We start from the raw sequence: 55,929 nt of genomic DNA, 5'->3' as shown, positions 1-55,929 counted from the left end.
ATTTTCCCAGTGTTTCTGAAAAAGCTCCCATCCATGCATTTTGTCCGTCATTAAATAGATACCTGAAGGCATTAGGATAAGAGGTACAAAGTTGTTTAAAACTCTCTTTAAAATCGATTTGATTAAAATCCTTAAAGATATTTCTTCTTGAATATACAAGTTTTGGAAGCTTATGATCTTTAATCACCGCAATAACCTGATGGAGACTGTCGATATATTCTTCCTTGGTCTCTGCATTGAAAAAGCTTTCGTCTTTCAATAGATTCTCACTGGTAATGGTATCCTTTTCAAACTTTTCGGAAGCATTGATAATACCCCCTTCAAAACCGATCTGCCTTAAGAGGTCAAAAGAATGAAACTGAACGGATTCTCCGTTTGAATTCTGATAAGTGGAATATAACGTTTCATCGAAGGGAAGTTTGAAGTAAATCATGAGCTGTGGATAGGTTTTGAAAATCACCGGCCGAAAAATATAACAGGAAATTTCCGGGTGATTTTCCTTTCAGCAAAGGTATTATTAGTCTTAAAAATGTCAAAATTTAAAAGCTGTTTTTTAACGAAACATTTCTTATATCATATTTTCGGAAATAAAAAAAGGCCCAATTTTTCTTGAGCCTTTATTATAGTAAATATTTTTAGGATTATCTAAGAAGAATATTATTTGTCATCGTTGTATGATTGATAAGTACTCCTTTTTCATCCCTGATCTCGATTTCGGAAACATGCATTGTTTTTCCTTTTCTGATAAAGCGTGCCGTAGCTGTTACAATTCCGTCTTTTTTGCTTTTAAGGTGATTGGAATTGATATTCGTTCCCACTCCGTAATACTTACTGCCGTCGATGAAAATATTGGACAGGCTTGAACCTAAAGTTTCCGCCAGCACACAGCTTGCTCCTCCATGGAGGATCCCAAATGGCTGGTGTACTTTAGGCTGTACAGGCATTGTAGCTGTCAGGGTTTCGTTTTCAACGTCAATATCGATGAATTGTATTTCAAGTGTTTTAGCTAATGTTACCCCGTTTCCCCAGTTGTTCAAGAACGTAAGGAGCTCTTCTTTGGTCTGACCTTTCATGTTATAAATGATGAATGATAAATGATAATTGATTCAATAAGTAAAAGTAATTTTGCTAACTTCTAACTTCTAACTTCTAACTTCTAACTTCTTCCTCGCTTCCGCTGCCCATAATATTCGGATTCCAGTTTGCAGGAATTTTAGGAACGATGTCGTATTTTACATAGTAATCCTGGATTTCTGCCATAATCTCGGAAAACGGAACTGAAGCAATTCTTTCATAAGGGATGGTATAGCCCAGATAAACAATTTTTCTTTTGAAATCACCTGCAGCCAGGACGATGGGAACTTTTGCAGCCAGGGCCATATGATAAAACCCTTTTCTCCACTTCGGTACCCAGCTTCGTGTTCCTTCAGGAGTAATAACAAGACTGAAATCTTCCTTTTCAAATTGTCTGGCAACAAAATTCACCAGGTCATTTTTCTGGCTTCTGTCGATACCAATACCCCCAAGCCCTTTTACCACACTTCCATACCATGCTTTGGTGTGGGCATCTTTAATGATGATTTTCAAAGGCTTTTCTAAAGACCAGTAGGCAAGATTTCCTAACAGATATTCCATGTTGTGGGTATGGGGGCTACCACAAGGATACATCGGTTCAGGCTTTTTGCATCGCCCTGCAGGACGACTTTCCAGCCCAGCATCTTTAACATTAGTTTACCTATCAGTTTTTTCATATAGCTTCAGATTAAAAACAAAAAAGTATAACCTATTTGGTTATACTTTACAAATATATTGAAATATTATCGCTCTTAAAACAAACCGCTGATGAAATCTACGATTTTCATAACAATTTCTAATGCAACTTGTACCATGGTTAAGGTGTTTTTAATGATTTGGTTAATTATTTTTTAACTATACGAATGTATAACATTTTTTTAACATAGCGAACTAAATAGTAAGTTTTTTTGCAATCTCTGAGAGAAGAAGAGTGTGAATTTCAAACGGTTGCCATCCATTCACACCTTCCTGCACTCTCTGAAGTTAATTATTTAGTTTGTATGGAAATTTCGTCTTTTCCGTCTTTGATTTTGATGTCTACGTTTTTGTTCATCTTTTTGATGCTAGACTTCATGGAATCAATGACCTGGTCTGCCTGTGCTTTCGGAACTTTTTTTCCGTTGATGATCAGGCTGTCTTTATCATCAGAGTTATATTCTATTGTAGAACCATTTACAGAAATTTTATTTTTTTCTATTCTGATTTTACCGTTTTCATCTTCGTCCTGGTCATTATCATTGATTCCGTCTCCGTTGAGATCGCCATCAAAATCCATTCTGTCTTTTTTTAATGGGATTACTACTGATTTTGCAGGGATCACCAACTCATAATCAACACTGTAATCTCTGAATCTGTGTTCATAAGGATATTTTACATAGTTGGGAAGAATGATCTTATTGTTGATGATATCTACCGGAACATTTACGTTCAATGGAAGGTTGTATCCTTTTGCCTCTTTTTTAATGATCAGATATGGAGTTTTAATATCAACTTTTCTTGTCACTTCTACATGGATCCAGTCTTTTTGTAAACCGAAACCTTGTCAGAGTAAAGATCATCGTCATACCCTGTGAAGTTTTGAGGAATTGCCACTTGCTTTACATCTACATATAGCGTGTCTGAAGTGGTATTGATAGAAACTTCTTCTGTATCTTCCTTGTGGCCTTTCAGGAACATTTCTTTTTTAGCCATGCTTACTCCGAAGAATGTCCCCAGACATATTACTGCTAAGAATAATGCTCCTAAAACCCAACCGATATTTCTTAACTTGGTTTTTGGTGAAAAGATCTTAATACTTAGTAAGCTGAAAAGAACGGCAGGAATTAAAGATCCAACGATAATTAATGCTAAAAATACATTGTAAAGCCCATCGTTATCAAGAAGGAATTTCATTTCATCAGCTCCGGGAAAGTTTGAATCAATTCCGAAAAGGCCAAAGACTACAAACACACCTATAATGCTGCTTAAAGCCATAAATGCGAAGAAGATTCCTATAATATATTTTAAAACATTCCAGACTCCGCTTCCAGCATTGCTGATGTAAGGTTTATTTTCAGTGTAAATTTCACCAGCTCTGGTTGTTGTCTCGTTGGCGAATTGCACAATTTTACTGGATTCTTCCTTTAAATTATCAAAATTCAATGGTTTTCCTTTCATTTTCAAAAAGTCTGATGCAGTTTCTGCTTTAGGTAATACTGCCCAGAGAATAAAATATAAAAGGATAACTAAAAGCGAGGATCCAGGGGCAACCCAAAGGAAAAGAAATGCACCTACCCAAATTAATCTCATCCAAGTAATGTCCATACCAGAGTATGCAGCTAAACCTGCACAAACTCCTGCGATTTTTTGTTTTTCAGGGTCACGGAACAATTGCTTTCTATCAGAATAGGTAGTTCCTGTAGTATTTTGTCTGTTGCTGTTTTTTTCAGAATAGTAAGCTTCTTCCTGCTCTCCGATCTTTTCAGGAGTACCGATCTGAGCAATTACTCTTTCTACGTCTCCATCGTTGATGACTTCTCTTTTACCTAAAGAATCTTTGAAGATTTCAACCATTCTGATTTCTATGTCGTGCATTACCTCTTCTGCTTCTGAAGCGTCTAACGAGCTTCTAAGAGCATTCAGGTAATCGCTGAGCTTTATATATGCGTGTTCTTCTATAGTGAAAGAAAAACCTGCGAGTCCTATTGAGAGTGTCTTGTTCATAGCTTTGTTTTTTAATTTTTTTGTGTGATTTGGTTTACTGAATCTGTCAGTTCTGCCCAGGTATTTTGAAGTTCGTCCAAGAAGAGTTTTCCTTTTTCTGTGATCTGGTAATATTTTCTTGGTGGTCCTCCGGTAGATTCTTCCCATCTGTAGGAAAGGAACTCGCCATTTTTCAGTCTTGTAAGGAGAGGATAGAGGGTTCCTTCCACTACATCCAGTTTTCCTTTTTTAAGTTCATCGATAAGGTCGGAAACATACATTTCGCGATGATTGATGAGACTTAAAATACAGAATTCCAGAATTCCTTTACGCATTTGCGCTTTGGTATTTTCAGTATTCATCTTTAATAAGTTTTGTTAATTAGTTATATTTTCAGAATAATGTTCCTAGCTAGATGAACCTATTCCGATTTTACATTACAAAGATATGTAAATAAAATGGTATTATGCAATACAAAGTAGTGAAATTATTTTTAGTTTTATATTAACTTACTGATATTCAGTAGTATAAATTTTAGTTGAAATTTGTCATGAATTTGAAATCAGTTAAAATCGGCTTTGAGATTTTAATTTTTTGTACTTTTGAGTAAGATTTTACAGAAAGAATTCAGTGAAATTGTTTAAAACAAAGCACAACTCAGATGAATCACAAAATAATATTGCCTATTATCCTTTTCGGAAACTTTTATTGGGCTCAGAATCAGTTCGAGTTAAAAGATGCTTCGAAGAATTATGATGTAAAAATCAACGTGGAAACCTGCGAAAACAATGAATGCAGTGGAAAATCAACTGTTGAGCTGCTGGACAAGAAGACTTCCGGAAAATTTCAGACCTTAACTTCAGAGAATTTAAACTTCTATCTGAACGAGGATCAGAAACCTACTGCGAATATCATTCAATTATATAATGAACAGAGTCCATTGATTTTTGATGATTTCAATTTTGACGGAACAGAAGATATAGCCATCAGAAACGGAAATGAAAGTGGGTATGGAGGCCCTTCTTATGATGTCTACGTATTTAATAGTACTAAAAAGCAAATGGTTCTGAGTGAGGAATTAACCGCCCTGGCTTACGAAAATCTGGGAATGTTCAATACGGATTCTGAGAGAAAAAGATTAATTACCTATTCCAAATCAGGTTGCTGCTGGCATCTCACAACGGAATATACGATAATTCCGCAACGCGGATTGTTTAAAGTATATGAGCTGGAAGAAGATGCAACCGGCGGAGAAACTGTAAAAGTGACCAAAAAAGAATTCATCAACGATCAATGGATAAAGAATATTAAAACTTATCCCATCAACGAATATTATAAGAATTAACAATGAAGATACAGAAGGAAATCGATTTTATCCTGGCAGTAGATGCCCTGAAAAACGTACAAAGAAGAAATTATAATGCCGACGATTCCAGAAGGGAAAATACGGCAGAACACTCATGGCAGATCATTATTCTGGCCCAGATCCTTTATCCATACGCTAAAAATAGAGTGGATATTGATCTTTTAAGAGTAATAAGAATGCTTTCCATTCATGATCTGGTAGAAATAGAAGCAGGTGATACTTTTATTTTTGACGAAAAAGCAATGGTAGGAAAATTCGAGAGAGAGAAAATTTCAGCCCGGAAAATTTTCGGAATCCTGGATGAACCTTTACGTACCGAATTTTTTGAGCTATGGCTTGAATTTGAAGAAGAAAAGACCCCAGATGCTATTTTTGCCTGTTCAATCGACCGTATTATGCCTTTTATCTTGAATTCCCATACTTCAGGAAAAAGCTGGACAGAAGCCGGTGTTACCGAAAAACAGATCAGAAATATGCTTGAACATGCGATCACGAGGGCATCAGATGAAATGGGAGAGGCCTTTGAGATGTTGTTGAGTAAAAGCCTGGAGACAGAAAAAGTGATCAGATAACCGGTTTCTGATAGGTTTGAAAAATAGTTTCGGGCGGCCGCAGGCCGCCCGAAACATTTTTTTATAATCATCATTACATGATCCTGATCGGCTTTTTAAATTCATCAATGGCTACAAACGTAAAATCGCCTACAATAGCTCTTTCTCTTTCATAAGAGTACATCTGTTCCGTATAGATCTCAACATTCACTTTCATACTGGTTTTTCCCACATAGGCAACCTTCCCGATCAGCTCAACAATTGTTCCGGCAGGAATAGGTTTTTTGAAATCGATCTTATCGCTGCTTACGGTTACCACTCTTTTTCTTGCAAAACGTGTTGCGGTGATAAAAGCAACTTCATCCATCAGCTGCATGGCTGTACCTCCGAAAAGAGTATCGTAGTGGTTGGTGGTATTCGGGAAAACCGCTTTAAAAATTCTGGTTTCGGATGCTGCAATTCTTTCTTCTGTAGTCATATTTCATTATTAATTAATGCGAAATGAAATATTATTAAAATAACAGAGCAGAGACAGGAATCAAAGGAATCCCTGAAAACAGTCCATCAGATCAATAAACTTCAGATCGCGAAAGTTTCTTGTTTAAAGAAAAGGCAGGTCTCCTGACTTGTAACATCTTTTACCTCCTTCCCGTGCCTGCACAGTGGATCCGTGGTAAAGACTTCAGTTACTTACAGTTGCGCGACAGTCCGTGATTTTCACACGGTTCCCTTTTAATCTGCGTTAAGCAGAACCGGTTTCTGTGATGAATTAGCGTTAAAACTTTTTCAGGACAAAAATAAGAATATTACAGAAAAAAACGGCAATTATTCCGGACTATTGTAAATAATCTGGCTCATTACCCTTCCTTCCTTGATGGTCCAGAGAGTGGTGTACCTGTTTTCACCGGAACCATTGATCATATAAAGATAGATATGGTCATTGTCAAGGGCAGTTACCCCGATATTGTTAAAATCCATGGTAGGCTGGAACATATTTTTTATGGCTTCCCTTACAAAAACAGAACCTCTTCCGGGCTGCTGAACCCTAATGGATTTGATCTCCGTCATTCCTTCAGGAAGTGCATCTTTGATTCCCCACGGCTTTATTTTATCGATGGTAAGAATTTTTCCGTCTGCATCTTTTTCCTGCTTTCTGTAACCGGCATTGGAAGGATAAATATCGATAACAACCTTCGTTCTTTGGGCAGTCGGTATTTTCGGATTGCTATTGTCTGTGAAGATAAGTGATTTCCCGTTCTTGGATTTTGAAGGCGTGAACTGAGGAAGCTGATCGATGAAGGCAACACGCCCCTTATTGACCATTCCTTCTTTCTCAAGATTCTCATATCTCACAAAAGGCTTTTCATCGTCCTGCTTTTCAGGATATTTGATCCAGATCCATTCCGTTTCTCCCGGTGCAGGCTTTACATAAACAAATACATCCCCTTTACGCATCCGGATCTTGTCTACAATTTTTCTGTAGTCATCCTTGTGAACACGCACATTGGCGTAGCCTTCTTCAGCTTTTACAACGCCGAAAGGAACCTTACTCTGTCCCTTCACAAATGATAAGGAAAATAGACTGAAAGCGGATAAGTACAATGCTTTGTTTACGGAAATCATTCTATGAAATTTTTGATCCTTCAAATATATAAATTAAATGCTTTTTTACTCCGTAAAATATAATGGTATTTGATTAAAATTATCAATATTTCCTGAAAAGCGATATGAAACTTATTATTGGGAACCTAATCTCAATTGATCTAGCTTTTTGGAAGATACTTAAATTGCTGCAGTTCTTTAACATCTTTCACCTTTCTCAGGTAAGTTTCAGACAGAAGGTAAATATCATCAGCCATATCCAGAATAACATTGTAGTTATGATCAGAGATAATGATTCCCTTATTTTTTGATTGGGATTTAATGATTAATTTCAATTCTTCCACAGCTTTTGGAGAAACACCGCTGAAAGGCTCATCCAGAAGAACAAATGCGGAGTCGCAATAGATAATGATCAATGTTTCAACAATTCTTTTCTCGCCACCTGAAAGATTCCTGGAAGTTTTATCAAGAAATGGCTGTATCATTTTTAAACCATATAGAAGTTCTGTATTTTCTTGGGTACAGAATAAAGGGATAAGCTTTCTGATCCTGCATTCCTTGGGAAGAAAAGAAGAACTTTGCGGCAGATAGGCAATTTTGTTTTTCCTGTCAGACTGGTTTTTAAGAATGGAATTATTAAACTTAATAAACTGCGTATCTCCTTTTACAGTTCCGAAGATAATCTCCAGCAGGGTAGATTTCCCATTGCCGGATGAGCCGAATAGAGCCGATATTTTTCCTGTTTCACAGCTTAGATAGACATCCTGCAAGATTTTTCTCTGGCCAAAGGATTTGGTAACACTATCAACGTGAAGCCTGTTCATAAGAATTTGCTCATGATTTTAATAATTAAACCTAACGACAAAGTGAGCACCCACAAAAAAAGTTTCGAGAAACCGAAATGAGCATAAAAATAATATTCACTTTTAAGTCTGATATCATAAATAAAGAAATGAAGAAGCGGAAAGATCAGGAAAAAACACAGTCCGAAATTTTCAATACTGAACTGACTTAAGAAAGAGATCAAAAGTGAAAATAAAACAGCTGGAATGATTAGCTTTCTGTAAAAAATCCAGAGAACTGATAAATTTTTATCCATAAATCAAAAGTAAAACAAAATTCGGTTGGATAAGATTAATGTTTCAGGAAAATAAAAATAGCGCTGAAACCACAGCGCTATTTTATAAATAAGTAGTAATAAGTCTTCAATTAATAATTGCCTCATCAATCATCAAATCGCCACATCATCCCATCAACAAATCAAATCCTCTCCAATTCATCCGCATTAATCGTCGTCTTGAAAGTTCCGTAATTCACGATTACTTTATTTTTTGAAATCTTTTCAATGGTCCCTACGCTGGTGCTTCCTGCAATACGTACACGCTGACCTTCCTTCATCCAGACGGCACGGTCGGTTTTGCGTTTTTCTTCCAGCTTTTCATTGGTTTCGGCAATCTTTTCGATCACTTCTTCCTTATTAAGCTGTTGCGTAATTTTTCTTTTCACCACCTGAAGACGTTTCGATTCATCTTTATCAGCGCCTATTTTCCTGAATTTCTCCTGTTCAAGCAGCTTCACAAAATCTTTCACGACATCTTTCCTCGATTTACCCTTTACATAACTGTCGATGAACGTTTCAATCTTGTTCCCGAACTGAAGCTTACGGTGTTCCTCTTCATATAATTTCTGAAAATTGAAAAGCTTCTGCTGCAGCTGCTCGTTCAGCTTCTGAAGATTATCGCGCTTATCTTCTACAGATTCTTTTCTTTCGGCAAGATCCGTTTTCAGTTTTTCAACCTCAAATTTTTCCTGCTGAAGCTTTACAATGGTTTTATCCAGATTCACGATATCGTGTTCAACCTTCTTTTTCGCAGCATGGATGATAAACCTTGGAATCCTGTTTTTCTCGGCAACTTCAAAAGTAAATGAGCTTCCTGCCTGTCCCACTTCCAGTTTGTACATGGGCTCCAGTGTTTCTTCATCAAAAAGCATCGCTGCATTTTCAGCATGCGGAAGCTGTTCTATCACAAGCTTGATGTTTGTATAGTGTGTGGTGATGATGGCAAAACTCTTCTTATCATAGAAATATTCCATGAAACTTTCCGCCAGCGCACCGCCAAGCTCCGGATCAGAGCCTGTCCCGAATTCATCAATTAGCAACAGGGTATTGCTATCAGCTTCACGGATAATTCCAGCCATTTTCTTCAGTCTCGAAGAATAGGTCGAAAGATGGTTTTCAATCGACTGGTTGTCACCGATATCCGTCATGATCTTTTCAAAAAAGAACATTTCAGATCTTGGATGTACCGGTACCAGAACTCCGCTCTGGATCATCAGCTGAAGCAGTCCAACGGTTTTCAGGGTAATGGATTTCCCTCCTGCATTCGGCCCGGAAATACAGATGATTCTGTTTTGATCCGTCAAACTCAGAGTTTGTGGGAAAATAGTTTTGTTTTCTGCCTTATTTCTCAGCCATAACAGCGGATGGAAGGCATCTTTAAGCTTTAATGTTCTGTGACGGTTGATCTTTGGAAGGATTCCGTTAACCAGTTCAGCAAATTTTGCCTTTGCTCTCGTAAGGTCAAGCTCAAAAATATAGACCTGGTATCTCCACAGCTGGGGCTGGAACTCAGCCAGTTCAGCAGTAAGCTTTCTTAAGATCTTGTCGATCTCTTTTTCTCTTCCTCTTCATTTTCACGAAGCTTGAAGTAATGTTTTACCACACTGTCCGGCTGGATGTAAGTAATAGAACCGGTTTTTGAAATTCCCAGAACTCTTCCGGCCACCCTTTTCTTGAATCCGGATTTTACTGCTAAAACCCTTTGATCTTCAATAATCGTTTCGCGGATATCATCCAGAAATTCACTTTGTCCGTAATTAAATAAAGCTCGGTTGAAATTTTCCTGAATGGCTTTTTTAGCCACCTGGATTTCAGAACGAAGCTCTTTCAGAACCGGAGAAGCATCACTTTTTACTTCCCCAAAACGGTTAAAGACCTTATCTATCTTGTCAATAATCTCTTTTTTGAATTCCAGCTCAGAAACATCTTTTATCAGGTTAGGAAAAGTGTCGGGCATGGTTGGGAAAAACTTCTGAAGTTTTCCTATTTGTTCAGTTAAGGTTTTTATTTTGATGAAAGCACTGTTTTCCAGACGGTAATTCTCGATCAGCATTAATTTCAGCTCACTTTCGATATCTTCATATTCATCGAACGGAATTGCATTTGAACTTTCAAAACTCGAAAGATATTCCGACGTTTTTTTCAGGGAAAGTTCCGCCTCATCAATTTCCATGGGACGAAGTTGAAGAATTTTTTCTCTCGTTTTCGGAGAATACGCAAATGGAGAGATCTCCGCGAGCAATTGCGGAAACTCTAATTCGTTTAAATCTTCTTTATTTATATACACACTGCAAATTTAGTGAGAAAATGTGATTATTACGTATATTTGAGATATTTACAAAATTAATGATTGAAACTAAGCGATTAAATTTAAAAAAGATCAACGAAAGCCACGTTGAAGATATTTTGCGGATCCGTAGCAATGAAGTCATCAACCAGTTTTTGGCGAGAAATCCACCCAAGAACAATTATGATGCGCTTCAGTTTATCTTAACCATTAAGGAAAGAATTCAAAATAACCAAACGATTTATTTGGGAATTTCTCTAAAAGATCAGCCTAATCTTATCGGAACGATCTGCCTCTGGAACTTTTCTGAAGGCAGAAAGACGGCCGAAGTAGGGTATGAACTCTTACCTGATTATCACAGAAAAGGTATCATGTCGGAAGCTTTGGAAGCGGTTTTAGAATTCGGATTTAATGAACTGCACCTTCAGGAAGTAGTGGCAATGACCCACAAGTCTAATATAAGCTCGAAAAATCTTCTGCTGAAGCATCATTTTGTTTTGGAAGAGGAGAGAAAAGATGAAGACTTTCCTGATAATATTGTTTTTAGCTTAAAGAAAAAAGAGCTTTTTACGCTATGAAAAACGAAATAAAATCGTTAACAGGACTTAGAGGTATTGTAGCATTATGGGTAACTTTTTTTCATTTCAGTTATTTTAAAAATTTTTGGATCCAGTCTGTAATTGGGAAAGGATATGTGGCAGTAGATATTTTTTTCGTACTTAGTGCTTTTCTGTTAGCTGTTTCATACTCCGGAAAATTTCAGCATCTGACTTTTGATGGAGTAGAAAAGTTTTACAAAAAAAGAATCAATAGAATCTATCCCGTATATTTTTTCTCTATTGTTTTTATCATTTTATTTATCGCAAAAGATCCTTCTTGGCCGGAATTTCTGATTAATGCTGGATTGGTACAGTGTTTTTTTAATCCCAATTATTTATTAAATGAAGTGTACTGGTCATTAAGTACGGAGTGGATCTGTTATCTTATATTTCCTTTTATGCTTTGGGCCATACTCAGGTATAAAATAAACAGTTGGTTTCTTATTATATCAGGGCTGGTTTTAAGATGTATCGTTCCTTATCTGCCGGATATTTACTTTGATCATGCACCGCTTACGGGAAATAAATCTTCGCAATATCTTGATATTGTTTCCGGGGTAAGCTCTTTGGTACGAACAATATCATCTTATTTTTTAGGAATTGGTATTGCATTTTTACCGGAAATTAGAGCTAAGAAAAATAATTTCGTTGTGTATGGTATTGCTATTTTATTTTTTTTGCTGCTCTATACAGCGAGAGGCTTGTTCTTTATTCCTTTATTGTCTGCAGTAATTATCAAACATTTGTATTCGGAAAGAGAAAGTCTTATCAAAACTTTTTTAGAAACAAAAGCAGTATATTTTTTAGGAAATATTTCTTATTCATTGTATATTATTCATTATATAGTAAGGAAGCAAAAAATAGTGATTATAGATTCTTATCACCTCAATAACTTTCTTTTGATTGGTCTTTCAATATTATTGTCCTATTTTTCTTATATCCTTATTGAAAGAAAGGTGAAAATATTTAAAATATAACTTGTATTTTTTAGGATCATTTTGTTTTGGAAGAATAGAAAAAAGATGAAGACTTTCCAGATAAACTTTCCAGTCAGAGACAAGCGAAATTTGATATTGCAGATATTTAATTTATATTTGATTTTTTATCAGACTAACCATGAAAAAAGTTTTAATAGGTATTGTTGCGCTGGCGGCTGTTTTCTTTGTTATTCTTCAGGTCTTCACCTGGTATAACGGAAATAATATCATGAGTAATCAGGCTGTTTTTAAAATCTATATGGGCGTAAAAGATGAAGATATGGATGAATATTTTGGAGTAGAAAAAGGCACATATGATAAAGAAAATCATATGATTGTTTGTAATCTTCCTGTTCAGCCTGCACCTTTTAAGCAATACCAGCAAGTTGTTGACTTTGATATTAACAGTATCGACTGTAATGAGAAATATGTGAAAGGAGATTATGTAAAATATGACAAAACTGAGCTCAGCGATGATCAGAATGCTACACTTTTTATAATCGATAAAAACTATTCGCGGCCTGTAGGAATGATTGATAATCAGCTGGAAGATAAAAACAGCGGGATTGTGGCTTCAAGACAGGTACATCTCGATTACCAGATGGCAGCCATCAACCATATCGTTTTAGCCAAAGACAGAGTGTACGAATATTGTAATAAATAGATAGAAATGACCTGGACAGAAATTTTAGCACCCATAAAAAATACGGAATATTTTAAAAACCTTTGGGAAAAGGTAAAGCAGGAATATGCAACCACTAAAGTATTTCCACCTAAAAGTCAGATATTCAGAGCGTTGGAAATAACTCCCTTTGAAGACGTTGAAGTGGTAATCCTGGGACAGGATCCTTATCATAATGATTATCAGGCTAATGGTTTGTGTTTTTCCGTTTCAGAACAGGTAACGGCGCCGCCATCGCTTAAAAATATCTTTACAGAATTAAAAGACGACCTTGGCATTGAAAGGACTTCCAAAGAACTGGATGATTGGGGCAGGCAAGGCGTTTTATTACTGAATGCCACTTTAACGGTACGTGCCCATTCTCCCAATTCCCACAAAGATTTAGGATGGGAAAAATTCACAGATTTTATCATCAAAGAAATTTCAGATAAAAAAGAAAACGTGGTTTTTGTGCTTTGGGGAGCTTTTGCACAGAAAAAAGCCGAACTCATTGATCCGGCTAAACATTTTATCTTAAAATCGGCACACCCGTCACCTTTTTCGGTACACAGAGGTTTTTACGGAAGCAAGCCCTTCTCGAAAATTAATGAGTACTTAATTTCAAAGGGAAAGAAACCTATCTCCTGGTAGTTTCCGATCTTGTTGCTCCGGTTTTGGTGAATTTGATTCCGATTCTGTATTTTCCTTCCAAAGCTTTTGCCCCTCCGTCGGATTTCGGGAACGGACTTACCTCTTCCAGAGAAATGGTATATCCATTGAAGCCTTCAGACTGATGATAGTTTCTTCCAGCATTATCCATAGTGGCAAGATTTAAGGTCACAGGTCTGGAAGTAGTGCTCATTACTTCTACCTGTGCTATGGCAACGCCTGCCCAGATGCAGTTGACTCCTTCAGGACAGCGGCTGTCTTCAGAAATCCCTTTGAACGTAACATTCATTTGATATTTTGGAAGAAATTTATTTTCTCCCTGATTAAAATAAATGATACCTTCTTTTTCTGAAGCTTTCGTGCTTTTTGTACCGGCAGTTGTACCTGCTTTTACTTCCGGTGTTTTTGCCTTCTTCTGGGCATTGCAGCCTGCTAAGGTCAGCATTCCCAAACTTAATATAATGGCTTTATGAAACATATTTTTTCTTTTTTTGATGTGAATTTATTTATCATTAATCTGTTATAGCTGCAATGCCGGAAATCTGGCATCCTGCATTAAATTCCATCCTCATGCTTCCAGCTTCTATCTAAATTTTATTCCCTTTTGCTTAAATAACACCAAGCATATTCAATACTACTACCAAAAACATTGCCACACCTACCACAAGGCTGAAACCTGTTCCGTAAATGAAGCCGATAAATACTCCTTTGGTCGACTGTAAGGCCTTATTCATATCCTTGCTGTCGTGAAGAAGTTCCCCGATAAATACACCGGCAAACATTCCTATAAGAAATCCTAATGGAATAGGAATAAAAATTCCCACGATGGTCCCGATGATCGATCCGATGCTTCCCCAGCGTGTTCCTCCATACTTTCTGTTGGTTTTTGCCGGAATTACATAGCTGAGTACTACAGAAATAAGTGTAAGGATCACAAAAGCCCAGATATAAATCATAGGAAGGTCGGCATCCGTCCCGAATTTATAGATCAGAAGACCGCAGATACTCAGTACAAGCCCTGGAAGTACAGGAAGAAAAGTTCCCAGAATACCGAGAACCAATAAAATGAGACAGAGAATATTAATTAAGGCTGTATCCATTCTTTAAAATTATCTATGCAAGATAGGAAAAAAGAAATTTTCAGGAGCCTTTTTCATATTTGGGATGAAAATTGATGGTCAATAGTAACATCATCATTCTTTATTTATAAATTTGCTGTAATGAAAGACGAGATACAGGACACGAAAAGCTTTTTGCAGGAAATAAGCGATCAGCTTTATATTTATATCAGCCAGGTAACGCCCGGCGGTATGGATTGGGTCGTTCATATTATTGTTAAACTAGGGCTGTTGTGTGCCGTGTTTTTGGTAGTGGATTTCATTTTTAAATTTGCTATTAATTTTGTTTTCAGATTTTTTAAAAGTGATGAAAAATATCCGGTTATCCGGTCTGTATACCAGTCTAAGATCTCCAATTCTGTGGCTCATTTTGCTGCACTTCTGGTTGTAGGAGCCGTCCATCCTTCTATATTTCCTGCCACAGCACTTCCTAAAACCAATATTTTCATCAACAGATCCATCAATTTAGGTCTGGTTATGATTCTGGCGGGTATGCTTTACAGATCATTGACAGGTTTCAGGTATTTCTTCACCATAAAGCAGGATTTTTATAAGATTATGGCACTGAATGCCATTTCGGAAACTGTAAAGATCCTGGGAATCTTCATTTTTTCCGTGGTAGGGCTCTGTGTAATATTCGGGATCAAGGGAACGACTATTGTGGGAAGTCTGGGAGCCATTACTGCCGTACTGGTTCTTGTTTTCAGGGATACCATTTTAGGTTTTGTAACCGGGATCCATGTTGCTACCTCCAAAAATCTTAAAGTAGGGGACTGGGTAAGTATTCCGAAGTACAGCATCGAAGGAAATATTACGGATATAAGCCTTCTGACCACAAAGATCACCAATTTCGATAAAACAGTTTCAACCATTCCTACTTATGATCTCCTGACCACGGAGATTAAAAACCTTCAGGTGATGTCTGAATCCAATACCAGAAGGATCAAGAAATCCATTTATTTCAATATCAATTCCTTTAAATTTTTGAACGAAGAGGATATTGAACGTCTGAAAGAAATCAACCTGATTTCAGGCTATCTGGAAGAGAAAACACAGGAAATTGAACAGGAAAAACAAAATCTGCAGCATAATAATAAAACCATCAATGGAAGGCAGCTTACGAATATCGGGGTTTTCAGATATTATGCACAGAAATATATAGAAAATGATCCTGATATAGACCAGAAAGGAGCAAAAATGGTCCGCCAGCTGGATATTACCCCGCAGGGGCTTCCGCTGGAAGTGTACTGCTTCTCAAACGATTCCAAGTGGGAGCATTTTGAACAGATTCAGGCAGATATTTTTGACCATCTGCTGGTTGCTTCCAAGGAATTCGATCTTCAGGTAATGCAGATAAGTGTAAAGGTTTGATGAATCAATGTTTATACAGATCTCTAAAATTAATTTAATTATGATAATAAAGGAAAAAGTCCGGTATGCAATGAATGACTTCGAGCTTCCATCTTTAAACTTCCATCCTTATTATCCACATCTCAATAAAAAATGACAAAACTAAGCGTAAACATCAATAAAATTGCGACGTTAAGAAATGCAAGAGGAGGCGAAACACCAAGCGTAACAGAAGCGGCAGTGAAAATTCAGGAATTTGGCGGACAGGGAATTACCATCCACCCAAGACCTGACGAAAGACATATCACCAGAAAAGATGTGTATGACCTGAAACCTCTGGTTACCACGGAATTTAATATTGAAGGAAACCCTCACCGCTCTTTTATTGATATGGTTCTTGAGGTAAAGCCGGAACAGGTAACGCTGGTTCCTGATGCAGACGATGCTATAACATCCAATGCAGGCTGGGATACCAGAAAGCATCTGGATTTTCTGACTGAAATTATTGCAGAATTCAAGAATGCGGGAATCCGTACCTCTGTTTTTCTTGATCCGCTACCGGAACTTGTAGAATATGCAGCAAAATCAGGAGCTGACAGAATTGAGCTGTATACTGAAGCTTACGCAAAAAATTACCTTGCCAACAAAGAACAGGCTATAAAACCTTATTATGAAACAGCATTGGTCGCAACCGAGTTTGGTTTAGGAATCAATGCCGGACACGATCTGAGCCTCGAAAATTTAAAATACTTTGCTGATCATATTCCCAATCTTCTGGAAGTTTCCATAGGTCATGCTTTAATTTCTGAAGCACTTTATATGGGACTTGAAAATACGGTTCAGGCCTATTTGAAACGTTTGGCAAAATGGTAGAAAAGGAATTAGAAATTAGAGGTTAGTGTTGAAGATGTACTTTAAATATTAACCCCAACCCCTAATTTCTAGCTTCTAACCTCTAACTTCTAATCTTTAAAAAATGGACATCTTAAACTCAAAAATATTTGGCGAAAACCTTACGGTAACGCCACTACTCGTATTTCACGGGCTATTTGGAATGCTTGATAACTGGGGAAGTTTCGGGAAAGACCTGGGTGAATACCTGCCCGTACATCTGATCGATCTGAGAAATCACGGCAGAAGCTTTCATTCCGAAAGCATGTCGCATGACGATCTGGCTGATGACATTGCCCGCTATATGGATCATTACGGAATTCAGAAAGCACATGTCCTGGGGCATTCTCTGGGAGGAAAAGCGGTCATGCAATTTGCCCTGAAATACCCTGAAAGAGTAGAAAAACTTATTGTCGTGGATATTTCTCCAAAAGCCTATCCACCACATCATCAGGGAATTATTAAAGCTCTTGAGACCGTAGATTTCGATACGGTAAATTCAAGAAGCGAAGTGGAAGCAGTATTGAGCCAATATATTCCTGAAAAATCTACGATTCAGTTTTTAGCAAAAAACCTGTATTGGGATGACAACAAAAAACTGAACTGGAGGTTTAATCTTAAAACCTTATCGGAAAAATATAACGAATTTGTTTCCAATGCTGTTAAATTCGGAGTTTTCGAAGGCGATTCCTTGTTTATTGCAGGGGAAAAATCAAATTATATACTTCCTCAGGACGAGTACGGAATAAAACAGCAGTTTCCGAAAGCTAAAATAGTTACGGTTAAAAATGCAGGACATTGGGTTCAGGCTGAGAATCCGGTAGATTTTGCGAAAGTTGTTAAAGAATTTTTGAATTTGAATTAATTTATTTCCGTTTTTCAATAGATTTAGTTAAATTTTTCTTAAAATAAAAATATTATTTCCCCGTGTGTTGAAATTTTTTGTACTTTAGTTTTGTATAAAAACTAAATATAATAACTTATGGAAAAGAAAAATTCAAAGAAACCATTCTTCGCTTCATTTTTAGAAAAACAAATCAGCGATCCTGAAAAAATTCAGGGTGGGGCAGTTACTACACCGACTACAGATATTGTTACTATACCTGAAAGGGATAATGTTACAACATCACCTTTTCTCGACAATGCAACAACTCCGTTAAAGGATCAGGTGGTAACCATGAAGTATCCGTCTGACAGTGATGAGTCCGGAGAGTTAGATATTCTTTAAACCGGAATAAAAACAATAACCTAACTCAAAGACTATGAAAGACGAAAATTCAAAAAAGAAGCCGTTTTTTGCCTCATTCCTGGAAAAGCAGATTAAAGATCCGGAAACCATTCAGGGTGGCGGCATTATTTCAAACACAGATAACGACGTCGTTACTGCACCTTCTGTTGATAACGTTACCGCACAGATTTTTGATCATGTGACTCATCCAAGCAAGGATCTTTTGGTAACCATGAAGTATCCTTCAGACGGTGATGATGATGTAGTCTAAATTTCTAAAAAATACAAGTTATAAGTATATTTTCAACCAAAACTAAATTATTATGAAAAACAAAGATTCAAAAAAGAAGCCGTTCTTTGCTTCATTCCTGGAAAAGCAGCTTAAAGATCCTGAAACCATTAAAGGAGGCGATACAGGGATTATCACCGACACTTTAAAAGATTCCATCACAAAACCATCTGTTGATGTGGTAACTTCGCCTAAAGATGATATGATGCATACGCTGAAATATCCGTCTGACGGAGATGATGATGCTCCAATTATTCCACTGGACTAAGAACCTGAAATACTAATCGTATTAATACAATCATACCAAGGAAACTTACCACTAAGTTTCCTTTTTTAATAAAAAGCGGCCAATGATTCTCTGCATTACCCATTCACAGGATTTTTATAATATTGATCTTTTTTTTGCATATCTTGACTCTAAAAATATTCCGTATTTCAGGCTGAATTCCGACCGTATGAATCATCTCCAGAAGATCAGTGTGAATGAAGATTCGTTTGAACTGACCGATGAATCCGGAAATACCATTCATTCCGGAGATATCAAAGGAGTATGGCACAGAAAAGCCTGGGGAGTATCTGTTCCCGAAGAGCTGGACGAAGATTACAGGAAAATATTCCTGAGTGGTTACACCAGCCTTCGCTACAACCTTATTACTGTTTTAGAAAACATTCCATGGATCAATCCTTATGAAAATGAAAGAAAAATTGATGGAAATAAAATGCTTCAGCTGAAAATTGCCAAAGAAAATCATTTAACCGTTCCTGAAACTATTTTCTCCAATGATGAAGAAAAGATCACTGCCTTTTTTCATGAATTCTGCAACGGGAAAGCAGTCGCAAAACTGCACAGCCTGACGGCAAAAACCATGAACGGGGAAAATCTTATCTCAACAATGATCATTGAAGAAGATACCCTGGAGCATATTGCAGATATTTCATATTGTCCGATGATCTTTCAGCCGTATATTGATAAAGAGTATGAACTGAGGATCGTTTATATAGCCGGAGAGTTTTTCACCGGAAAGATCAATAACAGTGAAAATGCAGACTGGAGGGTGGTACAGGGAAACTATGCCTGGTCGGCCTATGAACTGCCGGAAAATATCAAAGCTTGCCTTGCTTCAATGATGGAGGAAATGGGGCTTTATATCGGAGCAATAGACATGATCCGGGGAAAAGATGGAGAATATTATTTCCTTGAAGTAAATCCGCAGGGAGAATGGGGAATGCTGCAGAAAGAGCTTGGTTTTCCCATTGCAGAAAGAATCGCCGATAACCTTATAAAAAGAATCAATAACCCATGAATAAAATATTAATCATTACACATACAGCAGATAATTTTTCAATTGAAAAAGTAACGGAATATATAGAAAAAAATGGCTGCGAGGTCATCCGTTTCGATGTGGATCTGTATCCTATACAAAATAAACTTTCAACCATATACCAGGATGGAGAGTGGATCAGCATTCTTGAAACAAAAGAGGCAAAATACCGTCTGGACGACATTGCTGCCGTTTGGTACAGGAGAGCCTATAATATCGGAAGCGGGGTAAAACAAGAAATGGATAAAAGTTCTATGGCGCTGCCATGGGTGAGATCCGCAATACGCTTTTCGGATTTATAGAGTCTGTAGATGCTTATGCGCTGGGAAAACCGGGTATTTACAGAAGACTGGACAGTAAAGAAGAGCAGCTTAAAATTGCAGTTAAATTAGGACTTAAGATTCCTGAAACCTGCCTGACGAACAATCCGGAGGAAGCAAGGCAGTTCATCCTTAAACATCAGAATGTGATCGCTAAAATGCAGACCGGTTTTGCGATTTACGAAGATGGAGTGGAAAGTGTAGTCTTTACCAATGTCGTTAACGAAGACAAGCTGGAGGAATTGGATTCGTTGGTATATTGCCCGATGCAGTTTCAGAAAAAATTGAAAAGAAAAAAGAACTTCGCGTTACCATTGTAGGGCAGGATGTTTATGCTTTTGAAATAGATTCCCAGCAGTCTGAAGATGCGAAAGTCGATTGGAGAAAAGACGGGGTGAATTTGCTTACCAAATGGGTAAGGACAGAGCTTCCGGCAGATGTTGAATCGAAGCTTCTGGAACTTTTAGATGTATACAATGTGGATTATGGTGCCATAGACATCATTGTTTCCCCTGAAGACGAATATTATTTCATTGAGATCAATGCGGCCGGTGAGTTCTTCTGGCTGGATAACCTGACGGAAGAAAACCAGATCTCCAAGAGCATTGCAGATGTTCTTTGTGACAAGGCTCCGAGAAGAAATAATATGGTGATGGCATAAAACAGAATGCAATCTAAATATAAAAGGCACAAAAGGTTAGTACTTAGCTTTTGTGCCTTTTTTTGTTTAATAGCTATGTGGGATTGTGCTTAACCACCCCGTCAAAAATTCTTTGAATTTTCGCCACCCCTCAGGGGAGGGGAATTGTGATCCGACAAATATCTGTCGTCTTAAAGAATTCAGTTTTCAAATAATTTAAGTCCTCTGTATTTTCTACAAAGCTTTAAACTTATATTAAAGTGCTAAAAATATCCTTCCCTGTGTTTAAAATTATAGCAATAGGAAAACCGGATACCTTAAAATGATAATATTGGTTAAATAAAGTGGAATTCTGCTTTAAAAATCGCAAATTTGCATAGGCAGTTTTTTATAAACTTTACAGGGGAAATGAAGAATTGCCGGATAGAAAATATTGTCATATTTTAGTCAGCAATCAAGTACATAATTAATGATTTTTGTAACGGGTGCAACCGGAATCCTGGGAAGGGTGATTGTTTTGGAACTTCTGAAAAAAGGGAAAAACGTTCGTGCCTCCAAAAGACCGGGCAGCAATTTAAACGATGTAAGGCATTCTTACGGCTTCTATACAGAGAATCCTGATGATTTTTTTAACAAGATCGATTGGGTAGATGTAGATTTTGATGATATTGATGCTCTTCAGGAGGCGTTAAAAGATGTAGATGAGGTGTATCACTGTGCCGCAAAAGTAGGTTTCCATCCCCATGACGAAAAAGAAATGTACCATACCAATGTGAAAGGTACTGAAAATCTGCTGTTTGCCTGTGAAGGTTCGGGAGTGAAAAAATTTCTTCATGTAAGTACCATTGCTGTTCTGGATATTTTTAATGAAAAAGGAGAATTAGACGAAAATTCAGAGTTTAATCCCAAAGAAGAACATTCTGCCTATGCCATTTCTAAACATCTTGCTGAAATGGAGGTGTGGAGAGCTTCTGCGGAAGGTCTGAATACCATCATCGTGAATCCCGGAATGATCATCGGAAGTGGAAACTGGGGCCAAAGCAGTGGTGATATATTTCCTACTTTTGAAAATAATAGCTTTACCTTTTCCGGTGGAACCAGTTATGTAGATGTTAGGGACGTTGCACAGATTTCCATTCAGCTGATGGAGAAAAATGCTTTCGGGGAACGGTTTATTCTGATTTCCGAAAATAAAAGATATGCAGATCTTGGAAAACAGATCAGGTCCCGGCTTGGACTGAAAGATGCGAAAGTCCTTACAAGATTTCAGTTGAATCTGGGGCGGTTGGCCAATATTCTTTTCGGCTGGCTGATTCCAAAGTTGAGAATCATTACAAAATCAAATATTGAAGCCATATCATCACTCAATACCATTTCCAATCAGAAAATTAAAAAAGAGCTTGATTATCAGTTTATTCCTTTAAAAGAAAGTGTTGATTTTCATCTTAAAAATTATATTAACGACAAAAAGCTGAATTCATGAATCTTGCAGCAGCAATAATCCTTAAAAATGTAGAAAAACATCCGGTAAAATCAGCAATAGGCTTTAAAAAGAAAGATGAAGTCTGGAAAGAGCTGAGCTGGAAAAAATTCGGTGAGATCGTTTTTAAAACAGCAAATGCACTGAAAAATGCAGGAATTCAGGAAAATGATAAAGTAGCCATTTACTCAGATAACTCTTCCGAATGGATGACTGTTGATCTTGCTTCAATGGCAATTGGTGCCATTACTGTACCTGTATATTCTACCAATAATGCAGAGCAGGCAGAATATATCATCAGTGATTCTTCGGCAAAAGCTGTACTTGTCGGCAGCCAGGAACAGTATGATGCCTGTCTGGAAATTTTACAGAAAGAAGAAAGCGGGCTGGAAACCATTATTGTTTCTAAAAAATCGGTTTGGATCAAAAAAGAATTCAACAGTTTTTATCTGGAAGATTTCATTGCCAAATCATCTCCCAAGCTGGAAATCTGTAAAAAAGAATATGACGATACAGCTACCCTGATCTATACTTCCGGAACAACGGGAACTCCTAAAGGCGTTATGCTTACCCATGGAAATTTTATCAAAGCTTTCGATTCCCATTTTGAGTTTTTTAAATTTAAGAACTTTGAAGAAGAACTGTCGCTGGCCTTCCTTCCATTAAGCCATGTCTTTGAAAGAAGCTGGAGTTTGCTTTGCCTGTATGGTGGTGCAAGAGTATATTTCCTGGAGGATCCTAAAAATATTGCCAAAGCGCTGGAAGAAGTAAAACCTACCACAATGTGTGCTGTACCGAGATTTTTTCAGAAAGTATATGCCGGAGTTCTGGAAAAAGCAGAAGAAGGTTCTTCACTAAAGAAAAAGATCTTCGATTGGGCGTTGGCAACAGGCTGGCAGACTGCAGAGCTTAGAAGAAATGAAAAACCGGTTCCTTTTGGTTTGAAACTGAAGGAATCCGTTGCAGATATGCTGGTTTTCAGTAAAATTAAAGAAAGAATGGGCGGCAGACTGTGGTTTTTACCTTGTGGAGGAGCATCGCTTTCGCCGGAAGTTACCAAATTCTTTGATTCAGTGGGAATTCACATCACAGTAGGATACGGACTGACTGAAACAACCGCTACACTGACCCTTTTCCCATTGACCCATTTTGAGCATGGAACAAGCGGAAAACCTTTACCTGGCGTAGAAATCCGTATTGGTGAAGGTGATGAGATTCAGGCTAAAGGAAACGGCATTATGAAAGGATATTACAACAAGCCTGAAGAAACACAGAAAGTCTTTACAGAAGACGGATGGTTCAAAACCGGAGATGCAGGAAAATTCGATGATAAAGGCAACCTGATTATCACGGACAGGATCAAAGATTTGATGAAAACCTCCAACGGGAAGTATGTGGCACCGCAGCAGATCGAGAATTTGCTTACGAATAATAACTTTATCCAGCAGATCATGCTTGTGGCAGAGGGAAGACAGTTTGTTTCCGCGCTTATCGTTCCGAATTTTGAGTTTCTGCAGGATTTTATCCAAAAAAACAATATTCCTTTTACCAATTGGGAAGAAGCAATGAAAGACGAGAAGATTATTGCTTTGTATAAGGACAAAATTAAAGAATTACAGGTTCATCTTGCAGATTATGAGAAAGTGAAAAAGTTCACATTAATGCCTGCAGAGTTTGATATCAATACCGGAGAAATAACTCCGACACTGAAAGTCAAGAGAAATGTGGTTCTTAAAAAATATGCAGATATTATAGAGAAAATGTATTAAAATAGAGCTGGATCAACCACAAAAGATACAAAAGCTTTTTATTGAAAAACTTTAGAGCCCTTAAGTTGAAAAGTTTTAATGTTTTGAAAATAAAAAGTTCACATAAAATGAAAATCAAAGATTTTCGGAAGCTGGAGTGGTCTTTAATATGTAGCTTTATTTAAACTTAAAATAACTAAAGTGTTAAGATTCTTTTGTAGCTTTTGTGGTTAAAAAAAGAGTTTTATTATTTTAAATCAGATTATGACAACACAAGAATTTCTGGGAAAACAAAATTTTACCATTAATAATCAGACAGTTTCAGACAGCTGTCCTTCCAATATCGCCCTGATTAAATATTGGGGTAAATATGCCGGTCAGATCCCTGCAAACCCAAGCATCAGTTTTACTTTAAACCATTGCAAAACCAATACATCTATAGAGTTTTTTGCCAATGAAGCTTTTTCTGTACAAACTTTCCTGGCAGGCAATGAAGAGACGAAATTTGCTGAAAAAATAGAAAAGTACTTTAAAAATATTGAGCAGTACCTTCCATGGATTCTGAAGGGAAAATATATCATCAGAACAGAAAATACCTTTCCGCACAGTTCCGGGATTGCAAGTTCTGCTTCCGGGTTTGGAGCCATTGCAAAGTGCCTGATGAAGCTGGATGAAACCTTTTCAGGGAAATCATCTGAGGAAGAATCATTAAGAAAAGCCTCATTTCTGGCCAGATTGGGGAGTGGAAGTGCCTGCAGAAGTTTGTATAACGGGCTTGTAGTGTGGGGAGTGTCGGATGAGGTAGAAGGAAGCTCAGATCTGTTTGCTGTGAAATATCCCGATAATGAAATTCATGAAATATTTAAAAACTTTAATGACTGGGTTTTATTAATTCATGAAGGGCAGAAAAGTGTATCCTCAACCGTAGGACATGGCCTGATGAATACCAATCCGTACGCGGAAAGGAGATTTCAGGAAGCAAGAGAAAACTTTTTTCCCATGAAGGAAATTCTAAAAAACGGCAACCTGGAAGAATTTATCAAATTGGTAGAACATGAGGCACTTACCCTTCATGCCATGATGATGATGAGTGATCCTGCCTTTATCCTGATGAAAACCGGAACACTGGAGGTAATCAATAAAATCTGGGATTTTAGAAAAGAAACTGGCCTGCCGTTGTTCTTCACGCTGGACGCCGGAGCCAATGTTCATCTTCTGTTCCCCAACAACGGATCCGAAGATAAGATCAAAGCATTCATCGAAACAGAATTACTTCAGCACACCCAGAAAAACGGAGTAGTGAAGGATGTAATGATATTTTAAAAAATATAACACAAACACCTGCGTGATCTGCTAAATCTGCGAACGAAAAACTCTCGCAGATTTAGCAGATCACGCAGATTCTTTTGAGCTTTAAGTTAAAAAGTCAGTTTAAGAAAAACTTCTGTAATGATCTTTTTAGTTCAAAATGTTGAATGTTTTACTGAAAAGGAGCATTCAGGAAATCATTGAACGGTTTCATCAGTTTAAAGATTTTCGTTAGGTTTTTTATAGCATTTTTGTCAAGGATTTCTTCATCTTTCAGGGAATATACCACAATAAAATTCTTTAGTTTCAGATATTCACCCATTGGATCTTCCTTTTCAAATCCCTGAGGAATTTTTTTCAGTTTATCATCCTGATCAAGTTCTGGAAAGTGTTTTTTAAAATCTTTCTGATTAATAATTTTAAGAAAATCCTCACCGTACAAAGAAATTTCTTTTCTTACTTCTTTCAGGACGGAAGATTCTGGCATGTAAATACCACCCGCTAGGAAAGATTTTCCCGGTTCCAGATGAAGGTAATAGCCTCCTTTCTGGCTGCCTTTACCCATTCCCAGAGAGGCTCCGAAGTTAGTTTTATAGGGTGATTTGTCTTTTGAAAACCGTGTATCTCTGTAAATCCTGAATAATGTTTTTTTGCCGTCAATTTTCCCCAGTTCCTCATCAAAACCTGACATTTCTTTGATCAAACCGTCCAGGAAGGCAATTACGTTTTCCTGAGCTTCCGTGTAAGCGGCTTTGTTATCATTAAACCAATCACGGTTATTATTAATTGTAAGATTTTGTAAAAATTTCAGGGTTTCCGGCTTTATCGTATTCATGTTTTTAAAATTTAATAGGTGTGTTTTTAATTTATTTAACCAAGTTAAAAAATAAACTTATGCTGACCAAAAATATAATATATTGTGAAATGTATTAAAAATGTGGAACATATTTTTTATTTTAAATAACCTGGAAGCAGAGCTTTTATCATACACAGTCTGGAGTTAGAAATAGCCGATAAATCCAGTAATAATAGGGGGCGTGTAAGTTTATAAAATCAAACGTTTTAAAATGAAAATTTTATGTTGAATCATGCTATTTTTGAAAATTCATAAATAATAGCGAAAAAATCAATCCAATTTAATAAAAAAAATAATGTTTAACATCTTTTTAACGCGAGGCCTGTTTTTTTGGATTTAATTTTTAAAAAATTAAAAATATATTAGAGGATTCTGAATTAAAGTTTACATATTTAAAACTTTATTCAAAAACAAATCAAATATTTGTTGTATCTTTGCAAAAATTTTAAAATATTTAATGAATTTATTTACGGAGTCCAATTTAAGTCCTGACATTCTTAAGGCAATTGGCGAACTGGGCTACGAAAGCCCGACAGAAATCCAAAAACAGACTATCCCTTTCATTCTTTCAGATATTCGCGACTTGATCGCACTTGCGCAGACAGGGACAGGCAAAACAGCAGCGTTTTCGCTTCCGATTTTGGATATGATTGACGATACGAGTCGCAAAATCCAATTATTGGTGCTTTGTCCGACACGGGAATTATGTCTTCAGATTTCTAAAGACATAAAAAATTACTCCAAGTACATGAGAGACATCAAAACCACAGCGGTTTACGGTGGAAGCAGTATTATGGATCAGATTCGCTCTTTAAAGGATAAGCCGCAAATTATTGTAGGTACTCCGGGAAGAGTAATCGACCTTATCAACAGAAAAGCACTTGATTTTTCGGCTATTCATTGGTTAGTTTTAGACGAAGCTGATGAAATGCTTTCTATGGGTTTCAAAGATGAATTGGAAACAATTCTGAGCGAAACGCCGGATACAAAGCAGACTTTCTTATTCTCGGCTACGATGAATAAAGAAGTGGAAAGAATTTCCAAAAACTATCTTACCAACCCACACCGTATTTCTGTAGGTTCTATTAACGAGGTTAAGAAGAACATTAAGCATGAATACTATGTGGTAGGATACCGTCAGAAAAAAGAAGCTCTTAAGAGATTAATTGATGCCAATCCAAACCAGTATTCTATTCTTTTCTGCAGAACAAGAATGGAAACTCAGGAAGTGGCAGATTTCTTAATGCAGAATGGTTATGCAGCTGATGCGCTTCACGGTGACCTTTCCCAGGCGCAGAGAGATACGGTAATGAAGAAATTCAGACTGAAAAACATTGATATTCTTGTAGCGACAGACGTTGCAGCAAGAGGATTGGATGTAAACTCTTTAACACACGTGATCCACTATTCTTTACCTGATGATCCGGAAGTATTCGTTCACAGAAGCGGAAGAACCGGTAGAGCTGGAAAAGACGGGGTTTCAATGGCGCTGATTAAGCCTGAAGAAAGCAGAAAGCTGAAACAGATCAAATCTGCAACGAAAATTGAGATCACAGAGAAAACAATACCAACCGGTAATGATATTATCAAAGCTCAGGTAGGAGGTGTTTTCGAAAAATTATTTACAGAACACGAAGAAGATATTTTCGAATTTGATGACAGCCTGATCCCGGATCTGAGCGCGTTCACCAAAGAAGAACTGGTTCATAAACTATTGCAGTTCCAGCTGAAAGATCTTGCTCTTTATTACAAAGACAAGCATGATCTTATCGAGCAGAAACTAAGCAGCAGAGATGATGATTATTCCAGAAGAGACAGAGGTCGTGACAGAGACAGGGACAGAGGAAGAGACCGCGATGGAAGAAGCAGAGACAGAGAGCGTGGCGGAAAACCTAGAAGAAAGGATGAGAACATGGTAAGGTTCTTCTTCAACTTAGGGAAAAAAGACCAGTTGAAAAAGCTTGATGTTTTAGATATCATCAATAAAGCTACCGCCGGAAAAAGCAAAAAAAGAGCGGAAATCGGTGACATTGAAATTTTAGAGAAATTCTCTTTCTTTGAAGTGGAAAAATCTTTCCAGGAAAATGTAATGAGCAATATTCCTTCAATGAAGTTCAGAGGGAAAGAAATGAGAGCTGAAGTAGCAAACTAAGGCATCTCCATAAACATAAAAAACCGGCTTTTAGTCGGTTTTTTTGCTTGATAATCAGGTGATAATCGAATGTTAACAAAACTTAATGTTATATTGTTTCAGGGCAAATCCTTTTTTAGGAAATTTGCACTCAAATTATAAATACATAAAAATGGGAATTGGTAATATTTTCCACGCTTTTCAACCAAAAGATAAAATTTTCTTTGTACTTTTTGAAAAAGTAACGGAGAACCTAGTTGCAATGTCTGAAGACTTTAACAATGGAATCAAAGATTTCGATCTTAATGACGACACCATGTTGAAAAAAATGAGCGACTATGAGCACAAAAATGATGAACTTACCCATGAGATCTTTGTTGAATTAGGAAAAAACTTCATTACACCGTTCGACCGTGAAGATATTCATACCCTGGCAACCGGCCTTGATGATATCGCAGATTATATCTACGCTTCCACAAAATACATCTTCCTATACAAATCGCCTGAAATGAAGGCTTATTCAGATTTTTCATTACTGATCCACAAAGCTTGTCTTGAGATCCAGAATGCGATGAAAAACCTGAAAGGTTTCAAAAATATGGACCAGGTAAAAGAAGCATGTATCAAAGTAAACTCTATTGAAAACATTGCAGACGACCTGCTTTCCAACTCAATGGTGGATCTTTTTGAAACCAATGATGCCATCAACATTATCAAAGTTTCATCCGTACTTAATTATCTTGAAGTAGTAACTGATAAAGCAGAAGATGTTGCCAACACGATTGAGAACATCATGATTAAATACGCTTAATACAATTATAACTCACAGAAATGGAATTTCCGATTTTACTTACGGTTATTATTGCGTTAGCTTTAATTTTCGACTATATCAATGGTTTTCATGACGCAGCCAATTCAATTGCAACCATTGTTTCTACCAAGGTTTTAACCCCTTTTCAGGCGGTACTTTGGGCAGCACTATGGAACTTTGCCGCTTTTTTTATCGCCGCATACATCATCGGCGAATTTAAAATTGGTAATACCATTGCAAAGACGGTTAATGAGAATTTTATCAACCTTGAAGTTATATTTTCCGGTCTTGTAGCTGCCATTGCGTGGAACCTTCTAACCTGGTGGTTTGGAATTCCTTCCTCATCATCCCATACCCTGATCGGAGGGTTTTTAGGGGCAGCGCTAATGCATGCCTTCATGATGGATTACCATGATATAGCAGCAGCACAACCCAATTTAGGTTTCATAGAAACCTGTAAACATGCCTTTCATCAGGTAACGACACAAAGCGTTGTGAAATTTGACAAAGTAATTCCTATTTTCCTGTTCATTTTTATGGCTCCGATAATAGGGATGATCATTTCGATCATTATTACATTGATCATCGTTCATTTATACAAAAAATCCAATCCGCATAAGGCAGATCAGTCTTTCAAAAGACTACAGCTGGCTTCATCAGCTTTATTCAGCTTGGGACACGGTCTGAATGACGCCCAGAAAGTAATGGGAATCATTGGAGCGGCTTTGATCTACTATCACGTAGAAATGCTGCAGGACCCTGTATACCTTAATATTCCTTCTGCAGGACGTTTTGATTATTTTGCAGAACATTACCTTTGGGTTCCGTTAGTTTCTTTCTTAGCCATCGGTTTAGGTACCATGAGCGGAGGGTGGAAGATCATCAAAACGATGGGAACCAAAATTACGAAGGTAACTTCTCTTGAGGGAGTAAGTGCTGAAACAGCGGGAGCTATTACATTATTCATTACGGACCACTTCGGTATTCCTGTATCTACTACCCATACGATCACAGGTTCTATTATTGGGGTTGGTTTGACGAAAAGAGTTTCTGCCGTAAGATGGGGAATTACAGTAAGCCTTCTTTGGGCATGGGTACTTACCATTCCTATTTCAGCTATTGTAGCAGGAGTTACTTATCTAATTGTAACTTTTCTGACTTAATTTAAACCGTAGAATATATCATATAAACTTTGTCCTTCCGGGCAAAGTTTTTTGTTTTATAAAGCCCTGAAAAATTGTATTTTTGTTCAAATTAAAAGATTTTATGGAATTTTTAGACAGATACCAGCAGATCGTTGCTGACGCCATCACGAAGTATACTTTTAAAGACAAGCCTGCGGAACTTTATGATCCTATGAACTACATCATTTCCCACGGTGGAAAACGTCTTCGTCCTATTATGGTACTGATGGCCTGTGACCTGTTCGGAGGAGATCTTAAACAGGCAATAAAGCCGGCGCTGGCTATTGAATTTTTCCATAATTTCACCCTGATCCATGACGATATTATGGATGAAGCCCCGCTAAGAAGAAATAAACCTACCATTCATACCCTTCATGGGATTAATGTTGGAATCCTTTCCGGAGACGGATTAATGCTTAAAGCCTATAAATTTTTTGAAGATCTTGAGCCCGAAATTTTCAAGGCATGTATCAGGATCTTTACGCATACAGGACTTCTTTTGTGTGAAGGACAGCAGTACGACATCAATTTTGAAACTCAGGAGGATGTTACCTATGATGATTACATCCGAATGATTACCTATAAAACAGGGGTTTTAAGTGCCTCTTCCTTTGAGATAGGAGCGCTTATTGCCAAAGCCAATTTTAAAGATGCCAAAGCGATCTTCAATTTCGGAAAACATATTGGTATTGCTTTCCAGATTATGGATGATTATCTGGATGTATTTGGAGATCAGGCCCAGTTTGGTAAAAAGCATGCCGGAGATATTTATGAAAACAAAAAAACCGTTCTTTATCTTTTAGCGAGAGAACATGCTACAGAAGAAGAAAGAAAAGAACTGGACCACTGGTATAGTAAAAAAACAGACAACATCGACAAAGTATACGGTGTTGAAAAAATCTTCAGAAGAACCAAAGTGGATGAGAAAGCATTGCGCCTGATCGAAAAACATAACGAAATAGGACAGAGCTACCTGGAAAAGATCAATATTCCTGAAGAAAAGAAAAAACCTTTTATAGAACTGGCTAATTATCTGTTGAGAAGAGAGAGCTAATAAGATTGTAGGTAAAAGGTAGCAGGTTGCAGGTTTCAAAGAACGTGCGCTACCTGCCACCTGTTATCTGTCATCTGCTACCTAAGAAAATGAAATTCAGAACTGAAGTTGACATTCCCAAGTCGGAGAAAAAGATCGATGTTGAAGATAAAATATTTTCAATAGGCTCTTGTTTTGCTTCGGAAATGACAGATCTGCTGAGACAGGGACAGCTTCAGACCGTGAATAACCCTTTTGGAACTATTTTTAATCCCTTTTCGATCAGTAATGCTGTTAAAAGGCTCCATGATTCAGAATTTTATACAGAAGATGAGCTGATCACTTTTAACGATGAATTTATCTCTCTGGATCATCACAGCAGCTTCGACAGAAGATACATCCACCAGACCCTGGATGCAATCAATGCCGGCATTGAGGAGGGAAACAGTTTTCTTCAGGATGCAGGCTGGGTCATTATTACTTACGGAACTTCATTTATTTATGAATTTATCCCGAAAAAAAGCTGGCAGCGAACTGTCATAAAATTCCTCAGAAGTTTTTTGAAAAAAGACTGCTTTCTCATCAGGAGCTTACAGATTCCATTTACAATACGGTTTTAAACCTGAAAGATATCTGCCGGGATGATGTGCAGATCTTGTTTACCGTTTCACCGGTCCGGCACACAAAAGACGGGATGGTTGAGAACCAATTGAGTAAATCCAAGCTGATCACAGCAGTTCATGAAACTGTTTCACAACTGGAAAATTGCCATTATCTTCCTGTTTATGAAATACTGATGGATGATCTGCGTGATTACCGTTTTTATAAGGAAGATATGATTCATCCTACTTCTCAGGCGGTCAGCTATATCTTTGATAAATTCGGTGAAGCCTATTTTTCAGAGGAGACGAAAAGTTTTATCAAAGAAAATTTTAAGATCAATAAAGCACTGCAACACAGGACGGATGATGAAAAAGATCCGAAATATATTGAGTTCAGAGAAAAATTAAGCCAGAGGATTGAAATTCAGAGGGGGAAAGTAAGGCATAAAATATTTTCAGATGATTGATTTCACTACTCTTGAATATCTTCAGTCCGGAAATGAAAGACAGAAAAGAGCATATGAAGTCCTTACAAAGCATAAGGTTTTTGAGAAACTGAAGCCCTATTCTCCGGTGCTGGCAGGAACCGTTCCTATCGGGATTGATATTGAAAGCAGTGATCTGGACATTATTTGCGAAGTAGATCTTCGTTTTGAAGAAGATTTTCTGGATGATATCATGTTCAGCCGGTTAATACCTGCAGACGCAGATGTAAAAGTTGAAAACACTATCATAGAAGGAGAAAAAAGTATTGTTCTGAATTTTATGCTGGAAGAATTTCCAATAGAGATTTTCGGGCAGAACAAACCGGTACTCGCTCAGAATGCCTACCGGCATATGATGGCGGAATACAGAATATTAAAAGAGAAAGGAGAAGATTTTAAACATAAAATAATAGAACTTAAAAAACAAGGAATCAAGACCGAGCCGGCGTTCGGTTTATTAATGGACTTGAAAAACCCGTATAAAGATCTGTTAAAATTTTAAGAAAATGATTGATACACATACCCATTTATACGCAGAAGAATTTGATGAAGACAGAAAAGAAGCGATCCAGCGGGCGTTGGATAAAGGAATTACAAAATTCTATCTTCCTGCCATCGATTCGGAATCACATGAAAAAATGCTTCGGCTGGAAACCGAATATCCCGGACAGATCTTTTCTATGATGGGGCTTCATCCATGCTATGTAAAACCGGAATCATGGGAAAAAGAGCTGGAAATTGTTAAAAATTATCTTGATCAGAGGGATTTTCCTGCAATAGGGGAGATCGGTATCGATCTTTATTGGGATAAGACAACGCTTGATATCCAGGTAAAAGCTTTTGAGCAGCAAATCGACTGGGCCATAGCAATGGATCTTCCTATTGTGATCCATACAAGAGAGAGCTTTGATGAAACATTTGAAGTATTGGAAAGAAAAAACATCCGAAACTCCGCGGAATTTTTCATTGTTTTTCAGGAGATCTGGAACAAGCTAAACATGCGATTGATCTCAATTTTATATTAGGAATAGGAGGGGTGGTGACCTTTAAGAATGGAAAAATAGATCAGTTTCTGGAAGAAATTTCTTTGGAGAAGATCGTTCTGGAGACAGATTCTCCCTATCTTGCCCCGGTTCCACATAGAGGAAAAAGAAATGAAAGCTCCTATCTTGATCTGGTAGCTGGAAAACTGGTGGATATTTATGGTAAAGACTTTTCCGAGATCGATAAAATTACTACAGAAAACGCAAAGAAAATTTTCAGCAATTAAATTTTTCAGATGAATAAAAATTTAAGTTTTGCAAAATATAGCACAATCAGTTTGATGCTATTCATCATTTATTTTGTAATTAATTTTTTATTTCTTACAAAATATGGGATCAGGCAGTCAGTGGTTCCGATTAGTATTCTGATCATTGGTTTTACTGCTGTACATCTTTCAATATTTTTTTTAGAAAAAACCAGTTTTTAGTAAAAAATCTGAACAAAAAATCTGTTTATCTGCTGTTGGGTGCTTTTACTGTTTTCTATATTGTGTTATGTCATATCATGAAAGATCCGTATAAAATGAATATAGACCGCTGGCAGACTCTGGATTTTTCAATGGATTATTGGATTCATGGCGAATATATTTATGCCAAACGTAATTTCATGGGGAATTTATCCTCTTATCTTCCGGGGCAGCTTCTGCTGTCTCTTCCATCATATATTTTAGGAAATCTTGGATATGTTCAGGTGATGGCTTTTTTGTTGTTTGCCGGGGCAATTCTGCAGGAATTTAAAAGTAATCTGATAAGGTTTACAGCAATACTGATGTTGGGAATATCTTTGTCATACATCTACGAAGCGGTTTGCAAGAGTGATTTTATTTCCTCTTTTATATTTTCGGCTGCATTTATTCTTTTCTGGCACAGTAAATTTAAAGATAATTATTTTCAAAAGCCTGTACTATTAGGAGTCTGCCTTGGCGTTTTATTCTTAACCAGAAGTGTAGCTGTTATTCCCTTGATCATATTTTTGTTGAAACCCTTTCTGGCTGCTAATCAAACCCTTCAGATAAAAACAGTACTAACTTTTCTGATTACTGTAGCAATACTTCTTGTGACCATTTTCCTTCCTGCTAAGAATCTCGATTATATTTTGCAGTATAATCCGCTGAACCTTCAGGGACAGAGTAATAAACTGGTCATGCTGTTTTTTCTGGCGGCTGCTATTTTCTTGTCCTTTTATGCTAAAAACATAAATGAAGTATTTTATTTTTCGGCTTATATTGTATTTTTTGTCATGCTTGGTTTCGTGCTGGAAAAGTATCTGTATTTTGGGATTAGCTTTCAGGACAATTTTTTCCGACAACTTATCTGGCCGCTTGCCTTCCTTTTAGTATAATTGGGTACTGCTTTTCAGTTAAAAGGGAATTGGAAAGTCCTGGATTAATTTAATGTAAATATGATCCGGAAGGAAAAAGTTCAGGAAACTCAAAAGAATACCTGCTGAAATATATTGAAAATAAAATACCCTTTTGAGTTTTGCGAATACACATTAAAAAGCTTCTCATTGAGAAGCTTTTTCTTATTTTTTTCTGGTGAAATTTTTATTCTTAGGTTTCTTAAATCCTGTAGTAGGTGTACTGCTAGCCGGCTTATTGTTATTCTGAGGTTTTGGAGATCTCGAAGGTCTTCTTTCGCTGCCAGCTGCCATAGGCTTGTTATTGGAGTCCCTTTTCTGCGCTACCAGATTATCGGTATGGAAAGGGTGGTCCTTTACCACAGGAATTTTCTTCCCAATCAGTTTTTCCGTATTTCTTAAGTTCAGGAGATCAAGGCCATCTACAAAAGAAATTGAAGACCCCTCTGCTCCGGCTCTTCCCGTTCTTCCGATTCTGTGAACATATGTTTCGGAAACGTCGGAAAGTTCGAAGTTAATAACGTATTTAAGCTCATCAATATCAATTCCTCTTGCAGCGATGTCTGTGGCCACCAGAATCCTTGTTTTTCCTGACTTAAAATTATTCAGGGCATTCTGTCTTGCATTCTGAGATTTGTTCCCGTGAATGGCTTCTGCTGAGATATTATCTTTCTGAAGCTTTCTGGCAATTTTGTCGGCACCGTGCTTCGTTCTTGAAAATACAAGCACCGAATCTGCAATATCATTTTTAAGGATATGAGAAAGAAGGTTCAGTTTATTATCTTTCTCAACAAAGTAAACGGATTGTTTGATCGTTTCTGCGGTGGAAGAAACAGGAGTAACTTCTACCTTTACAGGATTATTTAAAATGGAGTCCGCCAGTTTCTGAATTTCAGAAGGCATTGTTGCTGAAAAGAACAAAGTCTGTCTTCTCTGCGGAAGAAGCTTGATGATTCTTTTTACATCATGTACGAAACCCATATCAAGCATTCTGTCTGCCTCGTCAAGGACAAAGATCTCCAGATTCTTTAAGCTGATAATTCCCTGGGCGATAAAATCCAGCAGTCTTCCAGGAGTTGCTACCAGGATATCAACACCTTTTCTTAAGGCTGCTTCCTGATTTCCCTGCTTTACACCTCCGAAAATTACAAGTTGCTTAAGCGGAAGATATTTTCCGTATGCATTGATGTTTTCCTCGATCTGGATGGCAAGTTCTCTTGTCGGCGTTAAGATCAGGGCTTTTATATGATTATTTTTGGTTTTGCTTTTTGATAAGTTCTGAAGAATAGGAATTGCAAACGCCGCTGTTTTTCCTGTTCCTGTCTGTGCGCATCCTAAAAAGTCACTTCCTTTTAGGATTTCAGGGATAGATCTCTCCTGAATGGGCGTTGGGTTGGTATATCCCTGTTCCTGAATTGCTTTGGCAATAGGTTCTATTAAGTTTAGTTCTGTAAAATTCAAATGAATGTTTTTTTAATTTAAAGTAAAATTCCCTCAATGTGAAGGAATTATAAGATACAAAGGTAGTTTAAATATTTTTAAACGGATTATTTTACCTTTGTCCACTGTTGGTTGTGTCTCAGTTCTTCAATGAATGTATAGACTTCTTTCAGCTTTTCACTTCCGTTTTTGCCATAATCTTCTACATTTTTGGAAGTTCCGTCTGTAAAATTAATTCTCAGATATGAAGTAGGAAGATCTGTTACGTTTCTTGTTCCGTAATTGTCTTTCAGGTTTTTAACGTCAAGACTGTTTAGCAGAGAGACCAGTTTGTTGTAATCCGCTTCTTTGATTGTTCCTTTAAAAGTCCCTTCGCGGGGTTTGGAAAATTCCCCTTTTGAAAAATCTTTGGAAAAGTTGAAATGTTCAGCCTCAAGTAGAGCTGTCCTATCAGAGTTGATCGTCAATTTAAAAATGGGACATGAGCCGAAGCACGGACCTGCCTCATATTCAATTTTAGAATATTTTGAATCGGTTTTCTGTGTAGTACAGGAAAATAAGAATATAAATGCGCAAAGACTGAGTATATATTTCATAACGGATGATTTTCCTGATTTCTTTCAAGAATTATTCCAAACGGAAACTGTTCAGGCGTTGTTGATTATTCCAGCGATGAAACACAACAGCCTTTGGTAAATGATAATCTTAAAAGAACAGATTCTATATCCATTGATTCATAATACTTTGCTCTTTTTTTGTCCTTATTGTAATAGGAATAGCTTTTTATTTCGCCTTTGTCAAAGGTTATTTTATTTTTGAAGAACAACGGTTCCATGTCATACAGGATATTATTGTTGAAACCTTGGTCACTGTTGGTAATGTCCAGCTCAATGATTCCTAAATTCGTTCTTCCTTTATCATTACGGATAAGATTATAGGTATAATGAACCAGATCATTGTCTGCTTTCTTTTCAACCAGCTCCAGAATCTGGTCTGTTTTCGGTTTTTTCTTTTTCTGATATCGGCAATTTCGGATTCTAAAGAAATATCACCTTTGAAATAGTCAAAATTTCCGGGTCTAATATCTTTCTTTTCATCTTTGATCAAAACAGGAAGAACAGGGTTGGTTTCCTTGTTTAAATTATAAATAACTCCATTTCTGCTGTTGTTAAAATACAGGACAGATAAATCGGCATCACTCACAAAATACTGGATGTCTTCACTCATCTCACGAGTTGTGCCCTGATCTGTAGCTTTATCGTAAGTAAATCTGTATTTTAACCTTTTATTAAATTCGTACCTAAAAAACGCCTTATCACTTAAAGGCGCCGGTTCATTTATTTTGGATGGTTCCAAAGATGAATCGCTGTCCTGTGCGTATGTCAGGGCAGGCAGAAGAAATGAAACAAAAATAACAGCGGGTGCTGTTATTTTTTTTAATGAGTGTATCATCTTATCCGTGAAGTTTTTTCCAGACTGCGTCTTTCAGTTCTACGAGGCCTTCTCCGGTGACGCCGGAGAAAAATAGCGGCTGTCTGTTTTCCGGGAATTCTTTAGAGATTTCCTTTTTCAGCTCATCATCCAGAAGGTCGGATTTTGAAATAGAAACAATGAAATCTTTATCCAGAAGTTCAGGATTGTATTCCTTCAATTCATTTTCCAGAATTTTAAACTCCTGGAAATGGCTTTCAGAATCAGCCGGAATTAAGAATAATAAGATGGAATTTCTTTCAATATGTCTTAAAAACCTGTGTCCCAAACCTTTTCCTTCAGCAGCACCTTCAATGATTCCCGGAATATCTGCCATTACAAATGATTTGTAATTTCTGTAATCCACAATCCCAAGATTGGGAGTCAGGGTTGTAAATGCATAATTGGCAATCTTCGGTTTTGCCGCAGAAACTGAGGCAAGAAGGGTAGATTTTCCGGCATTTGGAAAGCCAACCAAACCTACATCGGCCAAAATTTTAAGCTCGAATACAACGTAGCCTTCCTCGCCATCCATTCCCGGCTGTGCGTATCTTGGAGTCTGATTGGTAGATGATTTGAAATGTTCGTTCCCTTTTCCACCTTTTCCTCCCTGCATTAAAATGATCTCCTGCTTGTCTTCAAGGATTTCGCCGATAATTTCTCCATCTTCATTTTTAGCAATGGTCCCGATTGGAACATCGATATAAATATCAGCACCGTCGGCACCGGTCAGCTGGTTTTTAGCTCCGTTTTCACCACGTTCCGCTTTGATGTGGCGGGTGTATCGGAGTGGAAGTAAAGTCCATTCCTGAGCATTTCCTCTCATGATGACGTGTCCGCCACGACCGCCGTCGCCTCCGTCAGGACCCCTTTAGGAATATATTTTTCACGGCGAAGGTGTGCAGAACCAGCACCTCCGTGTCCGCTTTTACAATGGATCTTTACGTAATCTACAAAGTTAGACATATAGTTTGTGTTGCGGGCTGCTGGTTACGGGGCCAAAAACTGACATCCCGTATCCCGTATCCCGATTATTTTATTTTTTCTACTTCAGCAAAAAGTTTTTGGGAAATTTCATCAATTTCTCCTACGCCGTTTACTTCAACATATTTTCCCTGTTGCTTGTAAAGTTCAGCTACTTCTGCTGTTTTCGTATAATATTCTTTAATTCTGTTTTCAATGATCTCTACATTGCTGTCATCAGATCTTCCGCTGGTTTCACCTCTTTTCAGAAGTCTTTCCACTAAAATTTTGTCTTCTACCACTAAGGAAAGGCAGATATCGATCTTGTCATTCAGTTCTTCTTCAACAATTTTTTCCAGTGCCTGCGTCTGTGCAGTTGTTCTTGGGTAGCCGTCAAAGATAAATCCGTTGGTATCCGTTGGTTTTCTGAGCTCATCGATCAGCATATCCGTTGTTACCTGATCAGGAACCAGTTCTCCCTTATCGATATAAGACTTAGCCAGTTTTCCAAGCTCCGTATCATTTTTCATGTTGTATCTGAAAAGATCACCTGTTGAAATCTGTTTTAAATTGAATTTTTCGATCAGGTTTTGAGCTTGTGTTCCTTTTCCACTTCCTGGAGGGCCGAACAGAACAATGTTTATCATAATGTTGATTCGCTTGCAGCTTTGAGCGATAAGCTTTCAGCCTTTAGCTTTTTTAGTTAATATTTACTTTATTTCGATTTAATATTTAAAGCTAATGGCTAGTAGCCAAAAGCTAATAGCAGTAATTAATGGTTGATCTGTCCTTCTTCCAGCTGATACAGATTTGGAAGATTTCTTCCCAATTCATCATAATCAAGACCATACCCAAGAACAAATTTGTTCGGAATTTCTTTTCCGATATAATCCAGCTTGAAATCTTTTTTGTAAACGTCAGGCTTTAGTAAGAATGAAGCCAGTTTTACAGATTTCGGACGCTGAGTTTCTGTGAAGTATTTGAACAGGCTTTCCACTGTATTTCCCGTATCTACAATATCTTCCACAAGGATGATGTGACGGTCTTTTACATCTTTAGTCAGTTCCATTTTCTGGTATACAATCCCTGTAGATTCTGTTCCTACATACGAGCTCATTTGGATGAAAGCAATCTCGCATTCGCCCGGATAATATTTCAGAAGGTCTGAGAAGAACATGATTACTCCGTTCAGAACACCTATGAAAACAGGGACTTCATCCTTGTAATCTTCATAAATTCTTAAAGCTGTTTCTTTTACAATTTCCTGAATTTCGGCGTCCTTCAGATAAGGAACGAAAGTTTTGTCGTGAACTTTAATGCTTTCCATAAAAAATTTTAGTAGTCGGCAAAGTTAAGGATTTTTGATTAAAATCTTTTCTACTTTTATTCCGGATTTAATAAACATATGGTTTAAAAATAATATCCTGACATAATTCACGATGATTCTGTGAAGCAATTTCCGGAAAACTTAGTATTGCAGGCATTTTTCGCATAGAAAATACTATTTCCAAGAATTTTTATTGTTATAGAAATATTGGTTTTCCTGACATTTGCATTCATTTTTTATATGAAGATTTTATTTTTTTTATTTGAAAAAAATGAATAATTAATAATTTGCTATCTTTGTTGCTCCAAACCCATAATACGAGCATGTAGGATTTAGTTTCTTTCCGATTTACCAAACAGTAACCGATGTGTTGCTGATGTCTAACTATTACACAAGAAAGAAATAATGATTTTACTGCAAAATATATCCTTTGGGTTTCCGGGAGGAAATCTCCTTTTCCATTCGGTCAATTTAAGTTTACAACCCCATACAAAATCTGCATTAGCCGGTAGCAACGGTATTGGGAAATCTACACTACTGAAAATCATGGCTCAGGAAATTCAACCCTCAGAAGGGACTGTTACTATTAAAGGTGATCTGTACTTTGTTCCACAGATGTTCGGGAACTTTAATCATTTTACTGTAGCAGAATGTCTTGCCATCGACCAAAAACTGAATGCTCTTCAAAAGATCACAAATGGTGAAGTGGATGAAGTATATTTTGATATTTTAAATGATGACTGGGACATAGAGGAACGTTGCCGCAATGCGCTGAATTACTGGAAACTTGAAGATCTGGAACTGGACCAGAAACTGGAAACCCTCAGCGGGGGCAGAAAACAAAAGTTTTTCTGGCAGGGATTCAGATCAATCAGCCGGATATAATCATAATGGATGAGCCTACGAATCATCTTGATCTGGAAGGCAGGAAACTGCTGTATGATTTTATTGAAAAAACCAATTCAACAGTTGTCGTTGTGAGCCACGACAGACGGTTACTGAATCTTGTTGACACCCTATTTGAATTAAGCAATCAGGGAATCTCTGCCTATGGCGGAAATTATGATTTTTATACTGAACAGAAAGAAGTAGAGCAGGAGGCATTGTACAATGATATTCATGCCAAGGAAAGAGCTTTGAAGAAAGCAAAAGAAAAAGAAAGGGAAACGATAGAACGAAAGCAAAAGCTGGATGCAAGAGGAAAGCAGAAACAGGAAAAATCCGGCGTTGCAAGAATTATGATGAATACCCTAAAGAATAATGCAGAGAAAAATACTTCCAGGTTGAAAGATATTCATGCTGAAAAAATAAGCGGTATTTCAGGAGATCTGCGGGAGCTGCGTTCTTCGTTGAAAAATGCTGATCAGATGAAAGCCAGTTTTAATGATTCCAATTTACATTTTGGGAAAATCCTGATCAATGCGGAAGGTATTAATTTCAAATATAAGGATGAAAATCTTTGGAGTGAAAATATAAGTATTGAGATCAGGAGCGGAGACCGAATTTCTGTCAAAGGCTCCAATGGTTCAGGAAAAACAACGCTTATCAATCTGCTATTGGGAAATATAAATCCATCCGAAGGAAAAATAACGAGGTCAGAGTTTAATACAATATATGTAGACCAGGAATATTCCCTGATTAATCATGAAATCAGTGTTTATCATTTTGTTCAGCAGTTTAATGACGGTGCAATGCCGGAATCCGAAGTGAAAACCTTATTGTCCAGATTTTTGTTTGGTAAGGATACCTGGGACAAAAAGTGTGGAATGTTGAGCGGAGGAGAACGTCTGAGGCTTTTGCTGTGTGGACTTTCCATCAGCAGTAAAGCACCTGATATGATTATTCTGGATGAACCGACAAATAATCTGGATCTGCAGAATGTGGAGATTCTGACAACTTCAATTAAAGAGTATAAAGGAACACTGCTGGTGATTTCACATGATAAAACCTTTGTGAAGGAGGTTGGAGTGGAAAGAGAGATTATTTTAAGTCAATGATGAAAACACTATTTATTGAGATTTAAATTTTTCTGATATAAAAATGTATTGATCTTCATTCCATATAAAATTTAGACTTTTAATTTAAAAATAGTTGGATTTATATGGAATGAAGTTTTGTATATTATTTTGTCTTAATGTCTGGCAGTTTCTAATTGCCAACAGTTTCTATTAGTTTTGAAGACTCGTTTTTCAGAGCATTGAAAAATTTCTCCATATTTTCTTCATACCCTCTTTCACTTATGGCGAAAAGCATAACTCCCTTAGTTTTATTGTTTGTAATAAGTTTATATCTGTATACATTTCTTTCGGCAATTAATATTTCCTTTCCATCTTGTGAATTTTCGCTGACAAGAAAGTCCAAAATATATTCATCATTATTTTCATATATTTTGTAATTGACAATCGGATTTGTCTGTTTCATATTTTCATGCTCATTGACTTTTTGATCAATTATATCTTTAAGATTGAAATCTCCTTCTACAAATTCAATTAAAGCTAATGTATTGTATTTTTCAATTTTCTCATTAGAGCTCAGATATTCCTGCTTATAATAATTTTCATTTGGATGGGAACTCCATACTAAATTATAGATTTTATTATCAAGCTTGATTGGGCCGGGAATATTTAAATAGTCAACAGTCTTATTTTGAGCATTTAAAAATAATGTTAAGAGTAAGAATAACGTTGAAAGAATTTTTAATTTTTTATTCATTTTGTTAGTGTTTTTATTATGTTTATCGTGGTCAAATATAAAATAATTTTATGCTGAATGTGGATAAATTAAAGAGTTTACTTTAAAAATGATTCAATAGATTAAAAGTATTTGACATGAAGTTTTAAATCTGAAATTATAATGTCTCATCTAAAGCGACTGTTTTTGAGATCCATCGGAGTATATCATTCAAAACTTCTTCCCTGATGGCTTCGTTGAGAATTTCGTGGCGCATTTCGGGATAGATGTTAGTGTTTACATCTTTGAATCCGTCCTGCTTCAAAAGATTAACAGTTTGGATGACGCCTTTGCTGAAATCCCCGATAGGATCATTCTGACCACTGATGAAAAGGAAAGGGAAGGATTTTGGAATAGAAACGGCCCAGCTTCTTGCCGTAGCTTTTTTGTAAATACTGAACAGCGCATAAAAAGCATTATTGGTAAACGGGACACCACAAAGCTCATCTTCGGTGAAAGCTTTCCTGTTGGCTGGGTTTACACTGAGCCAGCTTGTATCGCTGAAATCTTTATCTTTTCTGAAACGCTTGTTATTAACAATATTAAAAAGCGTATTGAGATAAGTTGGATGATGAGGCGTTATTTTGTTGGCTAATGAAAGATAGCCTTTTATAAGACTGATGCCAGCCAGAGGACCACCGGTTCCAACAATTACCGCTCCGGCAAATTTGCCACTGGATTTTTGAAGAAGGCAGCGGGTAACAAACGATCCCATGGAATGTCCAAGAACAAAATGAGGCATATCCGGATAGTGTTGGTGAAGATATTCACTCATCGCTTCTGCATCCGAAATCAGTTTTTCATCGGGTTGATCCAGCTGGAAAAATCCGATGTCTTTTTTATCTTTTACGGATTTACCATGTCCCACGTGATCATACGTGAGTACGGCGAGCCCGTGGTTTGCAAAATAAGTGGCGATCTCTGAATATCTTCCGCTGTGTTCCTGCATGCCATGGATGATGAGTAAAGTGGCTTTTACGGGAACTTCAGCAGGAATGAAAAAGGTGTGGAAAAGCTTTGTTTCGCTGGGTCCGGGAGAGAAGTAAGATGATTTTTGTGATGTCATGGCGGTTTGTCTTTATGATTTCAGAAGACAACTCTAAATATACGGAATTAATAACTCCACTTAAATATTATTATAGGTTCTATTCATCTAATCTGGTTGAAATATCCATTTGCTGATGAAGAATTCTGATGATTTCAATTTCATCATCTTTCCCATTGATTTTGTAGAATATAAAATGTGACTTTACCCTTGAACGGAAATATCCTTTTCTGATTTTGTTATAATCTTTTCCTGATTCCGGGTTGTTAGTCAGATATTCAATTTCGTTCATAATTAAATTAAAATAATGGTCTGCCTGTTTTAATGACCAGTTTTCAAAAGTATACAGCCAGATTTTTTCTAAATCATTTAATGCTTCATTACTTATTCTGTACTTCATTATTTGACAGAATGTTTTTGATGAAGATTTTTTAGAAAATCTTTGCGGTCGAAACTCTCAGCAAAGCCAGATTTTTCTCCTTTTTTTAATTCATTGATTAATTCATTCTTCTTAGATTCTTCATATTCGAACAGCCTTAAGGCGTTTCTTATTACTTCACTTGCGGAAGAATATTTACCGGATTTTATTTGTTCACTGATGAAATTATCGAAGTAATCTCCCAATAAGATGGATGTATTTTTTGCCATTGTATTTTAATTTAATTCAAATATACCAATTTTTGGTATAATTTTAAAACGATAATAAATAAAATGAAAGCAGTTATATTCAAAAAAAGCTATCAATGGAACTATATATATTCCCTCAACCACATGATTTCCACCCACCCCAAAAATAAAATCCCCTCATAATTTGCCCAGCCTATTTTTAAAAAGTAATTTTGCATGAATCTAAAATAAAAGTAAAATATGTCAACTTACGTAGTTGTAGGTCTTCAGTATGGAGATGAAGGTAAAGGGAAAATCACGGATGTTTTATCGGCTAAATCGGACTATGTTGTTCGTTTCCAGGGAGGGGACAACGCAGGTCATACGGTTTATGTAGGCGAAGAGAAATTCGTTTTGCACCTTCTTCCTTCCGGTGTACTGCAGTGCAAAGGGAAGTGTATCATTGCGAACGGAGTAGTGGTAAATCCTAAATCTTTCATTAAGGAGGTGAATCAGATCGAAAGCAAAGGCTTGAAAACTGATCACATTTTCATCAGCAGAAGAGCGCATGTCATCATGCCTTACCACATTCTTCTGGATACTTACCGTGAAGAGGAACACGGCGGAACACAGATCGGAACAACGAAAAAAGGGATCGGACCTTGCTATGAAGATAAAATTGCAAGAGTGGGGATCAGAATGATCGACCTTCTGAATCCTGAAATCCTGAGAGACAAAATCGAGAAAAACTTAAAAATCAAGAATTCTCTTTTTGAAAAATATTACGGAAAACCAACCCTGGACGTTGAAGAAATTTACAACGAATATTTAGAAATCGGAAGACAGCTTCAGGACAGAATCGTGGATACGGAACTGGAATTAAACGAAGCAATCAGAGACGGTAAAAATGTTTTATTCGAAGGAGCACAGGCTTTGATGCTTGATATCGACTTCGGAACTTACCCTTACGTAACTTCATCTTCTCCGTCTACAGGAGGAGTTTGTTCAGGAGCAGGAGTTCCTCCAACTTCACTTCAAAATCTTATTGGAGTTGCAAAAGCATACTGCACAAGAGTTGGAAACGGTCCTTTCCCATCCGAATTAGATAATGAATTGGGAGAAAAGATCAGACAGATCGGTGGAGAATTCGGTGCCACTACAGGAAGACCAAGAAGAACGGGTTGGTTGGACCTTGTTTCTTTGAAGCACGCTTGTATGATCAACGGGATCAATAACCTTGTCATTACGAAATTAGACGTTCTTACAGGAATTGAAAACCTGAAAGTGGTTACACATTATAAGACCGAAGACGGAAAAATCATCGATTATTTCACTTCTTCAACCGAGAAATTGTATAACTACGAGCCAATTTACCAGGATTTACCGGGTTGGAACGAAGATATTACAAAAGCAAGAAGTTATGACGAACTTCCTGATACCGCTCAAAAATATATCGAGTTTATTGAGAAGTATTTAGGAATCAACGTATACCTGGTTTCTGTAGGACCTGAAAGAAGTCAGAACATTATCAGAAAAGAATTATTCTAATTGTAGAATGACCATAATACAAAAGAGACCATCCGCAGGGTGGTCTCTTTTATTTTAATCAAGAAAGAATGCCTGATCTGAAAATCATTGATCAGTCAATCTTTACATTTCAATCTTCAGTTACTACTGCATCACGTTCTCCGTCCTCTTCCTTTCCTTCCTGTATCATTTCTTCTGCTTCAGCTTTCTCTTCCGCTGTTGCGCCCTCAACCTGTTCTTCCTGCCCTTCATTATGATGATCAATAAAGAACTCACAATAAACCGGGAGATGATCCGATCCGAAATTCTCAAGGGTTTTCAGTTCTTTGATAAAAATATCTTCACTGTGGAACATCAGGTCGATAGGAAATCTCAGCAGGCGGTATTTCGCATGAAAAGTAGATACAAAAGAACGCCCGATTCTCGGATCAATCAAATGACTCGTTTTTCTAAATAAGATAGATGATTTAGACCATGCCACATTATTAAAATCCCCCACAACAATAACAGGCTCATGGATATCTTTAACCCTTTTGGCTGCACTGAGAAGATCACCGTCTCTTTCCTTGGAAGTTTCCTCTTCAGTAGGACTCGGCGGAGGCGGATGCACCCCGAAAAATACAAATGAAAATCCATCCTCAGTATTCAAATGAGCCTCTATGCTCGGAATATCATCTGCCACAAAATAATGGGTTTTTGCACTTTTAATCTCAATTTTAGAATAGAAATGCATTCCATAGGTATTTTCAAGTGTTTCCTTATGCTGGAACGGATATTCTTTTTCAAGAACCCTCATTGCCTGTTCCCATTCGCCATTGCTTTCCATGGTCAGAAACATTTCGGGACTGTATTTTTCTATCAGCTTGATAAATCTGTCATATTCCTTATTAAACTGATAAACATTGGCTGAAATAAAATGCAGTTTCTGAGAAGACTTGTGCTGCTGCCTGTGTTTTTTTACAGGATAAAGAGGCGTATATTTTACAAGAGTTACCCCGTGATGCACAAATAACAGGAGCAAAAGACCTTGCGAATACAGGAAATTCTGAGGATTCTCAATCAGAAAACCCAAAATAAATGTAAAAAAGACGATATAAAAAATCTGGATCTTACCAAATTCCGGAACCCTGAATATCCAATGGGAACTCTGAATTTTAGGCAGTATCGTAAACACCACCATCAGCGCAATTAAAAACAAATAGATTCCCCACATAGTATTAAATAAACGGATAAAAATAATCTATTTTTAAACAATTCAAAACAATTCACTTTTTAAACTTGCTAATTTTAACAATTCATAATATTTTTCCTACTTTTATGGTATCCGATTAATGACAACTCATATGAATAAACTTGTTGCAATCACTTTGGTTTTTGGTGCCTTATGCTTCGGACAGCAGAATCAGGAGATAGAAAAACCGATCCGTAATCTATTTTCAGGAATGAAAAATGCCGATCCTGAGCTGGTGAAATCTGCTTTTGCAGAAGGGGCAATTCTCCAGACCATCACTAAAGACGGAACTGTAAAAAATGAAAATATACAGGAATTTATAGCCTCAGTTACCAAATTTTCAAAAGATGACCTGGATGAAAGGATTACTGTTGATGCCATTCATACCGATGGTGGGCTGGCCAGTGTTTTTACACCGTATTCATTCTTTTTTAAAGGCAAATTTTCCCATTGCGGAGCAAACAGCTTTCAATTGATCAGGCAGCAGAATGAATGGAAAATTCAATACATTATCGATACCAGAAGAAAAGAAAACTGTAAAGAAATAAAATAGCAGGAGATTTGATATATCTCAAATGCAGTCGAAAGAAAAAAATATATTCTAAAATGAAGATTCACCACATTGCCGTCATATGCTCGGATTATGAAGTTTCAAAGAAATTCTATACTGAAGTTCTGGGTTTAAATATCATCCGTGAGGTTTACCGTAAAGAAAGACAGTCGTACAAACTTGATCTTGCTATCGGAGATCATTATGTAATTGAGCTGTTTTCATTTCCTGATCCTCCGCCAAGACCGTCCCGACCCGAATCATGCGGTTTAAGACATTTGGCTTTTTCCGTAGAGGATGTAAAGGATAAGAGAGAGGAATTGGTAAGAAAAGGTCTTGTCTGCGAAGATATCCGTATAGACGAATATACCGGAAAAGAATTTTTCTTTACCCAGGATCCGGATCAGCTTCCGCTGGAATTTTATGAAATGTAAAATTAGTGAGCGTAACCCGTAAAGAAACTGATGGCCATAATAGCCAGAACAATGGAAGAAATGACTACATAAACGTAGTCTTTTTCTTTTAAATACCCGATCAGCGCAAAAATAATCCTTACGAGAGGAGTGAAGATCAGCAGTAGGATTCCAAGCTGGATAATAGCCATACCTTCTCCTTTGCATAAAGAATTCCAGAACATTCCCCATACTTTTTCGGAAGAGGAACCCATGTCCAGGGAAGTATATTTCTCTGGCATTTTAAAGCCTTCAGTGAAAAGCTTGATAAAACCGATCAATGATGTGGCTACAGATAAAATAACCCCCAGTCTCAGAAGATTTCCTACCGAACGGTTCAGATCCACATCTGTAAAATTCTTTCTCATTATCTGAAGCTTTTATTGATACCGTTATACATCATATATACTGCCAGGATAGTGATCACAATAGCAAAGAACACCTTTAATTTCTTCGTTTTGGATACCATCAGGGTTTTTGAACCGATAAAGCTTCCCACTACCACACCAATAAGTACCGGAGCTACAATCACCGGAATGATCTCTCCTCTCTGGAAGTAGATCAGGGCACTGGCTACAGCAGTTACACCAATCATAAAGTTACTCGTTGTCGTAGAAACCTTAAACGGAAGTTTCATCATATTATCCATTGCCAGAACTTTAAGTGCTCCGGAACCGATTCCTAAAAGCCCGGACATAGCACCGGCAAAGAGCATCATCAGAAATCCAGGAACGGTATTTCTTGCAGAATAGCTTTTCACCACCCCTTTATCCGGAAAAGTTCCGTACAGTTTTAGTTTTTCTTCAAGGCTTCCTTTTATTAATGGCTCCTGGTGATCAGGTTTTCCTTTAAGATTTAAAACAACCGTCAATAAAAGGATACTGGCGAAAATAATTCCGATGGTGTTGGGATTAAGCATTCCTGAAACCAATGCTCCGATAATCGCTCCTGCGGTAGTCCCGATTTCCAGGAACATCCCTATCCGCATATTGGTAAAACCTTCTTTTACGAAAGCTACAGCAGCTCCCGAAGAAGTACCGATTACGGAAATTAAAGAAGCACCAATGGCATAATGCATCGGAACGCCGAAACCCAGCGTCAATAAAGGGATAATAATAACTCCTCCTCCCAAACCTGTAAGTGAACCCAAAAGACCGGCGGAAACTGCGCCGAGAAACAGAATGATGATTTCTGACATGCTACAAATATAAAACTATTGTGGTAGTCTGCCAAACGTTTAAAAAAGATAAATTTGACGTATTTTTGCAGATATGAAAAGTGAAATGAAATTATTTTATATTATTCTCGGTGCAACGCCCAAGGGAAGGAATATCGAGCAGCATGACGTTTTTTTCGGGATCGCTGAAAATCTTAAAGATCTTGTTCCCGATATGAAGGATTTCTGGAAAGAAGCAGAAGGAAAAATCCACATAGACTGTTATCAGGAAGTGAAATTTGCAGATGGATATGAAGTGACTATTGTTGAGAAAACAGGTCAGGCGTCAGACAACCAGTTGTATTTCCTTAATTTGGGAGGATACAAGAAAGGTTTTTTCGAAGAGTTTCATGAGCAGCACCTGATGGTGGGAAAATCGATGGGAGAGATCGTGAAAAGAGCAAAGGCAACGGAATTTTATGCAACGATGGGGTTTGAAGGTGCGGTAAGCCATATTGATGATAAACATGGTGTTGATATTGACGATATTTTCAACGTTAATGATATCCTTCCTGAAAAAATGAAAGAAAAATATTCCATCGTCCTGACAAAATCCGAAGCGGAGAATCAGGAAAACCCGATGGGACTTGGATATTTAAAGATTGATAAAATTCAGTAAATCTCCGTAAATAAAATCTAATAGAAAAAATAAAAGTAAGAATGAAAATAGGAATTTTAGGAGGCGGACAGCTCGGAAGAATGCTGATACAAAGCGCACTGAAATATGACGATCAGTTTTATACACTGGACCCGGCTTCTGATGCACCGTGCAGTAATATCTCACATTTTACACAGGGAAATTTTAATGATTATGAAACGGTGTTGAATTTCGGAAAAGATAAAGAGGTGGTAACCATTGAAATAGAGCATGTAAATGCAGATGCTTTGGCTGAACTTGAAAATCAGGGCATAAAAGTGGTTCCGAATTCTAAAATTATCAAAACAATTCAGCAAAAAATTCTTCAGAAGCAATTTTATAAAGCCCACGACATTCCAAGCCCGGAATTTGAAGTGATGGACGGAAATTCTGACGAAATTAAAATGCCGCTACCCTTCGTACAGAAAATGAGTACGGGAGGATACGACGGAAAAGGAGTTCAGGTGATTCGTACGGCAGACGACATGAAAAATCTTTGGGTACAGGATTCTGTGATTGAAAAACTGGTAGATATCGACAAAGAACTTTCTGTAATTGTTGCCAGAAATGAAAACGGAGAAACAAAAACTTTTCCGGTAACGGAAATGGTAGCCGACCCGAAGCTGAATTTGCTGGATTTCAATATCTGTCCTGTTTTCTTAACCAAAGAAATTGAAGAACAGATTGATTCCATCACAGAAAAATTCTTAAATGCAATTAATTCTCCGGGCCTTTTCGCCATCGAGTTATTCCTCGATAAAAACGGAAAAGTATGGGTCAATGAAGCGGCTCCGAGACTGCACAATTCCGGTCACCAGAGCCAGGAAGGTAATGCCAATTCCCAGTTTGAACAGATGTACCGCGTAGTGAAAAATTTACCTTTAGCTGATACTGACCCTATTGGATACAGCGGAATGCTGAACCTTGTAGGAGCGGAAGGATATGCAGGAAAAGTAATCTATGAAGGAATGGATGAGGTCCTTAAATTACCAAAAACATACGTTCATCTTTACGGAAAAACCGAAACCAAGTCTGGAAGAAAAATGGGACATATCAATGTTCTGGCAGATTCCAGGGAAGAGTTGATGGAAAAGCTGGTGATGATAAAAGAAATGGTAAAGGTTATTTCAAAATAAATAAATCTTATAATACTTGAAAAGACTGCTTGATAAAGCAGTCTTTTTATTATTAAATGTTATCTAGAATATTTCCAAGTTGCGAATAGTCATTATCTGAACCAAAATTTTTTGTATTGGCATCTGTTCCAATCATACGATATTGATGACAGTCAAAACATATTTTAGCTATTCCTGTAACTTTACCGTTCTTTTTAAAAACCAGAATATCCCTGAAAACTGGAACACAAGCGGCAACAACCATTTCTTCTTCTGGTTTCTCAACAAATATTTTATTGATGTTCTCAAATTTAGAAGGATTGATTTGTCTTCAAATAACCAATTTTATCCATATAATTCAGAAAATCAAGATCATTAATATTTTCTGGCGTTTCACCAGATATTAACTGATATTTAAGTTTATCAACTTTTGATTTACTCTGATTTTGATCTAACTCTGTAATTTCATCTTTTCTGGTCTCAATTTGATAATAATCTATCTCATTATAATCAAAAAATTTTTTACCATATTTAATTTCAGACATTACTGATTGTTCTATTTTTGGATCTGAAGTTATATTTTGTTTTTGATCTTTACAGTTGATGAATAATAAAATAATTACTGGAAATAATTTTTTCATGAATTAAATATAGAAATATTTTTAGACTACTTAAAAATCTTCTGAATCACGTTTCCAATTTCCACAAAATCATCATGATTACCTACAGAGCGTATTTCCGGGCTGTTTTCGTCAAACTCTGAAAATGGAAAGATCAGCAAATAATTATTGTCATTTAAGTATTTGTTCAATAATTCAGGAATAAGCCTCATTCTCGGAATATAAGATTTCATACCGCGTTTCGCCATCAGAACAATCAAAGCTTCATCTTCCTTCAGTTTTGCAGCGGTTTTTTCACCGTCCTGCCAGGTGCTCATAATGATAAATTCTGCTTCTATATTTGCTTTCTTTACGATCTTCTGGAGAATGTCCAGAATGTTTTCAGGAGCATAGAAAACCACACTGGCTCCGGAATTTCTTGCAATATTCCATACTCTTAGCAAGGCATGAAAGAATCCGGCCTCTTTATGAGCGTTTTCCGGAATCATGACGGCATATTTTTTTATGGTGGAAAGCGGCTGTGCTGCATGGTAAACCAGTACGTTCACATCATCATTCTGAAGATACCCGCTGTAAAGATTGTATACAAAAGAAGGGAGAAGCCTTTCTCATCTTCCAGACCGATGATTAGATCGGTAATATTCTGTTCCTTAATTACATTTTTCACTCCATTGATGACATCATTATCATATCTTTTAAGAGCCTGCATTTTAACGTCAGCCGCCGCAGCTGCATCTGCTGCCTGATGAAGAAGTTTTTCAGCATTCTTTACGGAAGATTCATTTTTATCTTCATTAATGACGTTTAAAGCAAATAAATTTTCAGTATTTGAATGGGCTTTGATCAGGATTCCAAGGTTTACCATTCTTTCCACGGTTTCTTCGTGGTTGATGGCTAACAATATATTTTCCTCTTCATGGGTGTTGCCCGAAACCGTATCTTCATTATCGCTTTCTGCAATCTTTTGAGCACTGGCCATAGAGATGAATGAAGAAATCGTACAGGAAATAAGGATCAGAAGAATGCTTCCGTTCAGTACGTGTTCATTCAATAGTCTTACCGGTTCGCCGGTTTCAGTTTCTGAAAGAATAATATTGTATCCTACCATTACTGAGGCTAATGTAGCTGCTGCAGACGCCGAACTTAGTCCGAAAATAAGTTTTCCTTCTTCTTTGGACAATCTGAAGGTCTTTTGTGTCATTACCGCTGAAAGATATTTCCCTCCGATAGAGGCAACAAGCATAATTCCTGCAACTTCCAGGGTTTCCCAGCTTTTAAAGAAAACTTTGAAATCAATAAGCATTCCCACGCTGATCAGGAAAAAAGGGATGAATATGGCATTTCCTACAAATTCTACCCTGTTCATGAGCGACGAGGTATGAGGAATAAGCCTGTTTAAAGCCAATCCTGCAAAGAATGCCCCGATAATAGCTTCCACACCTGCTAATTCTGCAAGCATCGCGGCTAGATAGATCATCACAAGGACAAAAATATATTGTGAAATCTTATCATCCACTTTTTTGAAGAACCAGCGTCCTATAATCGGAAATACTATCAGAACAATTAAAGCGAAAACAATAAATGAAACGGAGAGTTTAACCCAGAATTCCGTACCTACATCACCTTGTGACATTCCCACGATTACCGCAAGTACCAAAAGGGCCATAATATCTGTGATCATCGTTCCGCCTACCGTAATATTGACCGCTTTGTTCTTGGCGATTCCCAGTTTGCTGACCAGCGGATAGGCAATCAGGGTATGGGATGAAAAAAGACTGGCAAAAAGGATGGAGGTAAGCATTGAGAATCCCAGGAGATAATATCCGCCCAGATAACCTAATACAAAAGGGACGGCAAAGGTATAAATTCCGAAGGTGAGGCTTTTCCATTTGTTCTTTTTAAAATCGCCCATATCAATTTCTAAACCTGCCAGAAACATGATGTAAAGGAGGCCGGTAGTTCCCGTTACCACAATACTGCTGTCCCTTGCCAGCACATTAAACCCGTTAGGCCCGATTACTGCTCCGGCAATGATAAGCCCCAGCAGATGCGGAACTTTGATTTTATTCAAAAGCAGGGGAGCGGCAAGGATGATAACCAGTACCAACAGGAATTTTAAGACCGGATCTTCTATAGGAAAACTCAGATTATGTATACTCAGTAAAATCATAGGTGTTTTTTTATTTTGTGGAACGTACTAATTCGACGGAAAACTTGGCGGTACAGCCGTTATCAGTTGTAATGGTTCTTGTTCCTTTCAATTTGGTGTCGGAAATATCATTCAGCAGAACATTCATCTCTACTTTTTTCTGGGAAGTGGAATCTGTTTTGAAATTAAGTCTGATCTCATTATTTTCAAATTTGCCGGAATAGAGCCTTACCAGATTATTGTTATTGATGATTTTTGTAGATAAATGAATAGAATCACTGTCGAATTCCCAGATATCCGTACGCTGATCGCCTACCACATAATCACTGCAGTTGGATTCTGTACAGATTACTTTTCCTGTCCAGGGACCGGAGATTTCTTCTGGCCACAGGACTATCTTAACAGAATCTTTTTTAGAGAAGATGCTGTCTCTCATTTTTAAAAGAGACTGATATTCGGATTCTTTTTTTGCAAATAGTTTTTCTTTTTCCAGTAATTGCTTTTCTCTTTCTATGAGGCTTTTTTCTTTTTCTTTATAATCACAGCTAATTAATAGAAAAGAACCAGCAAAAAGTATAAAAAATGTGTTTTTCAGCATATTGTCGATGTTGGTGTAAACAATATAGGGAAAAATAAGGAAAATATGAAATTTACCTGTGTGGGAGATGTAAATGGGGAAATTTTTATTGATTGGATTGTGTTGTAAACCACCCCGTCAAAAATTCTTTGAATTTTCGCCACCCCTCCGGAGGAGGGGAATATGGAAGTGGGTATCATTGTTTTTTTGTTTCAGCAGAAACCTGTTTGTTTTCTTATAGAGTCTTCTGTCTTCTGAACATTTCGGGTTTGTAATTGATAATGAAAACACCGCATATGATCATCACTGCTGCCAGGATAAATTTGAGGGAAATTTTTTCGTCCATAATAAGCCATCCCAGAAATATAGCAATGATCGTATTCACATAAGCAAGGATAGAAACCTGTACGGGGGAAATTTTGGTTAAGGCATAGTGGAAAGCAAAAAAAGCGGCAACGGAACCAAATACGGCCAGATAAAGCATTGCTGAAATACTTTTAAAGCTCCAGTTTTCGAAATTATAATTCTCTGAAAAAAAGAAGGCAAACATAATCTGTACTAGTCCTGCAAACAGGAACTGATAAAACAGGTTCAGGGTAATATTGCCACTCTGGATATTGAGTTTTTTTGTAAAAATAGTTCCCGAGGCCCAACCGGCAATCGCGCAGAAAAGGAAGATCATTCCAGTTCTGTATTGTGGATTCGCCAGGTCCTGTATTCCGTCCCAGAAGATCAACAGGATTCCGCTGAAACATAAAAGAACACCTGCAAGAGCTCGCAAACTGAATTTCTGAAGACCAACAGCCACACTTCCCAAAAATACAACGATCGGGGAGCATGCACTGATTAATGAAGCGAGGCTGCTGGATACGGTTTCTTCCGCAACAGTTGTCATTCCATTCGCTACCACAAGCATAAGGGACGCAAAAATAACCTGATATCTAAAGTTTTTCCAGCCTATCCATTTAAATTCTTTTTTGAAAGAAGGATGGTAAGCATAATCATGGCTGCCAGAAACTGACGTATCCCGGCTACAAACCATGCGGGAATTGTTTCTACAGCAACACGGATCGCCAGAAATGTAGTTCCCCAAACAAGAGCCACCGTGAGAACGGCAAAAATGAATTTATAATCTTTCAAGGTGAATCAGGTATAACGGACAAATATACCTGTTATGAAATAAAGCGAATGGGTACAGTTGTTGTATTTTTTGGAGGTACAGAAGAACTGATAAAGTATAAAATAAAAAAGAGTACATTCAAAATGTACTCTCTTTGTTTTTTAAGGTTCGAATCCTCCGCATGTATCAAAAGGAACACATGTCCACTTGCCGTTTCTAAAACAAAGTTGGAATTTACAGGGCTCCATACCTCCTAAAACCTTTTTTAATTCTTCTTTTTTAAGCTTTTTTAAATTTTTCATTACAAGTAATTTTATGTTGTTGGTAAAACAAATATTGGAAAAAAATGATAATGACGAATCAAAAT

The 55,929-nt window shown here is 37.2% G+C and carries 59 protein-coding genes, 7 pseudogenes and 1 riboswitch (1 of these 67 running past the window's edge); of the genes and pseudogenes, 34 read left to right on the top strand and 32 right to left on the bottom strand.

The features are described 5' to 3' along the window. The 5 genes and pseudogenes from N4G44_RS14575 to N4G44_RS14555 all read right to left on the bottom strand — a co-directional run. Positions 1-433, bottom strand: partial view of a chorismate-binding protein gene (locus tag N4G44_RS14575; RefSeq protein WP_474927941.1) — the beginning only. The gene continues 725 nt to the left of window position 1, outside the view; only the first 433 of its 1,158 coding nucleotides appear in the window; its start codon is at positions 431-433; its stop codon lies off the left edge, out of view. A 208-nt stretch (positions 434-641) separates the two neighbouring features. Continuing rightward, positions 642-1,073, bottom strand: coding sequence for a PaaI family thioesterase (locus N4G44_RS14570; RefSeq protein ID WP_073060589.1), 432 nt, complete (start codon positions 1,071-1,073; stop codon positions 642-644). Positions 1,074-1,149: 76 nt separating this feature from the next. Continuing rightward, a pseudogene (locus N4G44_RS14565) lies at positions 1,150-1,751 on the bottom strand (1-acyl-sn-glycerol-3-phosphate acyltransferase). A 311-nt stretch (positions 1,752-2,062) separates the two neighbouring features. Further along, a pseudogene (locus N4G44_RS14560) lies at positions 2,063-3,777 on the bottom strand (PspC domain-containing protein). 11 nt (positions 3,778-3,788) lie between these two features. Continuing rightward, the gene (locus N4G44_RS14555) at positions 3,789-4,118 is read right to left on the bottom strand and encodes a PadR family transcriptional regulator (protein WP_040998703.1); all 330 of its coding nucleotides are present in this window, start codon (positions 4,116-4,118) and stop codon (positions 3,789-3,791) included. Between the two features lie 299 nt (positions 4,119-4,417). On the opposite strand from N4G44_RS14555, the gene N4G44_RS14550 reads away from it, so the two are divergent. Both N4G44_RS14550 and N4G44_RS14545 read left to right on the top strand, forming a co-directional pair. Further along, positions 4,418-5,101: an XAC2610-related protein gene (locus N4G44_RS14550; protein WP_474927939.1), complete on the top strand. Its 684-nt coding sequence runs from the start codon at positions 4,418-4,420 to the stop codon at positions 5,099-5,101. Between the two features lie 2 nt (positions 5,102-5,103). Beyond that, complete coding sequence (locus tag N4G44_RS14545) at positions 5,104-5,694, top strand: HD domain-containing protein (protein WP_474927938.1); 591 nt, start codon at positions 5,104-5,106, stop codon at positions 5,692-5,694. A gap of 73 nt (positions 5,695-5,767) precedes the next feature. Here the strand turns inward: N4G44_RS14545 and N4G44_RS14540 are convergent, their stop codons facing one another. The 4 genes and pseudogenes from N4G44_RS14540 to N4G44_RS14525 all read right to left on the bottom strand — a co-directional run bounded on the left by N4G44_RS14540 (position 5,768) and on the right by N4G44_RS14525 (position 10,682). Beyond that, positions 5,768-6,151 carry an acyl-CoA thioesterase gene (locus N4G44_RS14540; RefSeq protein ID WP_040998710.1) on the bottom strand — a complete coding sequence of 128 codons (384 nt, stop codon included), beginning with the start codon at positions 6,149-6,151 and terminating at the stop codon, positions 5,768-5,770. A gap of 116 nt (positions 6,152-6,267) precedes the next feature. Further along, a riboswitch (cobalamin riboswitch) is annotated at positions 6,268-6,446 on the bottom strand. 52 nt (positions 6,447-6,498) lie between these two features. Beyond that, positions 6,499-7,296 carry a hypothetical protein gene (locus N4G44_RS14535; RefSeq protein WP_474927936.1) on the bottom strand — a complete coding sequence of 266 codons (798 nt, stop codon included), beginning with the start codon at positions 7,294-7,296 and terminating at the stop codon, positions 6,499-6,501. A 140-nt stretch (positions 7,297-7,436) separates the two neighbouring features. Next, positions 7,437-8,099 (bottom strand): ATP-binding cassette domain-containing protein, encoded by a 663-nt coding sequence (locus N4G44_RS14530; RefSeq protein ID WP_474927935.1) that lies wholly within the window; start codon positions 8,097-8,099, stop codon positions 7,437-7,439. Positions 8,100-8,535: 436 nt separating this feature from the next. Further along, a pseudogene (locus tag N4G44_RS14525) lies at positions 8,536-10,682 on the bottom strand (endonuclease MutS2). A 59-nt stretch (positions 10,683-10,741) separates the two neighbouring features. On the opposite strand from N4G44_RS14525, the gene N4G44_RS14520 reads away from it, so the two are divergent. The 4 genes from N4G44_RS14520 to N4G44_RS14505 all read left to right on the top strand — a co-directional run bounded on the left by N4G44_RS14520 (position 10,742) and on the right by N4G44_RS14505 (position 13,570). Next, the gene (locus N4G44_RS14520) at positions 10,742-11,260 is read left to right on the top strand and encodes a GNAT family N-acetyltransferase (RefSeq protein ID WP_474927933.1); all 519 of its coding nucleotides are present in this window, start codon (positions 10,742-10,744) and stop codon (positions 11,258-11,260) included. Further along, positions 11,257-12,258 (top strand): acyltransferase family protein, encoded by a 1,002-nt coding sequence (locus tag N4G44_RS14515; protein WP_474927932.1) that lies wholly within the window; start codon positions 11,257-11,259, stop codon positions 12,256-12,258. The genes N4G44_RS14520 and N4G44_RS14515 overlap by 4 nt, the downstream gene beginning before the upstream one ends. A gap of 139 nt (positions 12,259-12,397) precedes the next feature. Continuing rightward, complete coding sequence (locus N4G44_RS14510; protein WP_474927930.1) at positions 12,398-12,922, top strand: hypothetical protein; 525 nt, start codon at positions 12,398-12,400, stop codon at positions 12,920-12,922. A 6-nt stretch (positions 12,923-12,928) separates the two neighbouring features. After that, positions 12,929-13,570, top strand: coding sequence for a uracil-DNA glycosylase (locus N4G44_RS14505; RefSeq protein WP_474927929.1), 642 nt, complete (start codon positions 12,929-12,931; stop codon positions 13,568-13,570). On the opposite strand, the gene N4G44_RS14500 is transcribed toward N4G44_RS14505, so the two are convergent. Both N4G44_RS14500 and N4G44_RS14495 read right to left on the bottom strand, forming a co-directional pair. Continuing rightward, positions 13,557-14,066, bottom strand: coding sequence for a hypothetical protein (locus N4G44_RS14500; protein ID WP_474927927.1), 510 nt, complete (start codon positions 14,064-14,066; stop codon positions 13,557-13,559). The genes N4G44_RS14505 and N4G44_RS14500 overlap by 14 nt on opposite strands. Positions 14,067-14,196: 130 nt before the next feature. Continuing rightward, positions 14,197-14,688, bottom strand: coding sequence for a DUF456 domain-containing protein (locus N4G44_RS14495; RefSeq protein WP_474927926.1), 492 nt, complete (start codon positions 14,686-14,688; stop codon positions 14,197-14,199). 120 nt (positions 14,689-14,808) lie between these two features. Between N4G44_RS14495 and N4G44_RS14490 the strand changes: the two genes are divergently transcribed. The 13 genes from N4G44_RS14490 (at position 14,809) to N4G44_RS14430 (ending at position 25,297) form a co-directional block, all read left to right on the top strand. Beyond that, positions 14,809-16,077 carry a mechanosensitive ion channel family protein gene (locus tag N4G44_RS14490; RefSeq protein WP_474927924.1) on the top strand — a complete coding sequence of 423 codons (1,269 nt, stop codon included), beginning with the start codon at positions 14,809-14,811 and terminating at the stop codon, positions 16,075-16,077. A gap of 132 nt (positions 16,078-16,209) precedes the next feature. Continuing rightward, positions 16,210-16,929, top strand: a complete 720-nt coding sequence (locus N4G44_RS14485) for a pyridoxine 5'-phosphate synthase (protein WP_474927922.1) — start codon at positions 16,210-16,212, stop codon at positions 16,927-16,929. 103 nt (positions 16,930-17,032) lie between these two features. Beyond that, positions 17,033-17,812 carry an alpha/beta fold hydrolase gene (locus N4G44_RS14480; RefSeq protein ID WP_474927919.1) on the top strand — a complete coding sequence of 260 codons (780 nt, stop codon included), beginning with the start codon at positions 17,033-17,035 and terminating at the stop codon, positions 17,810-17,812. A gap of 117 nt (positions 17,813-17,929) precedes the next feature. After that, on the top strand, positions 17,930-18,175 hold the full coding sequence (locus N4G44_RS14475; protein WP_040998734.1) for a microviridin/marinostatin family tricyclic proteinase inhibitor: 246 nt from the start codon (positions 17,930-17,932) through the stop codon (positions 18,173-18,175). Between the two features lie 34 nt (positions 18,176-18,209). Next, the gene (locus N4G44_RS14470; protein ID WP_474927918.1) at positions 18,210-18,446 is read left to right on the top strand and encodes a microviridin/marinostatin family tricyclic proteinase inhibitor; all 237 of its coding nucleotides are present in this window, start codon (positions 18,210-18,212) and stop codon (positions 18,444-18,446) included. Between the two features lie 52 nt (positions 18,447-18,498). Beyond that, the gene (locus tag N4G44_RS14465) at positions 18,499-18,732 is read left to right on the top strand and encodes a microviridin/marinostatin family tricyclic proteinase inhibitor (protein WP_474927917.1); all 234 of its coding nucleotides are present in this window, start codon (positions 18,499-18,501) and stop codon (positions 18,730-18,732) included. Positions 18,733-18,814: 82 nt separating this feature from the next. Next, entirely contained in the window at positions 18,815-19,768 is a 954-nt protein-coding gene (locus tag N4G44_RS14460) for an MvdC/MvdD family ATP grasp protein (protein WP_474927915.1), read from the top strand. Further along, positions 19,765-20,088, top strand: a complete 324-nt coding sequence (locus N4G44_RS14455) for an MvdC/MvdD family ATP grasp protein (RefSeq protein WP_474927914.1) — start codon at positions 19,765-19,767, stop codon at positions 20,086-20,088. Before N4G44_RS14460 ends, N4G44_RS14455 begins: the two co-directional genes overlap by 4 nt. Continuing rightward, positions 20,052-20,426, top strand: coding sequence for a hypothetical protein (locus N4G44_RS14450; protein ID WP_474927911.1), 375 nt, complete (start codon positions 20,052-20,054; stop codon positions 20,424-20,426). Before N4G44_RS14455 ends, N4G44_RS14450 begins: the two co-directional genes overlap by 37 nt. Beyond that, the gene (locus tag N4G44_RS14445) at positions 20,366-20,767 is read left to right on the top strand and encodes an ATP-grasp domain-containing protein (RefSeq protein WP_474927909.1); all 402 of its coding nucleotides are present in this window, start codon (positions 20,366-20,368) and stop codon (positions 20,765-20,767) included. Before N4G44_RS14450 ends, N4G44_RS14445 begins: the two co-directional genes overlap by 61 nt. A gap of 448 nt (positions 20,768-21,215) precedes the next feature. Then, a complete protein-coding gene (locus N4G44_RS14440) occupies positions 21,216-22,229 on the top strand; it encodes an NAD-dependent epimerase/dehydratase family protein (protein WP_474927906.1) in 1,014 nt (337 codons plus the stop codon). Then, complete coding sequence (locus N4G44_RS14435; protein ID WP_474927904.1) at positions 22,226-23,995, top strand: AMP-dependent synthetase/ligase; 1,770 nt, start codon at positions 22,226-22,228, stop codon at positions 23,993-23,995. Before N4G44_RS14440 ends, N4G44_RS14435 begins: the two co-directional genes overlap by 4 nt. Before the next feature lie 243 nt (positions 23,996-24,238). Next, positions 24,239-25,297: a diphosphomevalonate decarboxylase gene (locus N4G44_RS14430; RefSeq protein ID WP_474927901.1), complete on the top strand. Its 1,059-nt coding sequence runs from the start codon at positions 24,239-24,241 to the stop codon at positions 25,295-25,297. A gap of 157 nt (positions 25,298-25,454) precedes the next feature. Here the strand turns inward: N4G44_RS14430 and N4G44_RS14425 are convergent, their stop codons facing one another. Continuing rightward, positions 25,455-26,117, bottom strand: a complete 663-nt coding sequence (locus tag N4G44_RS14425; RefSeq protein ID WP_474927899.1) for a DUF2461 domain-containing protein — start codon at positions 26,115-26,117, stop codon at positions 25,455-25,457. Between the two features lie 478 nt (positions 26,118-26,595). On the opposite strand from N4G44_RS14425, the gene N4G44_RS14420 reads away from it, so the two are divergent. The 8 genes and pseudogenes from N4G44_RS14420 to N4G44_RS14385 all read left to right on the top strand — a co-directional run bounded on the left by N4G44_RS14420 (position 26,596) and on the right by N4G44_RS14385 (position 34,769). Then, on the top strand, positions 26,596-28,290 hold the full coding sequence (locus N4G44_RS14420) for a DEAD/DEAH box helicase (RefSeq protein ID WP_474927896.1): 1,695 nt from the start codon (positions 26,596-26,598) through the stop codon (positions 28,288-28,290). A gap of 151 nt (positions 28,291-28,441) precedes the next feature. Continuing rightward, on the top strand, positions 28,442-29,080 hold the full coding sequence (locus N4G44_RS14415) for a DUF47 domain-containing protein (RefSeq protein ID WP_474927895.1): 639 nt from the start codon (positions 28,442-28,444) through the stop codon (positions 29,078-29,080). Positions 29,081-29,100: 20 nt separating this feature from the next. Next, positions 29,101-30,243, top strand: coding sequence for an inorganic phosphate transporter (locus N4G44_RS14410; protein WP_474927894.1), 1,143 nt, complete (start codon positions 29,101-29,103; stop codon positions 30,241-30,243). Between the two features lie 103 nt (positions 30,244-30,346). Then, positions 30,347-31,318, top strand: a complete 972-nt coding sequence (locus tag N4G44_RS14405; RefSeq protein ID WP_040998754.1) for a polyprenyl synthetase family protein — start codon at positions 30,347-30,349, stop codon at positions 31,316-31,318. Between the two features lie 89 nt (positions 31,319-31,407). Continuing rightward, positions 31,408-32,366 (top strand): annotated as a pseudogene (locus N4G44_RS14400) (GSCFA domain-containing protein). Then, positions 32,359-32,886 carry a DUF4269 domain-containing protein gene (locus N4G44_RS14395; RefSeq protein WP_474927891.1) on the top strand — a complete coding sequence of 176 codons (528 nt, stop codon included), beginning with the start codon at positions 32,359-32,361 and terminating at the stop codon, positions 32,884-32,886. Before N4G44_RS14400 ends, N4G44_RS14395 begins: the two are co-directional and overlap by 8 nt. 4 nt (positions 32,887-32,890) lie before the next feature. Beyond that, a pseudogene (locus N4G44_RS14390) lies at positions 32,891-33,654 on the top strand (TatD family hydrolase). 278 nt (positions 33,655-33,932) lie between these two features. After that, the gene (locus tag N4G44_RS14385) at positions 33,933-34,769 is read left to right on the top strand and encodes a hypothetical protein (RefSeq protein WP_474927889.1); all 837 of its coding nucleotides are present in this window, start codon (positions 33,933-33,935) and stop codon (positions 34,767-34,769) included. 183 nt (positions 34,770-34,952) lie between these two features. Here the strand turns inward: N4G44_RS14385 and N4G44_RS14380 are convergent, their stop codons facing one another. From N4G44_RS14380 to N4G44_RS14355, 6 genes and pseudogenes are all read right to left on the bottom strand, one after another. Further along, positions 34,953-36,248 (bottom strand): DEAD/DEAH box helicase, encoded by a 1,296-nt coding sequence (locus N4G44_RS14380; protein ID WP_474927888.1) that lies wholly within the window; start codon positions 36,246-36,248, stop codon positions 34,953-34,955. Between the two features lie 86 nt (positions 36,249-36,334). Next, positions 36,335-36,823, bottom strand: a complete 489-nt coding sequence (locus tag N4G44_RS14375; RefSeq protein ID WP_474927887.1) for a DUF6438 domain-containing protein — start codon at positions 36,821-36,823, stop codon at positions 36,335-36,337. A 301-nt stretch (positions 36,824-37,124) separates the two neighbouring features. Continuing rightward, the gene (locus N4G44_RS14370; RefSeq protein WP_474927885.1) at positions 37,125-37,679 is read right to left on the bottom strand and encodes a hypothetical protein; all 555 of its coding nucleotides are present in this window, start codon (positions 37,677-37,679) and stop codon (positions 37,125-37,127) included. A 1-nt stretch (position 37,680) separates the two neighbouring features. Next, positions 37,681-38,663: pseudogene (obgE, locus tag N4G44_RS14365) on the bottom strand (GTPase ObgE). Positions 38,664-38,728: 65 nt separating this feature from the next. Continuing rightward, positions 38,729-39,307: an adenylate kinase gene (locus tag N4G44_RS14360; protein ID WP_474927883.1), complete on the bottom strand. Its 579-nt coding sequence runs from the start codon at positions 39,305-39,307 to the stop codon at positions 38,729-38,731. A gap of 125 nt (positions 39,308-39,432) precedes the next feature. Further along, positions 39,433-39,987, bottom strand: a complete 555-nt coding sequence (locus tag N4G44_RS14355; protein ID WP_474927880.1) for a phosphoribosyltransferase — start codon at positions 39,985-39,987, stop codon at positions 39,433-39,435. A gap of 405 nt (positions 39,988-40,392) precedes the next feature. On the opposite strand from N4G44_RS14355, the gene N4G44_RS14350 reads away from it, so the two are divergent. Next, positions 40,393-40,872 carry an ATP-binding cassette domain-containing protein gene (locus tag N4G44_RS14350; protein WP_474927878.1) on the top strand — a complete coding sequence of 160 codons (480 nt, stop codon included), beginning with the start codon at positions 40,393-40,395 and terminating at the stop codon, positions 40,870-40,872. 5 nt (positions 40,873-40,877) lie between these two features. Further along, positions 40,878-41,984: an ATP-binding cassette domain-containing protein gene (locus N4G44_RS14345; protein ID WP_474927877.1), complete on the top strand. Its 1,107-nt coding sequence runs from the start codon at positions 40,878-40,880 to the stop codon at positions 41,982-41,984. A gap of 151 nt (positions 41,985-42,135) precedes the next feature. Here the strand turns inward: N4G44_RS14345 and N4G44_RS14340 are convergent, their stop codons facing one another. The 4 genes from N4G44_RS14340 to N4G44_RS14325 all read right to left on the bottom strand — a co-directional run bounded on the left by N4G44_RS14340 (position 42,136) and on the right by N4G44_RS14325 (position 44,410). Beyond that, positions 42,136-42,699, bottom strand: coding sequence for a hypothetical protein (locus N4G44_RS14340; RefSeq protein WP_474927876.1), 564 nt, complete (start codon positions 42,697-42,699; stop codon positions 42,136-42,138). 136 nt (positions 42,700-42,835) lie between these two features. Further along, complete coding sequence (locus N4G44_RS14335; RefSeq protein ID WP_474927875.1) at positions 42,836-43,783, bottom strand: alpha/beta fold hydrolase; 948 nt, start codon at positions 43,781-43,783, stop codon at positions 42,836-42,838. Positions 43,784-43,862: 79 nt separating this feature from the next. Beyond that, positions 43,863-44,162, bottom strand: a complete 300-nt coding sequence (locus N4G44_RS14330) for a type II toxin-antitoxin system RelE/ParE family toxin (RefSeq protein ID WP_474927874.1) — start codon at positions 44,160-44,162, stop codon at positions 43,863-43,865. After that, positions 44,162-44,410, bottom strand: a complete 249-nt coding sequence (locus N4G44_RS14325; RefSeq protein WP_474927872.1) for a type II toxin-antitoxin system ParD family antitoxin — start codon at positions 44,408-44,410, stop codon at positions 44,162-44,164. Before N4G44_RS14325 ends, N4G44_RS14330 begins: the two co-directional genes overlap by 1 nt. A gap of 219 nt (positions 44,411-44,629) precedes the next feature. Here N4G44_RS14325 and N4G44_RS14320 point away from each other — a divergent pair, with 219 nt between their 5' ends. Further along, positions 44,630-45,916: an adenylosuccinate synthase gene (locus tag N4G44_RS14320; protein ID WP_474927871.1), complete on the top strand. Its 1,287-nt coding sequence runs from the start codon at positions 44,630-44,632 to the stop codon at positions 45,914-45,916. 109 nt (positions 45,917-46,025) lie between these two features. Here N4G44_RS14320 and N4G44_RS14315 read toward each other — a convergent pair whose 3' ends face one another. Beyond that, positions 46,026-47,108 carry an endonuclease/exonuclease/phosphatase family protein gene (locus N4G44_RS14315; protein ID WP_474927870.1) on the bottom strand — a complete coding sequence of 361 codons (1,083 nt, stop codon included), beginning with the start codon at positions 47,106-47,108 and terminating at the stop codon, positions 46,026-46,028. Positions 47,109-47,238: 130 nt separating this feature from the next. Here N4G44_RS14315 and N4G44_RS14310 point away from each other — a divergent pair, with 130 nt between their 5' ends. Together N4G44_RS14310 and gloA2 are read left to right on the top strand one after the other, a co-directional pair. Then, positions 47,239-47,679, top strand: coding sequence for a nuclear transport factor 2 family protein (locus N4G44_RS14310; RefSeq protein WP_474927868.1), 441 nt, complete (start codon positions 47,239-47,241; stop codon positions 47,677-47,679). A gap of 53 nt (positions 47,680-47,732) precedes the next feature. Continuing rightward, the gene (gene gloA2, locus N4G44_RS14305; protein ID WP_474927866.1) at positions 47,733-48,110 is read left to right on the top strand and encodes an SMU1112c/YaeR family gloxylase I-like metalloprotein; all 378 of its coding nucleotides are present in this window, start codon (positions 47,733-47,735) and stop codon (positions 48,108-48,110) included. 2 nt (positions 48,111-48,112) lie between these two features. Here gloA2 and N4G44_RS14300 read toward each other — a convergent pair whose 3' ends face one another. Both N4G44_RS14300 and N4G44_RS14295 read right to left on the bottom strand, forming a co-directional pair. Next, a complete protein-coding gene (locus N4G44_RS14300; protein ID WP_474927864.1) occupies positions 48,113-48,496 on the bottom strand; it encodes a DUF1634 domain-containing protein in 384 nt (127 codons plus the stop codon). Then, positions 48,496-49,326: a sulfite exporter TauE/SafE family protein gene (locus N4G44_RS14295; protein WP_040998788.1), complete on the bottom strand. Its 831-nt coding sequence runs from the start codon at positions 49,324-49,326 to the stop codon at positions 48,496-48,498. The genes N4G44_RS14300 and N4G44_RS14295 overlap by 1 nt, the downstream gene beginning before the upstream one ends. A gap of 85 nt (positions 49,327-49,411) precedes the next feature. On the opposite strand from N4G44_RS14295, the gene N4G44_RS14290 reads away from it, so the two are divergent. Then, positions 49,412-49,963, top strand: coding sequence for a DUF1543 domain-containing protein (locus N4G44_RS14290; protein WP_474927862.1), 552 nt, complete (start codon positions 49,412-49,414; stop codon positions 49,961-49,963). A gap of 41 nt (positions 49,964-50,004) precedes the next feature. Next, the gene (locus tag N4G44_RS14285) at positions 50,005-51,117 is read left to right on the top strand and encodes a 5-(carboxyamino)imidazole ribonucleotide synthase (RefSeq protein WP_474927859.1); all 1,113 of its coding nucleotides are present in this window, start codon (positions 50,005-50,007) and stop codon (positions 51,115-51,117) included. A 52-nt stretch (positions 51,118-51,169) separates the two neighbouring features. Here N4G44_RS14285 and N4G44_RS14280 read toward each other — a convergent pair whose 3' ends face one another. The 7 genes and pseudogenes from N4G44_RS14280 to N4G44_RS14250 all read right to left on the bottom strand — a co-directional run bounded on the left by N4G44_RS14280 (position 51,170) and on the right by N4G44_RS14250 (position 55,864). Next, positions 51,170-51,361, bottom strand: a complete 192-nt coding sequence (locus N4G44_RS14280) for a hypothetical protein (protein ID WP_474927857.1) — start codon at positions 51,359-51,361, stop codon at positions 51,170-51,172. A gap of 46 nt (positions 51,362-51,407) precedes the next feature. Further along, on the bottom strand, positions 51,408-51,737 hold the full coding sequence (locus tag N4G44_RS14275; protein WP_474927855.1) for a hypothetical protein: 330 nt from the start codon (positions 51,735-51,737) through the stop codon (positions 51,408-51,410). Positions 51,738-51,763: 26 nt separating this feature from the next. Beyond that, positions 51,764-52,264 (bottom strand): hypothetical protein, encoded by a 501-nt coding sequence (locus N4G44_RS14270; protein WP_474927853.1) that lies wholly within the window; start codon positions 52,262-52,264, stop codon positions 51,764-51,766. Beyond that, positions 52,261-53,886 (bottom strand): cation:proton antiporter, encoded by a 1,626-nt coding sequence (locus N4G44_RS14265; RefSeq protein WP_474927851.1) that lies wholly within the window; start codon positions 53,884-53,886, stop codon positions 52,261-52,263. The genes N4G44_RS14270 and N4G44_RS14265 overlap by 4 nt, the downstream gene beginning before the upstream one ends. Before the next feature lie 10 nt (positions 53,887-53,896). After that, complete coding sequence (locus N4G44_RS14260) at positions 53,897-54,463, bottom strand: hypothetical protein (protein ID WP_474927849.1); 567 nt, start codon at positions 54,461-54,463, stop codon at positions 53,897-53,899. Between the two features lie 214 nt (positions 54,464-54,677). After that, positions 54,678-55,582, bottom strand: a pseudogene (locus N4G44_RS14255) (DMT family transporter). Between the two features lie 141 nt (positions 55,583-55,723). After that, positions 55,724-55,864: a bacteriocin-like protein gene (locus N4G44_RS14250; protein WP_155859177.1), complete on the bottom strand. Its 141-nt coding sequence runs from the start codon at positions 55,862-55,864 to the stop codon at positions 55,724-55,726. Positions 55,865-55,929: the final 65 nt, after the last annotated feature.

The sequence above is a fragment of the Chryseobacterium sp. GTID13 genome (assembly GCF_056172655.1).
Note: the sequence above shows the minus strand (reverse complement) of the source record. Positions and strands in the feature narration are given on the sequence as shown.

Excerpts from the sequence above, each read along its gene's own strand:
- N4G44_RS14570 (WP_073060589.1), bottom strand. The coding sequence starts at position 1,073 with ATGAAAGGTCAGACCAAAGAAGAGCTCCTTACGTTCTTGAACAACTGG.
- N4G44_RS14555 (WP_040998703.1), bottom strand. The coding sequence starts at position 4,118 with ATGAATACTGAAAATACCAAAGCGCAAATGCGTAAAGGAATTCTGGAA.
- N4G44_RS14550 (WP_474927939.1), top strand. The coding sequence starts at position 4,418 with ATGAATCACAAAATAATATTGCCTATTATCCTTTTCGGAAACTTTTAT.
- N4G44_RS14545 (WP_474927938.1), top strand. The coding sequence starts at position 5,104 with ATGAAGATACAGAAGGAAATCGATTTTATCCTGGCAGTAGATGCCCTG.
- N4G44_RS14540 (WP_040998710.1), bottom strand. The coding sequence starts at position 6,151 with ATGACTACAGAAGAAAGAATTGCAGCATCCGAAACCAGAATTTTTAAA.
- N4G44_RS14535 (WP_474927936.1), bottom strand. The coding sequence starts at position 7,296 with ATGATTTCCGTAAACAAAGCATTGTACTTATCCGCTTTCAGTCTATTT.
- N4G44_RS14530 (WP_474927935.1), bottom strand. The coding sequence starts at position 8,099 with ATGAACAGGCTTCACGTTGATAGTGTTACCAAATCCTTTGGCCAGAGA.
- N4G44_RS14520 (WP_474927933.1), top strand. The coding sequence starts at position 10,742 with ATGATTGAAACTAAGCGATTAAATTTAAAAAAGATCAACGAAAGCCAC.
- N4G44_RS14515 (WP_474927932.1), top strand. The coding sequence starts at position 11,257 with ATGAAAAACGAAATAAAATCGTTAACAGGACTTAGAGGTATTGTAGCA.
- N4G44_RS14510 (WP_474927930.1), top strand. The coding sequence starts at position 12,398 with ATGAAAAAAGTTTTAATAGGTATTGTTGCGCTGGCGGCTGTTTTCTTT.
- N4G44_RS14505 (WP_474927929.1), top strand. The coding sequence starts at position 12,929 with ATGACCTGGACAGAAATTTTAGCACCCATAAAAAATACGGAATATTTT.
- N4G44_RS14500 (WP_474927927.1), bottom strand. The coding sequence starts at position 14,066 with ATGTTTCATAAAGCCATTATATTAAGTTTGGGAATGCTGACCTTAGCA.
- N4G44_RS14495 (WP_474927926.1), bottom strand. The coding sequence starts at position 14,688 with ATGGATACAGCCTTAATTAATATTCTCTGTCTCATTTTATTGGTTCTC.
- N4G44_RS14490 (WP_474927924.1), top strand. The coding sequence starts at position 14,809 with ATGAAAGACGAGATACAGGACACGAAAAGCTTTTTGCAGGAAATAAGC.
- N4G44_RS14485 (WP_474927922.1), top strand. The coding sequence starts at position 16,210 with ATGACAAAACTAAGCGTAAACATCAATAAAATTGCGACGTTAAGAAAT.
- N4G44_RS14480 (WP_474927919.1), top strand. The coding sequence starts at position 17,033 with ATGGACATCTTAAACTCAAAAATATTTGGCGAAAACCTTACGGTAACG.
- N4G44_RS14475 (WP_040998734.1), top strand. The coding sequence starts at position 17,930 with ATGGAAAAGAAAAATTCAAAGAAACCATTCTTCGCTTCATTTTTAGAA.
- N4G44_RS14470 (WP_474927918.1), top strand. The coding sequence starts at position 18,210 with ATGAAAGACGAAAATTCAAAAAAGAAGCCGTTTTTTGCCTCATTCCTG.
- N4G44_RS14465 (WP_474927917.1), top strand. The coding sequence starts at position 18,499 with ATGAAAAACAAAGATTCAAAAAAGAAGCCGTTCTTTGCTTCATTCCTG.
- N4G44_RS14460 (WP_474927915.1), top strand. The coding sequence starts at position 18,815 with ATGATTCTCTGCATTACCCATTCACAGGATTTTTATAATATTGATCTT.
- N4G44_RS14455 (WP_474927914.1), top strand. The coding sequence starts at position 19,765 with ATGAATAAAATATTAATCATTACACATACAGCAGATAATTTTTCAATT.
- N4G44_RS14450 (WP_474927911.1), top strand. The coding sequence starts at position 20,052 with ATGGGTGAGATCCGCAATACGCTTTTCGGATTTATAGAGTCTGTAGAT.
- N4G44_RS14440 (WP_474927906.1), top strand. The coding sequence starts at position 21,216 with ATGATTTTTGTAACGGGTGCAACCGGAATCCTGGGAAGGGTGATTGTT.
- N4G44_RS14435 (WP_474927904.1), top strand. The coding sequence starts at position 22,226 with ATGAATCTTGCAGCAGCAATAATCCTTAAAAATGTAGAAAAACATCCG.
- N4G44_RS14430 (WP_474927901.1), top strand. The coding sequence starts at position 24,239 with ATGACAACACAAGAATTTCTGGGAAAACAAAATTTTACCATTAATAAT.
- N4G44_RS14425 (WP_474927899.1), bottom strand. The coding sequence starts at position 26,117 with ATGAATACGATAAAGCCGGAAACCCTGAAATTTTTACAAAATCTTACA.
- N4G44_RS14420 (WP_474927896.1), top strand. The coding sequence starts at position 26,596 with ATGAATTTATTTACGGAGTCCAATTTAAGTCCTGACATTCTTAAGGCA.
- N4G44_RS14415 (WP_474927895.1), top strand. The coding sequence starts at position 28,442 with ATGGGAATTGGTAATATTTTCCACGCTTTTCAACCAAAAGATAAAATT.
- N4G44_RS14410 (WP_474927894.1), top strand. The coding sequence starts at position 29,101 with ATGGAATTTCCGATTTTACTTACGGTTATTATTGCGTTAGCTTTAATT.
- N4G44_RS14405 (WP_040998754.1), top strand. The coding sequence starts at position 30,347 with ATGGAATTTTTAGACAGATACCAGCAGATCGTTGCTGACGCCATCACG.
- N4G44_RS14395 (WP_474927891.1), top strand. The coding sequence starts at position 32,359 with ATGATTGATTTCACTACTCTTGAATATCTTCAGTCCGGAAATGAAAGA.
- N4G44_RS14385 (WP_474927889.1), top strand. The coding sequence starts at position 33,933 with ATGAAAGATCCGTATAAAATGAATATAGACCGCTGGCAGACTCTGGAT.
- N4G44_RS14375 (WP_474927887.1), bottom strand. The coding sequence starts at position 36,823 with ATGAAATATATACTCAGTCTTTGCGCATTTATATTCTTATTTTCCTGT.
- N4G44_RS14370 (WP_474927885.1), bottom strand. The coding sequence starts at position 37,679 with ATGATACACTCATTAAAAAAAATAACAGCACCCGCTGTTATTTTTGTT.
- N4G44_RS14360 (WP_474927883.1), bottom strand. The coding sequence starts at position 39,307 with ATGATAAACATTGTTCTGTTCGGCCCTCCAGGAAGTGGAAAAGGAACA.
- N4G44_RS14355 (WP_474927880.1), bottom strand. The coding sequence starts at position 39,987 with ATGGAAAGCATTAAAGTTCACGACAAAACTTTCGTTCCTTATCTGAAG.
- N4G44_RS14350 (WP_474927878.1), top strand. The coding sequence starts at position 40,393 with ATGATTTTACTGCAAAATATATCCTTTGGGTTTCCGGGAGGAAATCTC.
- N4G44_RS14345 (WP_474927877.1), top strand. The coding sequence starts at position 40,878 with ATGGATGAGCCTACGAATCATCTTGATCTGGAAGGCAGGAAACTGCTG.
- N4G44_RS14340 (WP_474927876.1), bottom strand. The coding sequence starts at position 42,699 with ATGAATAAAAAATTAAAAATTCTTTCAACGTTATTCTTACTCTTAACA.
- N4G44_RS14335 (WP_474927875.1), bottom strand. The coding sequence starts at position 43,783 with ATGACATCACAAAAATCATCTTACTTCTCTCCCGGACCCAGCGAAACA.
- N4G44_RS14330 (WP_474927874.1), bottom strand. The coding sequence starts at position 44,162 with ATGAAGTACAGAATAAGTAATGAAGCATTAAATGATTTAGAAAAAATC.
- N4G44_RS14325 (WP_474927872.1), bottom strand. The coding sequence starts at position 44,410 with ATGGCAAAAAATACATCCATCTTATTGGGAGATTACTTCGATAATTTC.
- N4G44_RS14320 (WP_474927871.1), top strand. The coding sequence starts at position 44,630 with ATGTCAACTTACGTAGTTGTAGGTCTTCAGTATGGAGATGAAGGTAAA.
- N4G44_RS14315 (WP_474927870.1), bottom strand. The coding sequence starts at position 47,108 with ATGTGGGGAATCTATTTGTTTTTAATTGCGCTGATGGTGGTGTTTACG.
- N4G44_RS14310 (WP_474927868.1), top strand. The coding sequence starts at position 47,239 with ATGAATAAACTTGTTGCAATCACTTTGGTTTTTGGTGCCTTATGCTTC.
- gloA2 (WP_474927866.1), top strand. The coding sequence starts at position 47,733 with ATGAAGATTCACCACATTGCCGTCATATGCTCGGATTATGAAGTTTCA.
- N4G44_RS14300 (WP_474927864.1), bottom strand. The coding sequence starts at position 48,496 with ATGAGAAAGAATTTTACAGATGTGGATCTGAACCGTTCGGTAGGAAAT.
- N4G44_RS14295 (WP_040998788.1), bottom strand. The coding sequence starts at position 49,326 with ATGTCAGAAATCATCATTCTGTTTCTCGGCGCAGTTTCCGCCGGTCTT.
- N4G44_RS14290 (WP_474927862.1), top strand. The coding sequence starts at position 49,412 with ATGAAATTATTTTATATTATTCTCGGTGCAACGCCCAAGGGAAGGAAT.
- N4G44_RS14285 (WP_474927859.1), top strand. The coding sequence starts at position 50,005 with ATGAAAATAGGAATTTTAGGAGGCGGACAGCTCGGAAGAATGCTGATA.
- N4G44_RS14280 (WP_474927857.1), bottom strand. The coding sequence starts at position 51,361 with ATGGTTGTTGCCGCTTGTGTTCCAGTTTTCAGGGATATTCTGGTTTTT.
- N4G44_RS14275 (WP_474927855.1), bottom strand. The coding sequence starts at position 51,737 with ATGAAAAAATTATTTCCAGTAATTATTTTATTATTCATCAACTGTAAA.
- N4G44_RS14265 (WP_474927851.1), bottom strand. The coding sequence starts at position 53,886 with ATGATTTTACTGAGTATACATAATCTGAGTTTTCCTATAGAAGATCCG.
- N4G44_RS14260 (WP_474927849.1), bottom strand. The coding sequence starts at position 54,463 with ATGCTGAAAAACACATTTTTTATACTTTTTGCTGGTTCTTTTCTATTA.
- N4G44_RS14250 (WP_155859177.1), bottom strand. The coding sequence starts at position 55,864 with ATGAAAAATTTAAAAAAGCTTAAAAAAGAAGAATTAAAAAAGGTTTTA.